The 48,596-nt window shown below is 71.0% G+C and carries 45 protein-coding genes and 2 pseudogenes (1 of these 47 cut by a window edge); 38 read left to right on the top strand and 9 right to left on the bottom strand.

The genetic code is table 11. The annotated features are described in order from the left end of the window. Nucleotides 1–160: pseudogene (locus ACWBNA_RS35475) on the bottom strand (esterase); the annotation flags it as partial. A gap of 379 nt (nt 161–539) precedes the next feature. Between ACWBNA_RS35475 and ACWBNA_RS35470 the strand changes: the two are divergent. The 19 genes and pseudogenes from ACWBNA_RS35470 to ACWBNA_RS35380 form a co-directional block, all read left to right on the top strand. Continuing rightward, nucleotides 540–734 (top strand): annotated as a pseudogene (locus tag ACWBNA_RS35470) (hypothetical protein); the annotation flags it as partial. Further along, the gene (locus tag ACWBNA_RS35465) at nt 731–946 is read left to right on the top strand and encodes a hypothetical protein (RefSeq protein WP_482708622.1); all 216 of its coding nucleotides are present in this window, start codon (nt 731–733) and stop codon (nt 944–946) included. The pseudogene ACWBNA_RS35470 and the gene ACWBNA_RS35465, both read left to right, overlap by 4 nt. A gap of 504 nt (nt 947–1,450) precedes the next feature. Then, nucleotides 1,451–3,475 carry a LodA/GoxA family CTQ-dependent oxidase gene (locus tag ACWBNA_RS35460; protein WP_482708621.1) on the top strand — a complete coding sequence of 675 codons (2,025 nt, stop codon included), beginning with the start codon at nt 1,451–1,453 and terminating at the stop codon, nt 3,473–3,475. Further along, complete coding sequence (locus ACWBNA_RS35455; RefSeq protein ID WP_482708620.1) at nt 3,472–4,725, top strand: FAD-dependent monooxygenase; 1,254 nt, start codon at nt 3,472–3,474, stop codon at nt 4,723–4,725. Before ACWBNA_RS35460 ends, ACWBNA_RS35455 begins: the two co-directional genes overlap by 4 nt. A gap of 471 nt (nt 4,726–5,196) precedes the next feature. Then, entirely contained in the window at nt 5,197–5,697 is a 501-nt protein-coding gene (locus ACWBNA_RS35450) for a flavin reductase family protein (protein ID WP_482708619.1), read from the top strand. Between the two features lie 11 nt (nt 5,698–5,708). Then, on the top strand, nt 5,709–6,092 hold the full coding sequence (gene aroH / locus ACWBNA_RS35445) for a chorismate mutase (RefSeq protein WP_482708618.1): 384 nt from the start codon (nt 5,709–5,711) through the stop codon (nt 6,090–6,092). A gap of 54 nt (nt 6,093–6,146) precedes the next feature. Continuing rightward, complete coding sequence (locus ACWBNA_RS35440; RefSeq protein WP_482708617.1) at nt 6,147–7,595, top strand: FAD-binding oxidoreductase; 1,449 nt, start codon at nt 6,147–6,149, stop codon at nt 7,593–7,595. Between the two features lie 11 nt (nt 7,596–7,606). Next, nucleotides 7,607–8,797 carry an acyl-CoA dehydrogenase family protein gene (locus ACWBNA_RS35435; protein WP_482708616.1) on the top strand — a complete coding sequence of 397 codons (1,191 nt, stop codon included), beginning with the start codon at nt 7,607–7,609 and terminating at the stop codon, nt 8,795–8,797. Nucleotides 8,798–8,838: 41 nt separating this feature from the next. Further along, a complete protein-coding gene (locus ACWBNA_RS35430) occupies nt 8,839–9,810 on the top strand; it encodes a methionyl-tRNA formyltransferase (protein ID WP_482708615.1) in 972 nt (323 codons plus the stop codon). Between the two features lie 20 nt (nt 9,811–9,830). Further along, nucleotides 9,831–10,325 (top strand): quercetin 2,3-dioxygenase, encoded by a 495-nt coding sequence (locus tag ACWBNA_RS35425; protein ID WP_482708614.1) that lies wholly within the window; start codon nt 9,831–9,833, stop codon nt 10,323–10,325. 35 nt (nt 10,326–10,360) lie between these two features. Further along, entirely contained in the window at nt 10,361–11,353 is a 993-nt protein-coding gene (locus ACWBNA_RS35420; RefSeq protein ID WP_482708613.1) for an SDR family NAD(P)-dependent oxidoreductase, read from the top strand. Next, complete coding sequence (locus ACWBNA_RS35415; RefSeq protein ID WP_482708612.1) at nt 11,313–11,909, top strand: TetR/AcrR family transcriptional regulator; 597 nt, start codon at nt 11,313–11,315, stop codon at nt 11,907–11,909. The genes ACWBNA_RS35420 and ACWBNA_RS35415 overlap by 41 nt, the downstream gene beginning before the upstream one ends. Before the next feature lie 116 nt (nt 11,910–12,025). After that, nucleotides 12,026–13,243 (top strand): MFS transporter, encoded by a 1,218-nt coding sequence (locus tag ACWBNA_RS35410; RefSeq protein ID WP_482708611.1) that lies wholly within the window; start codon nt 12,026–12,028, stop codon nt 13,241–13,243. An 81-nt stretch (nt 13,244–13,324) separates the two neighbouring features. Then, on the top strand, nt 13,325–14,713 hold the full coding sequence (locus ACWBNA_RS35405; protein WP_482708610.1) for a class II 3-deoxy-7-phosphoheptulonate synthase: 1,389 nt from the start codon (nt 13,325–13,327) through the stop codon (nt 14,711–14,713). Next, nucleotides 14,710–15,093 (top strand): chorismate mutase, encoded by a 384-nt coding sequence (gene aroH / locus ACWBNA_RS35400; protein ID WP_482708609.1) that lies wholly within the window; start codon nt 14,710–14,712, stop codon nt 15,091–15,093. The genes ACWBNA_RS35405 and aroH (ACWBNA_RS35400) overlap by 4 nt, the downstream gene beginning before the upstream one ends. Then, the gene (locus ACWBNA_RS35395) at nt 15,093–16,307 is read left to right on the top strand and encodes a prephenate dehydrogenase (protein WP_482708608.1); all 1,215 of its coding nucleotides are present in this window, start codon (nt 15,093–15,095) and stop codon (nt 16,305–16,307) included. The genes aroH (ACWBNA_RS35400) and ACWBNA_RS35395 overlap by 1 nt, the downstream gene beginning before the upstream one ends. A gap of 392 nt (nt 16,308–16,699) precedes the next feature. After that, entirely contained in the window at nt 16,700–17,119 is a 420-nt protein-coding gene (gene panD / locus ACWBNA_RS35390; protein WP_383861336.1) for an aspartate 1-decarboxylase, read from the top strand. Between the two features lie 38 nt (nt 17,120–17,157). After that, nucleotides 17,158–17,508: a GNAT family N-acetyltransferase gene (locus ACWBNA_RS35385; RefSeq protein ID WP_482708607.1), complete on the top strand. Its 351-nt coding sequence runs from the start codon at nt 17,158–17,160 to the stop codon at nt 17,506–17,508. A gap of 316 nt (nt 17,509–17,824) precedes the next feature. Next, a complete protein-coding gene (locus ACWBNA_RS35380; protein ID WP_482708606.1) occupies nt 17,825–18,007 on the top strand; it encodes a hypothetical protein in 183 nt (60 codons plus the stop codon). Between the two features lie 282 nt (nt 18,008–18,289). Here ACWBNA_RS35380 and gndA read toward each other — a convergent pair whose 3' ends face one another. Further along, nucleotides 18,290–19,729 carry an NADP-dependent phosphogluconate dehydrogenase gene (gndA, locus tag ACWBNA_RS35375; protein ID WP_482708605.1) on the bottom strand — a complete coding sequence of 480 codons (1,440 nt, stop codon included), beginning with the start codon at nt 19,727–19,729 and terminating at the stop codon, nt 18,290–18,292. A 300-nt stretch (nt 19,730–20,029) separates the two neighbouring features. On the opposite strand from gndA, the gene ACWBNA_RS35370 reads away from it, so the two are divergent. Then, nucleotides 20,030–21,193, top strand: coding sequence for a transglycosylase family protein (locus tag ACWBNA_RS35370; protein ID WP_482708604.1), 1,164 nt, complete (start codon nt 20,030–20,032; stop codon nt 21,191–21,193). Here ACWBNA_RS35370 and ACWBNA_RS35365 read toward each other — a convergent pair. Further along, nucleotides 21,183–22,613 carry a DMT family transporter gene (locus tag ACWBNA_RS35365; protein ID WP_482708603.1) on the bottom strand — a complete coding sequence of 477 codons (1,431 nt, stop codon included), beginning with the start codon at nt 22,611–22,613 and terminating at the stop codon, nt 21,183–21,185. The two genes, ACWBNA_RS35370 and ACWBNA_RS35365, sit on opposite strands and share 11 nt — an antisense overlap. A 210-nt stretch (nt 22,614–22,823) precedes the next feature. On the opposite strand from ACWBNA_RS35365, the gene ACWBNA_RS35360 reads away from it, so the two are divergent. The 5 genes from ACWBNA_RS35360 to ACWBNA_RS35340 all read left to right on the top strand — a co-directional run bounded on the left by ACWBNA_RS35360 (nt 22,824) and on the right by ACWBNA_RS35340 (nt 29,144). Further along, nucleotides 22,824–23,576 carry a (2Fe-2S)-binding protein gene (locus ACWBNA_RS35360; RefSeq protein WP_482708602.1) on the top strand — a complete coding sequence of 251 codons (753 nt, stop codon included), beginning with the start codon at nt 22,824–22,826 and terminating at the stop codon, nt 23,574–23,576. 38 nt (nt 23,577–23,614) lie between these two features. Further along, entirely contained in the window at nt 23,615–24,766 is a 1,152-nt protein-coding gene (gene glgA, locus ACWBNA_RS35355; RefSeq protein ID WP_482708601.1) for a glycogen synthase, read from the top strand. 82 nt (nt 24,767–24,848) lie between these two features. After that, nucleotides 24,849–26,069, top strand: a complete 1,221-nt coding sequence (gene glgC / locus ACWBNA_RS35350; RefSeq protein WP_482708600.1) for a glucose-1-phosphate adenylyltransferase — start codon at nt 24,849–24,851, stop codon at nt 26,067–26,069. Nucleotides 26,070–26,218: 149 nt separating this feature from the next. Further along, nucleotides 26,219–27,547 carry a wax ester/triacylglycerol synthase family O-acyltransferase gene (locus tag ACWBNA_RS35345; protein WP_482708599.1) on the top strand — a complete coding sequence of 443 codons (1,329 nt, stop codon included), beginning with the start codon at nt 26,219–26,221 and terminating at the stop codon, nt 27,545–27,547. 103 nt (nt 27,548–27,650) lie between these two features. Then, nucleotides 27,651–29,144, top strand: a complete 1,494-nt coding sequence (locus tag ACWBNA_RS35340; RefSeq protein WP_482708598.1) for an SDR family NAD(P)-dependent oxidoreductase — start codon at nt 27,651–27,653, stop codon at nt 29,142–29,144. A 184-nt stretch (nt 29,145–29,328) separates the two neighbouring features. Here ACWBNA_RS35340 and ACWBNA_RS35335 read toward each other — a convergent pair whose 3' ends face one another. Continuing rightward, the gene (locus ACWBNA_RS35335; protein ID WP_482708597.1) at nt 29,329–30,186 is read right to left on the bottom strand and encodes an SDR family oxidoreductase; all 858 of its coding nucleotides are present in this window, start codon (nt 30,184–30,186) and stop codon (nt 29,329–29,331) included. A gap of 394 nt (nt 30,187–30,580) precedes the next feature. Here ACWBNA_RS35335 and ACWBNA_RS35330 point away from each other — a divergent pair, with 394 nt between their 5' ends. Together ACWBNA_RS35330 and ACWBNA_RS35325 are read left to right on the top strand one after the other, a co-directional pair. Continuing rightward, on the top strand, nt 30,581–30,754 hold the full coding sequence (locus ACWBNA_RS35330; RefSeq protein WP_217240078.1) for a hypothetical protein: 174 nt from the start codon (nt 30,581–30,583) through the stop codon (nt 30,752–30,754). A gap of 60 nt (nt 30,755–30,814) precedes the next feature. After that, entirely contained in the window at nt 30,815–31,297 is a 483-nt protein-coding gene (locus tag ACWBNA_RS35325; protein ID WP_482708596.1) for a GNAT family N-acetyltransferase, read from the top strand. Nucleotides 31,298–31,325: 28 nt separating this feature from the next. Here the strand turns inward: ACWBNA_RS35325 and ACWBNA_RS35320 are convergent, their stop codons facing one another. Next, on the bottom strand, nt 31,326–32,669 hold the full coding sequence (locus ACWBNA_RS35320) for an amidase (protein WP_482708595.1): 1,344 nt from the start codon (nt 32,667–32,669) through the stop codon (nt 31,326–31,328). A 247-nt stretch (nt 32,670–32,916) separates the two neighbouring features. On the opposite strand from ACWBNA_RS35320, the gene ACWBNA_RS35315 reads away from it, so the two are divergent. Further along, complete coding sequence (locus tag ACWBNA_RS35315; protein WP_482708594.1) at nt 32,917–34,752, top strand: family 20 glycosylhydrolase; 1,836 nt, start codon at nt 32,917–32,919, stop codon at nt 34,750–34,752. 15 nt (nt 34,753–34,767) lie between these two features. After that, complete coding sequence (locus ACWBNA_RS35310; RefSeq protein ID WP_482708593.1) at nt 34,768–36,303, top strand: alpha-L-fucosidase; 1,536 nt, start codon at nt 34,768–34,770, stop codon at nt 36,301–36,303. 6 nt (nt 36,304–36,309) lie between these two features. Here ACWBNA_RS35310 and ACWBNA_RS35305 read toward each other — a convergent pair whose 3' ends face one another. The 3 genes from ACWBNA_RS35305 to ACWBNA_RS35295 all read right to left on the bottom strand — a co-directional run bounded on the left by ACWBNA_RS35305 (nt 36,310) and on the right by ACWBNA_RS35295 (nt 38,893). After that, on the bottom strand, nt 36,310–37,347 hold the full coding sequence (locus ACWBNA_RS35305) for an alpha/beta hydrolase family protein (RefSeq protein ID WP_482708592.1): 1,038 nt from the start codon (nt 37,345–37,347) through the stop codon (nt 36,310–36,312). Nucleotides 37,348–37,351: 4 nt separating this feature from the next. Next, entirely contained in the window at nt 37,352–38,092 is a 741-nt protein-coding gene (locus ACWBNA_RS35300; protein ID WP_482708591.1) for a YqjF family protein, read from the bottom strand. A gap of 90 nt (nt 38,093–38,182) precedes the next feature. Next, nucleotides 38,183–38,893, bottom strand: a complete 711-nt coding sequence (locus tag ACWBNA_RS35295) for a FadR/GntR family transcriptional regulator (protein WP_482708590.1) — start codon at nt 38,891–38,893, stop codon at nt 38,183–38,185. 164 nt (nt 38,894–39,057) lie between these two features. Between ACWBNA_RS35295 and ACWBNA_RS35290 the strand changes: the two genes are divergently transcribed. Genes ACWBNA_RS35290 through ACWBNA_RS35255 form a run of 8 tightly spaced genes read left to right on the top strand, consistent with a single transcriptional unit; the run spans nt 39,058 to nt 46,913 of the window. Further along, a complete protein-coding gene (locus tag ACWBNA_RS35290) occupies nt 39,058–40,134 on the top strand; it encodes a sugar ABC transporter substrate-binding protein (protein ID WP_482708589.1) in 1,077 nt (358 codons plus the stop codon). Further along, a complete protein-coding gene (locus ACWBNA_RS35285; RefSeq protein WP_482708588.1) occupies nt 40,131–41,621 on the top strand; it encodes a sugar ABC transporter ATP-binding protein in 1,491 nt (496 codons plus the stop codon). The genes ACWBNA_RS35290 and ACWBNA_RS35285 overlap by 4 nt, the downstream gene beginning before the upstream one ends. After that, the gene (locus ACWBNA_RS35280; protein WP_482708587.1) at nt 41,614–42,642 is read left to right on the top strand and encodes an ABC transporter permease; all 1,029 of its coding nucleotides are present in this window, start codon (nt 41,614–41,616) and stop codon (nt 42,640–42,642) included. The genes ACWBNA_RS35285 and ACWBNA_RS35280 overlap by 8 nt, the downstream gene beginning before the upstream one ends. A gap of 42 nt (nt 42,643–42,684) precedes the next feature. After that, on the top strand, nt 42,685–44,046 hold the full coding sequence (locus ACWBNA_RS35275; protein ID WP_482708586.1) for an L-fuconate dehydratase: 1,362 nt from the start codon (nt 42,685–42,687) through the stop codon (nt 44,044–44,046). Beyond that, nucleotides 44,043–44,798: an SDR family NAD(P)-dependent oxidoreductase gene (locus tag ACWBNA_RS35270; protein ID WP_482708585.1), complete on the top strand. Its 756-nt coding sequence runs from the start codon at nt 44,043–44,045 to the stop codon at nt 44,796–44,798. The genes ACWBNA_RS35275 and ACWBNA_RS35270 overlap by 4 nt, the downstream gene beginning before the upstream one ends. Beyond that, the gene (locus ACWBNA_RS35265; RefSeq protein ID WP_482708584.1) at nt 44,795–45,781 is read left to right on the top strand and encodes an aldo/keto reductase; all 987 of its coding nucleotides are present in this window, start codon (nt 44,795–44,797) and stop codon (nt 45,779–45,781) included. The genes ACWBNA_RS35270 and ACWBNA_RS35265 overlap by 4 nt, the downstream gene beginning before the upstream one ends. Then, nucleotides 45,778–46,092, top strand: coding sequence for an L-rhamnose mutarotase (locus ACWBNA_RS35260; protein WP_482708583.1), 315 nt, complete (start codon nt 45,778–45,780; stop codon nt 46,090–46,092). The genes ACWBNA_RS35265 and ACWBNA_RS35260 overlap by 4 nt, the downstream gene beginning before the upstream one ends. Continuing rightward, complete coding sequence (locus ACWBNA_RS35255; protein WP_482708582.1) at nt 46,089–46,913, top strand: amidohydrolase family protein; 825 nt, start codon at nt 46,089–46,091, stop codon at nt 46,911–46,913. Before ACWBNA_RS35260 ends, ACWBNA_RS35255 begins: the two co-directional genes overlap by 4 nt. On the opposite strand, the gene ACWBNA_RS35250 is transcribed toward ACWBNA_RS35255, so the two are convergent. Continuing rightward, nucleotides 46,901–48,322: a lipase maturation factor family protein gene (locus ACWBNA_RS35250; protein WP_482708581.1), complete on the bottom strand. Its 1,422-nt coding sequence runs from the start codon at nt 48,320–48,322 to the stop codon at nt 46,901–46,903. The two genes, ACWBNA_RS35255 and ACWBNA_RS35250, sit on opposite strands and share 13 nt — an antisense overlap. Before the next feature lie 148 nt (nt 48,323–48,470). Here ACWBNA_RS35250 and ACWBNA_RS35245 point away from each other — a divergent pair, with 148 nt between their 5' ends. Next, a protein-coding gene (locus tag ACWBNA_RS35245; protein WP_482708580.1) for a DUF6777 domain-containing protein crosses the window boundary here: on the top strand, nt 48,471–48,596 show its start. It continues 1,350 nt past the right edge of the window; 126 of the gene's 1,476 nt are visible here — the first part of the coding sequence; its start codon is at nt 48,471–48,473; its stop codon lies off the right edge, out of view.

Below are 48,596 nucleotides of genomic sequence, written 5' to 3'. Positions count from 1 at the left end.
TCTCGGGCTTGTCGATCTCGCCGGACTGCACCTCGTCGACCGCCTTGCGGCCCTCGGCGGGCGCGAGGTCGAAGAGGTAGGGCGGGTTCGCGGTCGCCTCGACGAACGCGGCGGCCGCGGGCTCCAGGACCGGCTGAACCGGAAGGGCGGCGTCGGACATGTGACTCTCCTGAAGTGTCGTGCGTGAAACGCGGGTTCTCCCACCGCGGGTGCTCCGCCCAGCACGCTACTTCCGGGAATCCGACACGCCTTGCCCATGAGCGCACCGGCGCTGAGCTCACAGCGCACGGCGGTGCGGGTCGGACCGGGGACCGGGAAACGGCACCCGTCGCGCAGAGGGCGGACGCGGCTCCCTGCGCGAAGCGAAAGACCTGACGGACGCAGCACATCCTGGCGCCCGCCGGTGGCCGACATGGGAGGGCCTCACGGTCGACCAGGGCAACGGCAAGACACTGATCGGCGGCACACGCCCTGGCACGACCTCGGCCCGGACTACCCACCGCAAATTGCTCATGACCTAGTCGGAGGCCCGGACGCACACAGGCCAGGGATTCGGCAACCTCAACCGCGCGGCCTGCCACGCCTGCGCCCTGCTGCCCGAGACGAGTTGCGAGACCGGCAACACCCTTCTCGACCGCGCTCTCGTCGTCGGCGGCGAACAGGTACCCGGCTACCTGGAATCGATCGTCACGGCCGCTCGGAGCACCGCGGTGGATGCTCTGGAGGAGATGTGACCCTCACCTACCTCGACCTCGTACCGGAGCAGCGCTACTGCCTCGACGGCCTCCCCTTCGACGGCAATTACCTGATCAGCGGTCCGCCCGGCAGTGGCAAGAGCCTCCTGGCAGTCCAACGGGCCATCATGCTCGCCCTCACCGGAACCCCGGCGGTCCTGCTGACCCGGTCCGTGTGGTGCGACGAGTCGCTTGTGCGGACAGGGCGGTGACACAGAGGGGGGCTGGGTAGTTGCGGGGATTGCGTTCGTATCGAGTGGGTGAGTCGGGCGTAGGACACTAGTCGTTCGCTGGGCTCGAGGCCTGTCCGGGCGATGCGCAAGCAGTCCAGCCCGGACAGCCTCTGGCTGCTGGGACGCGAGCGCCGCCAACAGCCGATCCCCGAGCGCGTTGGTCAGCAGTGCGGCGCCTCAGCGGCGTCCAGCAGCCGCGGGCGGGATGCGATTGCCTCTTCCGTCTGCCCGGCGCCGTGGGCCTCCCCGGACCGCCCACCCGCCGCTGACAGCAACGCGTACCGGGCCCCGCTCACGTTGCAGCGGCCCGCCGGGCCGGTTCACGGGGGCCGGCCAGGGGCGTGGTCGGCAAGACCTGAGCCGGGCCGCTTGCCCGCACCCGCCCGGCGGTGGGACCCCTACCTCCAATGGCGCCCGCCGACTGGGGACACCCCCGCACCCGTGCCTATGTTCGCCTCGGTGTGTCCGACCGGAAGGCTCCCCATGGACCAGCAGATCGTGCAGCTGAAGATCCACCCGGCGATCGGTGTCGCGCGCGTGGGCAACAGTCCCGCCGCGCCGTTCATCGGCCCCGAATCACCGCACCAGAAGCCGCTTCCCCCCGGCTCCTACAAGGACGCGTCCGGGGCGATCGTCAAACAGGCCGCCCGGTTCCGGATCTACGGCTGCAACCAGGCGGGTGACGTCGTCCGGGAGCTGAAGCTCGGCCAGGACGGCGTGAGCGAGATCCGCTGGTCGGTGCACCTGGCCAACAAGAAGGCCGCCTGGTACCGCTTCCACATCCCGCTCGACATCGACGAAGCGGCCGGCCTCACGGCCGAGCAACGGGGCAGGCGGAACGCCGCCGTGACGGGCACGGAGCGCAGGAAGCTCGTCATCGATCCCGGCATCCGCACCATCCGCGCCTCCCTGCACGACGTCGGCACCTTCGACACGGGCACGATCATGGGCCGCAAGGTCCCGCTCGGCAGGATCTCCACCGAACCCACCGGACGCCTGCTGGTCGTCGGCGGCAGCGGGAAGTCGGCCTCCTACGCCACCCCGGAAAAGCCGATCTCCGGCGTCACCAACAACGACACCTGGTACGACGACGTCTCCGACGGTCCCGTGACGGCACAGGTGATCATCGGCGGGCAGACGAAGACGGCGACGGCGGCGTGGGTCGTGGTGGCCCCACCGCACTACGCACCCGGCGTGAAGACCGTCCGCACCCTCTACGACGTCCTCCAGGACGTGTTCACCACCGAGGGCACACTGCCGGGCGCGGACGTCGTCTCCTACGCCGACCACATCGAGCCGATCCTCAGCCGGTTCTGCGCACTGCAGTGGACCAACCACGGCTTCGCCACCCAGTTCGGCTGGAAGGGTCCGCACGACTTCCTCGATCCGGAGCTGCGCGCACGTCTCGCGGACCCCGGAAGCAGCAGCCAGGAACTGCGCCGGCAGATCTACGTCCAGATGCGCGACTACGACCGGGACGGAACGTCTCCGCTGCCGTGGCCCTGGCTGTACGGCGACGCGATGAGCAGCGGCAGGGGCACGTCGGAGCGGCAGCACATCAGGCTCTCCCCGACCCAGAACCGGCTGCTCGCCCGGTGGGCCGAGGGCCGCTTCCAGCCCGGCCCGCTGCACGAGCGCCACGAGGACGTCGACACGGCACCCGTCCGCGAGCAACCGGCCCTGCTCGACCGGGCGGCGCTGGAGAACTGCGCCGCGGACGCCTTCCACCCCGGCTGCGAGGTCACCTGGCCCGTGCGGCACAAGACCATGTACTCCGAGCCCTTCCGGATCCTGCACCGCGGGCCGGACAACCCCGAACGCGACTACGGCGAGGTCCTCAGCGACCTGGAGGTCAAGTCCAAGGACGGCCCGCTGTACGCGCAGGGTCCGGGAGACCTCACCCGCTGGATGGCCGCGCCCTGGCAGTGCGACGCCGCGAGCTGCCGCTCCGGCTACCAGGTGCTGAGCGGTCTGGGCCCGCGCTACAGCCCCTACCTGCCCACCTTCTGGCCCGCCCAGGTCCCCAACCACGTACTGAAGCGCGCCGACTTCGACATCGTCAACGACCCGGGCGCCGACGAAAAGGCCAGAGGACAGGCCTTCGAACGCCGGGCCGTGTGGCTGCGCGGCCTGACCGGCTCCGACTTCAACAAGCAGCGCCGTCAGATGATCGACGACTGGCCGGACTTCGGCATCGTCGAGGTGCACAGGTACGAAGGCGCGGACGGCAGGTTCCCGGAGTTCATCCAGGTCGAGTCGGTCCCGGGCGAACAACTCAGAGACGCCCCCGACCACGCGAACCTCGTCAACGTGCAGGTCCCGCAGGCGGCCAGTCCCCAACTGGCCGCGGAGGCCGGCACCTGGAGAGGGGAGCTGTCGGCCGAACAGGTGGAGGCCGCACTGGTCACCCAGGCCATCGGCGAAGCCATGCGCGCAACCGGCCACGACGAGGCCGCGATCGCCGCCGGCTACCTGGAGAAGCTCGACCCCCTCCACGAATCCCAGTGACCGCCGGGACGACGGCGTACACCCCGCCACGCGACCACTACGACGTGGTGGTCGCGGGCGGCGGTCCCGCCGGCTGCGCCGCCGCCCTGACCCTGTCCGGAGCGGGCCGTACGGTGCTCCTCGCCGATTCGGCGACCGGCCCGCCGAAGGCCGGTGAGGCCCTCGTCCCGGTCGCGCGCCTGCTCCTGCACGACCTGCGGGTCGCCGACCTGGTCCTGGCGGCCGGACATCTGCCGTGCCACGGCACCCACTCCTCCTGGGGCTCCGCCGCCCTGCACACCGTCGACTTCATCCACGATCCCTACGGACACGGCTGGCACCTGGACCGGCCGCTGTTCGACCGCACCCTGCGCGCCGCGGCCCGCGCGGCCGGAGCGGACGTGGCCGAACACACCGCCGTACGCCACCCAGTACGCCGCCCCGACGGAACCTGGCGGCTGACCCTGCGCGCCGCCCACGCCGGACACCGCACCGTGACCTGCCGCTGGATCGTCGACGCCACCGGCAGACCAGCCGCGATCGCCGTCCCGGCCGGTGCCCGCAGACACGTCGAGGACCGGCTGACCGCCCATTACCTCGCCCTCGACGCCCTGCCCGGCGCCACCGACGGCCACTCCCTGGTCGAATCCGCCCCCGACGGCTGGTGGTACACCACCCTGCTGCCCTCCCGCCGCCGTCTCGTCGCCTACTTCACCGACCCCGACCTGTTCACCCCCGCGGACTTCCGCCGCCTCCTCCTCACCACCCGGTACGTGGCGCCCACCGCCCGCCCCCACGGACTCGGCACGCCGAACCCTCCCCGCCGCGCCCCCGCCCACAGCGCCCACCTGGACCATGTCCACGGCGACGGCTGGATCGCGGCAGGAGACGCCGCCCTGGCCTTCGACCCGCTGTCCTCCCAGGGCATTCTCACCGCCCTCTACACCGGACTCGGCGCGGGCCAGGCGATCGACGCCCACCTGCGCGGCACGCCGGGCGCTCTGGACGCGTACACAGCCAAGATCACCACCGCCCGCACGGCGTACCAGCACGCGCACCGCACCGCCCACACCCAGGAAACCCGCTGGCCCGACCACCCGTTCTGGTCCCGAAGACAAGGGCCGGCCGCGGCACGGGCGGACCACGGCTCCCGCACCATGCCGCCGCCCTCGGCGCGGCCTCAGCAGCCCTTGCCCGCCTCCGGCACGGCGTGCTCACCTGACGGGACTCCCGGTGCGGTTCGAAGCGCCCACCCTGGTCCCGCCTCTTGACCTTGAGCACGTGCGGATGCCCGGAGGTTCCTGCCGGCAGACACTCGCCGCCCATGCCCTGCCGGGCCGCGCGTGCGATCGCCGACCGGTTGCTTCCGCAATGTCCTTTCCTGGTCGAAACCCCTCAGCGGGCGGTGACGTGATCTATGTCTCCGTCGCGATCGCGGGTTCCTCGGTCCACGCGATGTCCGCACCGTGGGCTCTGCTGTCAGCGCGACTGAACGTGCCAGCTCACGGAGGGGGCGCGCTCGTACGGAACCCTCGGCTACCGAGTGGTAACACAGCGCTTCGAAAGGGCCGTCCCACCGTCACGGTCAGTGGTGCACCTGTTTGGTGTCTGCTACGTTCATTCCTAATGGACTGATCAGTTCAAAAGCCCTCAACTCCCGTTGCGTGACCGTCCTCCCGCAGGTGGACGCCGCACCGACCTGCCTCACAAGGGCAGATGAAGGACGAAAGGACAAATCAGGGATGACCAGGGGGACCTATCCCGCCGCGACTACGGAGCCCGACCTCCGGTCCGTCATGCGTCTGTTCCCGACGGGCGTTGCTGTCCTGTTGGCCGGCCACGGTGACGAGACCGTGGCCACTACGGTCAACTCGCTCACATCCGTCACGCTCGAGCCTCCGACCGTGCTGGTGTCACTGCGGAAGTATTCGCGAGCGCACTCGATCACCTCCGCCGCCGGAGGGTTCTGCCTGAGTTTCCTCTCCGGGCTGCAGGGTGACCACGCCAAGCTCTTCGCCTCCAGGAACAAGCCCACGGGGCACGAACTGGAGGAGTACTTCAGCATCGCCGCCGACGGGCGCCGCATCCTCGACGGTGCCCTGGCCACCCTCCACTGCACGGTCTCCACCACTCACCTCGAAGGCGACCACTGTCTGTTCCTCGGCCGAGTCACCGCCGCTCACCACGGCGACACGGACCAAGGCGCACTGCTGTTCCACCAGGGCCGTATGGCCTCCGTCTGACCCGGCCGCCCATGTATCCCACCGTGCGTGCCGTCCGTGGTGCGATCCGCTCCGACGCGAACACCCGCGAGGCCATCGCCCGCGCCACCGTCGACCTTGTCGACGGGGTGCTCCAGAAGAACGACCTGCGGCCCGAGGACATCGAAGCCCTGATGTTCACGATGACCTCGGATCTGACCGTCGACATCCCGCCGCTCGTCCTCGCCGAACAGGGCGTCCTGGACGTGCCGTGTCTGTGTGCGGCCGAGCCCCGCTGGGACGGGGAGATGCCGCGAGTGATCCGGGTGATGGCCTTCGTCCGCAGAGGGCCCGACCAACCCCTGGAGCACGTCTACCTGAGTGGTGCCGCTCCCACGAGGCCAAGCCCCGATCCACGTTCCGGGCACAGACCCTGAACCGGGTGTCTCGCCTTCGTCTCCCTCGCCCATCTCGACCGAGGATGCCTCCCCATGCCCGAATCCACGCTGTCGGCTGCCCTGGACAAGGCCGGACAGGCAGTCGACAACGACCCCTCCCGCGTCGTCCGCCCGGCGCAAGACGGCGCCAACGTGTCCATGTTCGAGTCCCGTCGCGTCCCCGCCGTCATCCGTCCGACCAGCCCGCACCAAGTGCCCGGCATCGTCCGTGCCTTCGGCGACGACGAAGCGCCGCCACTCCACGCCGTCTCCACCGGGCGTAACTGGGGCCTCGGCTCACGTGAGCCCACCCGCCACGACGCCGTCCGTGTCGAACTCGATGGTCTCGACCGAATTCGTGACCTCGACACCCGGCACGGCTGGGCCGTCATCGAACCCGGAGTGACCCAGCGACAGCTCGCCGCCGAACTCTCGGACACCCCGCGCATGCTGAACGTCACGGCCTCCTCCGGACATTCGAGCGTGCTCGGCAACGCCCTGGACCGCGGAGTGGGGCTCCGTCGTCAACGCACCGACGACCTGGTGGGCCTGGAAGTCGTCCTGCCGGACGGTGAGCAGATCCGTGTCGGATGGTGGCCCGGCAAGGACACCGTCACGGCGCCGAACCCGTACGGACTCGGGCCCTCGCTGCTGCACCTGTTCACCCAGTCCGACTACGGCATCGTCACCGCCGGCGTCATCCGCCTCCTGCCGCGCCCCGAGGTCCAACGGGTCCTCCGCCTCACCTTCGACCGCGACCAACTGTCCGCGGCGGTCGACGAGTTGCGGCGCTGGCACGCCCAGGGCCTCGTGCACGGCGTCCTCAAGATCTACGACACCACCTCGTCCACCACCTACGGGACCAGCGCACAGGGCGGATACCTCGTCCACGTCCCCCTCGGCGGCACCGGAGAAGTGGTGGCGGCCCTCACCGACACCGCATACCGACTCGCCGACACCTCGGGCCTGTTCACCTCGGTCGCCCGCTCGGACCAGGAGCCGCCCGCGGACGACGACATCGTTTCCCGGGTCGTCCAGCACGGCTACGCCGGAGACGTCGCCCATCACGAGGAGATGCTCCGTTCCGCGGTCGGGCAGGCAGCCCCGAGCGTGGACGACCACGGAGGCGGCTGGATCTTCTTCCTTCCCCTCGTCCCGTACAGCGGCAGCGACGTCACCGCCGCTCTCCGCCTCCTCGACCAGGTGCACGCCGAGACCGGCATACGGCCCGGAGCGACCGTCAACGCCCTGGATCCGGATGTCATCGACCTGGTGGTCTCCCTCCGGTTCGCGCGGACCGAGGACGAGACCGCGAGGGCGCACCAGGCCCTGGACCTGCTCTACGAGCTGTTCACCGAAGCCGGATACCTCCCCTACCGCCTGGACGTGGACCACGGGGAGTGGACCGACCGGCTCACCGATCCCGGAGCGCTGGCCCTCACCCGGCGCATCCGGGACGTGATCGACCCCCACCGTGTGATGGCGCACGGCCGCTACACCTGACAAGGAGCCCCATGACCACCGCGACCCTCGCGAACACCGCGATCGTTCCGAACACCGCCGACGCGATCATCGCCCGTGCCCGGGAGATCCAGCCCGTCCTGCGGGAGAACGCGGCACGGATCGAGGAGAACCGGCGTCTGCCGGAGGACATCGTCGAACTCCTCCGCTCCGCCGGCGTCTTCCGCGCCACGATGCCCAAGGCGTGGGACGGACCCGAACTCACCTCCGTCGAACAGATACGTCTCCTGGAGACCATCGCCCAGGGCGATGTGTCCGCCGCCTGGTGCTCCATGATCGGAATGGACTCCGGCATCTACTCCGGGTTCCTCGACCAGGAGACCGCCCGCAAGCTGTACTCCTCGCTGGACACGGCTCAGTCCGGATGGATCTACCCCCAGGGCCGGGCGGAACGCGTGGACGGCGGATACCGCGTCTCGGGGCAGTGGCGCTTCGGTTCCGGCACCACGCACTGCGACATGCTCGCCGCCGGCTGCACCGTCTACGAGAACGGCAGTCCCGTCATCGACGACGCGACGGGCCGGGGGCTGTGGCGGGTCGTGCTGGCCACCCCCGACCGGTTCGAGCACCTCGACACCTGGTACACCACCGGTCTGGCCGGCTCCGGCTCCATCGACTACCAGGTCGACGATCTGTTCGTGCCGGCCGAGCACTCGTTCTCCTTCGCCGAACCCGTGCGCAGCGGCCCGCTGCACGACGCGCCGGACGCGATCCTGCGCAAGATGTCGGGCATCCCCCTCGGCCTCGCCCGCGCGGCGCTCGACCACGTACGGGAGATGGCCGGCCACCGCGCCGACCGCGAGACCGGTCTGGCCTGGTCCCAGGACCACCGGGTGCAGATGGCCGTCGCCGAGCTGGAGATGGAGCTCACCGCGGCGCGGACCGCCGTGTACGCGAGCGTCGAGCGCCAGTGGACCGCGCTGGAGAGCGGCACCGAGCTCTCCGCCGACGAGCGGGTTCAGACGGCCCTGGCCCGCTACCACGCCTTCCGCACCGCACGCCGCATCGTGCACCGGCTCTACGACCTGGTGGGCGGGTCCTCCGTGTACCGCAGGAAGTCCCCGATGGACCGGTGGCTCCGTGACGTCAACACCATGTGCCAGCACGCCGTCGCGCAGGACTCCATTCTGCAGCTCACCGGAAACGTGCTCCTCGGCGGCAGGTCCACCTCCCCCTTCTTCTAGGACCCCGTTCCTCACGTTCCTCCGTACGAAAGGAGCCCGCATTGACCGGCCCGATACGGGTGGTGCTGTTCTCGGAGATCAACTCCAAGCTCGGCGCTCCCTTCCTGGACATGCTGCACGGACACCCACTGGTGGATCTCGCGGCTGTCGTCACCAGTCCCGTCGGCCGCCTCTGCGGCTACTTCACCTCCGACGCCGATCAGGTGGACCTCGAACAGCAGGCGAAGGCATTAGGCGTGCCGGTGCTGCGCCCGGCGAACGTCAACGATCCCGAGTTCGTGAGCGGGATCGGGCAACTCGCCCCGGACTACCTCGTCGTGGGCAACTTCCAGCGCATCCTGAAGGAAGAGCTGCTCGCCACCCCGAAGGTGACCTGTGTCAACTTCCATCCGAGCCGGCTTCCCCGTTACGCCGGTCTGGCGCCGTTCTACTGGATGGTCCGCAACGGTGAGACCGACGGAGCGGTGACGGCCATCGAGATGGCCGCCGGACTGGACACGGGGGCGATCCTCGCGCAGCACGAGACGCCGCTCACCGGACGGGAGACGGCACTGGAGCTGCGGACCATCCAGGAACGCGCCAACGTGCTGATGCTGCTGGACCTCATCCCGCAGCTCGCCTCCCGCAGCTTCCGGCGCATCCCGCAGGACCCCTCCGAGCGGACCTACTTCACGCGCCCCTCGCAGGACGACTACCGCCTCGACTTCGCCCACTCCGCGCACAAGGTGGCGTGCCACATCCGGGCCGGATACCGCCATCCCGGGGCGTTCGCCGAAACACCGTCCGGTCAGCGCGTGACGATCCTGTCGGCCGACGACACGATCCCGGCCGCAGAGCTCCCGGCGCCCGCCGGGACCGTACGGCGCCTGGACCACGGCCTGTTCGTCGCCTGCCGGGACGGCTGGCTTCGCCTCCTCACCGTCGAGTTGGGCGGGAACGAGGTTCCCGCGCAGGCCCATCCGGCGATCACCGAAGGACAGACGCTGTCCGCGACCCGTCTCGAACCCGTATAGAAAGGCGCACCGTGTCTCTGTTGGAGCAGCAGAACACCGACCAGCCCCCGCAGGTCCGGAAGGTGATGCACATCCCCGCCGGGCAGGGCCGTGCCGTATGGCTCAACGGCGACGTCTACTCGGTGAAGATCGGTCACGAGGAGTCCGCGGGCAGCCTCGCGGTGTTGGAGGCGTCGGTCCCCCCTGGGGGCGGGCCGCCACTGCACGACCACCGTCACGAGGACGAGGCCTTCTACCTCCTCGAAGGGGAGCTGGAGATCCACGCGGACGGTGAGACCTACCAGGTCAAGGCGGGCGACTTCGTCTTCGTGCCCCGCGGGACGGTGCACGGATTCCGCAACACCGGTCTGCACACGGCCAAGCAGTTGCTGTTGTTCACCCCCGGAGGGTTCGAGCGGTTCTTCCTGGAGGCCGGCAAGGACGCGGTTGCCGGAGTGAACATCCCGCCGTTCGACCCCGCCGACAATCCCCAGGCCTTGCAGGTCGCCGAGAAGTACGGCTCCTACCAGGTCTGACCCGTACACCGGACAGTCAGAGGAATGCGCACGTCATGATCGAGAAACTGAACGGAAAGGTCGCCCTCGTCACGGGCGCCAGCCGGGGCATCGGTGCCGCGGTGGCCCTGCGGCTGGCGGAGGAGGGGGCCGACGTGGCCCTCACCTACCAGGGGAACGAGGAGGCCGCGCGGAACACCGCCGAGATGCTGACGAAGAAGACGGGGCGGCGCGCCGTCACGATCCGGGCCGACGTCGCCGACGTCGAGGCCGTGAGCGCCTCCGTGGACCGGACGGTCCGTGAGCTGGGGCGGCTGGACATCCTGGTCAACAGTGCCGGCGTGATGGACACGACGTTCTCCGGCATCGGGGACGTACCGGTCGAGGTCGTGGACCGGACGCTCGACGTCAACATCCGCGGCTCGCTCCTCGCCGCCCGGGAGGCGGCGCGGCACATGACGGACGGCGGGCGGATCATCAACATCGGCTCGTGTATCGGGGAGTTCGCCCTGGGACCCGGCTGCACCGCCTACGCCACGAGCAAGGCCGCCGTCACGGGTATGACGAAGGGCCTGGCCAGGGATCTGGGGCCGCGCGGGATCACGGTGAACGAGGTGGCCCCAGGGGCCACGAACACCGACATGAATCCGGAGGACGGCCCGGGCTCCGAGTTCCAGAAAGGTCTGTCCCCACTCGGCCGCTACGCACAGCCGGAGGAGATAGCCGCCGCGGTTGCCTACTTCGCCTCTCCGGAGGCAGGCTNAGTTCCAGAAAGGTCTGTCCCCACTCGGCCGCTACGCACAGCCGGAGGAGATAGCCGCCGCGGTTGCCTACTTCGCCTCTCCGGAGGCAGGCTTCACCACTGGAGCGAGGCTCGCCGTCGACGGCGGGCGCAACGCCTGACGTTCCCGGGGACCGCGGGCTCCGGCCTCCCTTCATCCCCGCCGTGGTGGCCGGGGCCCGCACTAGTTTTGTTCCGAACGTTCCATAACCTGCTAGGCTGCTGCCATGGGAAGGCCACGGCAGTTCGACGAGGACCAGGCGGTTGAAGCGGCGTGTCGCGTCTTCTGGATCAAAGGGTACGAAGCCACTTCCACCGGGGATCTGTGCACGGCCACGGGACTCGGGCGCAGCAGCATCTACAACACGTTCAAGTCGAAGAAAGACCTGTTCCTGCGGGCCCTGTCGTACTACGTCAACACCATGACCGCCCGTCAGGTCGCCCTGCTCGCAGAGGAAGGGCGCCCCGCCGCCGAACGTGTCCGCGCCCTGTTCTCGGTGATCATCGAGGGTGAGATGGAGAACCGGCGCGAGGGCTACGGCTCCGGCTGCTTCACCGTCAACACCACGACCCAGATGGCCGCCTCCGATCCGCAGATCGCAGAGGTCCTGAACCGGGACCTGGAGCGGCGCATGGTCTCGCTGCGCGCGGTGATCGCGGAGGGCAAGCGAGACGGCTCGGTCACCTCTCCGCGGGCGACGGACGGTCTCGCCTGGTATCTGACGGCCCTCATCGCCGGGATGCGGGTCGCCGCCCAGTCGGGTGCGGACCGTTCCGCGCTGGAGCAGATCGCGGCCTCGGGCGCGGACACCCTCGGTTGCTGAGTCCCTGACGGCCGGCCCCGCACCCCTGCCCGGTGCGTCGGCCGGGCCTCCGCATGCCCCGGACCCTTCCCGCACCTTCATTTTGGTCTGACCAGTACATAACTCTGGAGGTACCCATGCCAAAATCCGTCTACCTCATGGCTCTCGGCATCTTCGCCATGGTCACCAGCGAGTTCCTCGTCGGCGGCCTGATGCCGCAGATCTCCGAGGACCTCGGCGTCACCATTCCCCAAGTCGGCTACCTCATCACGGCGTTCGCCATCGCCATGGCGGCGGGTGGGCCCTTCGCCACCGTGCTCGTCCTCAAACTGCGGCCCAAGGCCGCGCTCATGACCCTGTACGCCGTCTTCCTGCTCGGCAACGCCCTCGCGGCAGTCGCCACCGACTACTGGGTCATGGTGACCGGCCGGGTCATCACAGGCACGGCCTCCTCGGCGTTCTTCGGAGTCTCCCTCGCCGTCGTCGCCCAGATCACCAAGCCCGAGCTGCGTGGGCGCGCCACCGGCCTCACCATGCAGGGACTCATGGTCGGGACGCTGCTCGGCCTGCCCGTCTCCACCCTCGTCGGCGAGCAGTGGGGCTGGAGGGCCGGATTCGTCGCCGTGGGCATCATCACGATCATCGCCGCCATCGCCACCGTGATCGTCGTTCCGTCCCTCGGCCACGCCGAGGACGCCGGAGGCCTCCGGGAGGAGATGACGGCCTTCCGCAACGGCAAGCTCTGGCTCATCATCTGCACGTCCACCCTCATCATCGGCGCCACCTTCTCCGCCTTCTCCTACTTCACGCCGATCCTCACCGACGTCACCGGCTTCTCCCGCGGCGTCGTCCCGCTGCTCCTCCTCGCCTACGGTGCGGCCACCGTCATCGGCAACGCCGTCGTGGCGCGCTTCGCCGACACGCACACCATCCGTGTCCTGGCCACCGGCCTGACGCTCAACGTCCTCTTCCTGAGCGCCTTCGCCCTGCTCGCCGATCTCAAGGCGCCCGCGGTCCTCGCCATGATGGGCATCGGCTTCGTCGGCGTCACCATGAACCCCGCGATGATCAGCAGGGTGCAGCGCGCCGCCAACGCCCGCGCGCTCGTCAACACCGTGCACACGTCCTTCATCACGCTGGGCGTCGTCATCGGCTCCTGGCTGGGCGGACTCGGCATCAACGCCTACGGCCTGCGCGCCCCCCTCTGGCTCGGCGCGGTTCTCGCCGTTCTCGCTCTGGTCGCGCTGGTCCCCGACATGGGCCGACCGCGCCGTACCCCTGCGGGCACCCCCGACGAGGCCGCGGGAGAGAACAGGCCGGCACGCGAAGCGGCAGAAGCGGGACAGCGCGGCTGAGCGGCGGGATTGCGTGTCCTCGTCGCTCCCCTTACGGAGCCGGTTATCCCCAGCCCCCAACAGCTCAGAGGTGTGTGAGACATGAAGCCTCGTCAGAACGACGAGTACACCGCCACATGGCGCGAGCTCCCCGCGGCACAGCAGCCCGAATGGCCGGATTCCGGGACCCTGCGTGAGGTGGTCGCCGACCTCGCCTCGTTCCCGCCCCTCGTGTTCGCCGGAGAGTGCGATCAGCTCCGCGCCCGGATGGCGGCCGTGTCCAAGGGCGAGGCGTTCCTCCTACAGGGCGGTGACTGTGCCGAGACGTTCGACGCCGTGTCCGCCGACCGGATCCGCAACAAGGTGAAGACGCTGCTCCAGATGAGCGCGGTGCTCACCTACGCCGGCTCGGTGCCGGTGGTGAAGGTCGGCCGGATCGCGGGCCAGTACTCCAAGCCGCGCTCCCGGCCGACCGAGACCCGTGGCGGGGTGACGCTGCCGTCGTACCGCGGCGACTCCGTCAACGGCCCCGAGTTCACCGCCGCCTCCCGTACCCCGGATCCGGAGCGGCTGAAGCGGATGTACCACGCCTCGGCTGCCACGCTGAACCTGGTGCGCGCCTTCACCACCGGCGGCTACGCCGACCTGCGCCAGGTGCACGCCTGGAACCAGGACTTCGTGAAGTCGTCCCCGGCCGGGCAGCGTTACGAGGCCCTCGCGCGCGAGATCGACCGGGCGCTGAACTTCCTGCGCGCCTGCGGGACCGACCCGGAGGAGTTCCGGAATGTCGAGTTCTACTCCTCGCACGAGGCGCTGCTGCTCGACTACGAGTCGGCGCTCACCCGCGTCGACTCGCGCACCGGACAGCTGTACGACGTCTCGGCGCACATGGTGTGGATCGGTGAGCGCACCCGGCAACTCGACGGGGCACACATCGAGTTCGCCGCCCGGATCCGCAACCCCGTCGGGGTGAAGCTGGGCCCGGCCACCACCGCCGACGAGGTGCTCGCCCTCATCGACCGGCTGGACCCCGAGCGCGAGGCGGGCCGGCTCACCTTCGTCACCCGGATGGGATCCGACCGGATCCGTGACCGGCTGCCGGAACTGGTGGAGAAGGTCACGGCGTCCGGGGCGGAAGTGGTCTGGGTGTGTGATCCGATGCACGGCAACACCTTCGACGCCGCCTCCGGGCACAAGACCCGTCGCTTCGACGATGTGCTCGACGAGGTCAAGGGCTTCTTCGAGGTCCACACGGGCCTCGGCACCCACCCGGGCGGCATCCACGTGGAGCTCACCGGTGACGACGTCACCGAGTGCGTGGGCGGCGGCGACGAGATCCTCGCCGACGACCTGCACCAGCGCTACGAGACGGCCTGCGACCCCCGGCTCAACCGCAGCCAGTCCCTCGACCTGGCGTTCCTCGTCGCCCAGATGATCGTCGCGGATCCGGCACACCGGAAGCCGGCGGCCCAGTGGGAGGTGCGGTCATGACCGTGCGGGCCGTGCGGGGCGCGATCCAGGTCGACCGTGACGAGGAGATCCATCTCATCGACTCCGTCAGAACCCTGCTGAAGAGGGTCATGCACGCCAACGGCCTGCTGTCCGACGACCTCATCAGTGTGGTCTTCACCGCCACGCCCGACCTGACGAGCGTGTTCCCGGCGGCAGCACGTGAACTGGGGCTGGTCGACGTCCCGTTGATGTGCGCGCAGGAACTGGACATCGACAGTGCGCTGCCGCGCACCGTACGCGTTCTCGCCCACGTCGAGACCAGCCGTGCGAGGCGGGACATCCAGCACGTCTATCTGGGGGGTGCCGCGGTCCTGCGCCGGGACCTGGCACGGACGGAGAAGGGGAGCGTGAGCCGGTGATGCGCACGATGGCAGTGGTCGGTACGGGGCTGATCGGCACGTCGATAGGACTTGCCGCAAGCCGGTACGGCGTGACCGTGCACCTGTTGGACCGGGACGAGACGTCGGCCCGCACGGCCGCGGCGCTGGGGGCGGGTCTGGTGGGCGCCCCCGAGGCACCGGTGGACCTGGCTGTCATAGCCGTGCCCCCGAGCACGGTCGGCACGGTCCTCGCCGAACAGCAGGTGCAGGGGCTCGCCCGCGCCTACACGGACGTGGCGAGCGTCAAGTCCCAGCCGGCGTGCGAGGCGCTGAGGAGCCTCCCCGCTCCGGAGTGCTTCGTCGGCGGCCATCCGATGGCGGGCCGGGAGAAGACGGGGCCGCTGGCGGCCCGCGCGGATCTCTTCGAGAACCGGTCCTGGGTGCTCACTCCCACGGACATCACCTCACAGACGGCCCTCAACCACACCCTTGAGATGATCTCCATGTGTGGTGCCGTCCCGGTGATCATGGGAAGTCAGGAACACGACGCGGCGGTGGCGTTGACGTCCCACGTCCCGCACGTCCTGGCCAGCCTGATGGCGGCGCGCCTCGAGCGGGCGCCTGAGCCCGCGTTCCGGCTCGCGGGTCAGGGGCTGCGCGACGTGACCCGTATCGCGGCGGGCGACCCCCACCTGTGGAGCGACATCCTCCGGTCCAACGCCGCCTCGGTGTCCCGCGTCCTGCATGCCCTGCACGAGGACCTCTCGGTTCTGCTGGAGTCCTTGGACGACCTCTCGGCCGCCGACGTGTCGTACCGGGCGCACGAAACGACCGGCATGACGCATCTGCTGAACCGGGGAATCGCGGGTCTGGGCCGGCTCCACGACAGGCCGAGCGGAAAACCCGCCCACCGGACGTCGCTGCGCGTCACGGTGGGGGACCGGCAGGGGGAACTGGCCCGGCTGCTCGGCACACTGGAGCAGTTCGGTGTCGGTACCGACGACGTGACCTCCTCGGTCACCCCGAGCCGGAGGAACCTCTCCGTCGAGCTGGACGTTTCCGTCGTGGACGTCGAATGGCTCCTGAGGAAGCTGACCGAGGACGGTTGGGAGGCCGAGCGGGTCGACCCGGTGCCGCGATCGCGAGATCCCCGGGAGACATCGTGCTCCGCGGCGCAGAGTGTCCTGGGCGCCGGGGTCGGTGCCATCTCACTGCCGGACCAGCCCCGCCAGGAGGCACTGACACAACCGTGAACAGCGCGGCGACGGGCGCGCTTTTCGGGGGCCTCGGGCGTGGAAGAGTCCTTGGCGACCTTACCCACCGAGCAGTCACCGCGCCGGCACAGCCCGATGATCTCGGCCTTGAACTCCGGCGTGGACGAACGGCGAGGCCGGGCTTCTCCTTTCCCTCCGCTCCACTCGGCATGGAACCTGAAGGACCCGCACGGATCTGGCGATCAGTGAGTCCTGGGGGCATGCGTCAGTTCGATCTAGGCATGATTGGTCATCAGGAAAGTCGGCAAAGGGTCAGTGTGAGTCCTGAGACACCCGGCGACAGCTGACCGGACATGCGAATGGTTGTACGCTGCGGGCACCGCCCTTGACCTGCACAGCAGGCAGGGAGCAGACAAAACAGGAGCTCCTTCATGTTGCGTACAGTATTCAAGTCCAAGATCCACCGAGCCACCGTCACCCAGGCCGACCTGCACTACGTGGGATCGGTGACCATCGACGCCGACCTGCTCGACGCCGCCGACCTGCTGCCCGGCGAGCTGGTGCACATCGTCGACATCACCAACGGCGCCCGGCTGGAGACGTACGTCATCGAGGGTGAACGCGGTTCGGGTGTCGTCGGGATCAACGGAGCGGCCGCCCACCTCGTCCACCCCGGCGATCTGGTGATCATCATCAGTTACGCTCAGGTGACCGACGCCGAGGCACGGGCGCTCGAACCCCGGGTCGTGCACGTGGACCGCGACAACCGCATCGTGGCCCTGGGAGCCGACCCGTCCGAGCCGGTGCCGGGCTCGGACCAGGAGCGCAGCCCGCAGGCCGTGGTGGCCTGACCCCGACTTCCGACGATCTTCGGACCAGGAGCGTGCCCATGAGCGACATCGAGATCCGCGACGACCGGGCGGCGGGCCGCCTGGAGGCGATCGGCGACGGTTCCGGTGAAGTGGTCGGCCACATCGAGTACTTCGTGCTCGAGGCGCCCGAGGGCGCGCTCGTCCCGGTCCACACGATCGTCGAACCGGCCCACGAGGGGAAGGGCGTCGCGGGCTCCCTGGCGCGTGAGCTGTACGCCATGGCGAACCGCGAGGGCATCGTCGTCGCCCCGCTGTGCCCGTACGTCGTCAAGTGGGCCGAGCGTCACCCCGCCGAGGCCCCGCCGGCCGACCCGGGCCTGCTGCGGGCGGCGAAGGAGTGGCTCGTGGCGCATCCGGGACGGTTCTGAGCGACGCGGTCGAGCCCGGATCGCCTTCCGCCTCTGCAACTCCGGCCTCCGGCCGAGGCGGTCGGATGCGTGGCTCAGAGTGGCTCAGACCAGCGGCCGCGGGTCGACGGCCGTCCGGCACACGGCGGGGACCTGCGTCCGCCCCGACGGCGAGACCGGCCTCCGCCCGCACACGGCGAGGACCTGCCTCCGCGCCGCACACCCGCAGACCCACCCGGCTCAGCCCCTTCACGCGGCGGGGTGAGTGGTGGCGCTGCCGTCGGGTACGCGGGGGAGTAGTCCAGAGCCGATGTCGACCGACTGGCCGGAGGACGCCATGACCAATCCGTACCCCGACCCCGTCCACCCGGACCCCACACCGGGCCCCGACCCGGCCCCACCCGCGCCAGGTCCGGACCCGACCTCGCCCCCACCGCCGACCCCGGAGCCCTCCCCGTCCCCCATCCCGCCGGGCCCGGAGCCGATCCCCAACCCGGAGCCGGGACCGCCACTGTCCTGAGCAGGGGCCTGCGCGCCCAGGCCCCAGGCCCCGGCGCCCAAAGCGGCGGTGGACGGCCGCCCACCGCCGCGTCTCCGCGACGCCTTGCGCGCCGGAGCCGATCCCCAACGCGGAGCCGGGACGCCACTGTCCTGAGCCGGCGCCGCCGGCCCCAGGCCCCAGGCCCCCTGGCCCCGGGCCTCCGGGCCCCAGGCCCCGGCGCACACGCCCCCGGCACGCAAAGCGGCGGTGGACGGCCGCCCGGCCGCCCACCGCCGCATCGCTGCGTCTGCGCGACGCTTCCTACTCGGAGACCTCCGACCGGTCCCCGCCCCACAGCGTGTGGAACGACCCGTCCCGGTCGGTCCGCCGGTAGGTGTGGGCGCCGAAGAAGTCGCGCTGCCCCTGCGTGAGCGCCGCGGGCAGCCGCTCCGCGCGCAGCGCGTCGTAGTAGGCGAGGGCCGCCGCGAAGCCCGGTGTCGGGACGCCCTGGCGGGTCGCGGCGACGAGGACCTCGCGCCAGTCGTCCTGGGCCGCCGCGATCTCCTGCGCGAACGTCTCGTCGGACAGCAGGCTCGGCAGGTCCGCCCGGGCGTCGTACGCGGCACGGATGCGGTCCAGGAAGGCCGCGCGGATGATGCAGCCGCCCCGCCAGAGCGCGGAGACGGCGCCGAGGTCGATGTCCCAGCCGTACTCCTCACTGCCCGCGGCGATCTCGTGGAAGCCCTGGGTGTACGACACGATCTTCGAGGCGTACAGCGCCTGTTCCACGCGGTCGGCGAAGGCGCCCGCCTCCGCCTCGCTCAGTGGCGACGCCTTCGGCCCGGCGAGTCCCCGCGAGGCATCCCGGAGCGCGGCGTGCCCGGAGAGCGAGCGAGCGAAGACCGCCTCGGCGATGCCGGAGACGGGGACGCCCAGGTCGAGGGCGATCTGGACGGTCCAGCGGCCGGTGCCCTTCTGCTCGGCCTGGTCCACCACCACGTCCACGAAGGGCTTGCCGGTCGCCGCGTCCACGTGGGACAGCACCTCGGCGGTGATCTCGATCAGGTAGGAGTCGAGGCGTCCGGTGTTCCAGGTGCGGAAGATGTCCGCGATCTGCGCGGGCTCGTACCCGGCGACATCGCGCAGCAGTTGGTACGCCTCACCGATCAGCTGCATGTCGGCGTACTCGATGCCGTTGTGCACCATCTTCACGAAGTGCCCGGCGCCGTCCGGCCCCACGTGCGTCACGCACGGCGTACCGTCCGCCGCCTTCGCGGAGATCTTCTCCAGCATCGGGCCCAGCGAGTCGTACGACTCCCTGGGGCCGCCCGGCATGATGCTCGGCCCGAGCAGCGCGCCCTCCTCGCCGCCCGAGACGCCCATGCCGACGAAGTGGATGCCCTGCTCTCGCAGTTCGCGCTCGCGGCGCCGGGTGTCCGCGAAGTGCGCGTTGCCGCCGTCGATGATCATGTCGCCCGGCTCCAGGAGCGGGGCGAACTCCTGGATCACCGCGTCGGTCGGGTCGCCGGCCTTCACCATGACGACCAGGCGCCGCGGTCGCTCCAGAGCCGCCACGAACTCCTTGGCGGTCTCGGCCGCCACGAAGTCGCCCTCGCTTCCGAACTCCTCCACCAGCGCGTGCGTACGCGACGCCGTCCGGTTGTGCAACGCGACCGTGTAGCCGTTGCGCGCGAAGTTGCGGGCGAGGTTGCGGCCCATGACCGCGAGTCCCGTGACGCCGATCTGGGCTGAATTGCTCATTCGGTTGGCTCCTCAAGGATCCGGGGATCCGGTTGTCGGTGGTGCCGGTGCCTGCCGGTCGTGCCCGTCAGTATTGCCCCTCGACCATCCTGACGTGCCGGTACGCCGACCGCGCGTCCGGGGTCGGGTGGCGCCTTGCAGGCAGATACGGACGAGAGGCACCACCCATCTCAGCCACCGCGCAACTGGTGGTTGTTCCCGATGGCTTGAACGAAAGCACACGGCCGATTGCCGCCTTGTCATGGCCTGTTCGCGGCGCTTACTTTTGCCCCTCCTGACGCATGCCTAGGGGGGCTCTTCATGGCCGTACGCGGCCGGCACCGCCGGTATCAGCCGAACAGGATCAACCGCGCCTCGCTGACCGTCACGGCGGGCGGTGCCGGGATGGCGATGCCGCTCATCGGGGCCGGGGTCGCGCAGGCCGCCGACGTGGACACCTGGAACAAGGTCGCCGCGTGCGAGTCGAGCAACGACTGGAACATCAACACCGGCAACGGCTACTACGGCGGACTGCAGTTCACCCGGTCCACCTGGGAGGCGTACGGCGGTACGCGGTACGCGCCGCGAGCGGATCTGGCCACCAAGGACCAGCAGATCGCCGTGGCGGAGAAGGTGCTGGACGGGCAGGGGCCCGGGGCCTGGCCGACGTGCTCGGTGCGGGCCGGGCTGACGCGGGGCGGCGACACCCCGGACATCCGTCCCGCCCGGACCGGCGACAGCGCCGCGAAGAAGTCGGGCAGCGCTTCCGTGGCGGACGTACAGCCGCAGACCACGCCCCAGTCCCGGGCCGGGACCGCGGAGATGTACACGGTGGTCCGCGGCGACTCGCTCTCCGAGATCGCCGACGCCGAGCGGGTCAAGGGCGGTTGGCGGGGGCTGTACGCGGCCAACCGGAAGGCCATCGGGCCGGACCCCGACCTGATCGTGCCCGGCCAGCGGCTGAAACTGCGCGGTCAGGACGCCACCATCGCGACGACGGCCACCCGGACCGGTGACAAGTCGGCCACCGAGAAGGCCGCCTCGGCCACCCAGGACACCGAAGAGAAGGCCACGACCGGCCGCTCCCTGGTCTCCCCGGTGAACGCCACCACGGGGACGCCTTACCGCAAGACGGGTTCCTCCTGGTCGAAGGGCTATCACACCGGCGTCGACTTCGCCGTACCCACCGGCACCTCCGTGAAGGCGGTCGGGGCCGGCAAGGTCGTCACCGCCGGGTGGGGCGGATCGTTCGGCTACCAGGTGGTGATCCGGCACTCCGACGGCCGCTTCACCCAGTACGCGCATCTGTCGGCGATCTCCGTGAAGAGCGGGCAGACGGTGGGCGGCGGCCAGCGCATCGGCCGCTCGGGCTCCACCGGCAACAGCACGGGCCCGCATCTGCACTTCGAGGTGCGGACGGGGCCCGGATTCGGGACGGACATCGACCCGGTGGCCTACCTGAAGGCCGGCGGCATCAGGATTTGACGCGGGTGCGGTGCCGGTCGAAGACGGGCAGCGGGACGAACGGGCCGGCGTAGAAGGGGCCGTAGAGGTACGCCGGCACGTCGGACCCCGCCGGCTCCGTGGCCTCGGGGGCGCCCTCCGTCACGGGCGCGCCGTCCAGGGCCGACGGCGACACCGGGGCCGGGACGAGCACGCCGTCGGGCACCGCGGCCGCCGCCGGGGCCGGGGCGAGCACGGCTTCCGGGACCGCGGCGGCGGCCGGGACCGGAAGGAGCGTGGCTTCCTGGATCGCGGCGGTCGTCGGAGTCGGGACGAGTACGCCGTCCCGCACTCCCGCGGCGACCGGATGCCCGGGCACCCTTGGGTCGGGCTCTTCGGCCGCCGGGGCGAGCACGGCTTCCGGGACCGCGGCGGCGGCCGGGGCCGGCACGAGCAGGGCTTCGGGGACGGCCGCAGTCGTCGGAGTCGGGACGAGCACCCCGTCCCGCACTCCCGCGATGACCGGCTGCTCGGGCACCCGTGCCTGGGGAGCGTCGGCCGGGACCGGCTCGGGCAGCGGTGTCACCGGCCGGTCGGCGGGCTCGGGCAGCGGCTCCACGGACTGGGGGTGGGTGCGCTGCAGCCGCTCGGTGGTCAGCAGGATCAGGCCGCCCGCAGCGACCACACCGCAGCTCAGCGCGAGGGCGGTGCCCGTCGTGCCGTAGCGGAAGGTTTCTCCGAACATCGTGATGCCGACCGCGGCCGCCGCCACCGGGTTCACGACCGTCAGCGTGGCCAGCGGAGCCGCGAGCCCCGCGCCGCGGTAGGCGGCCTGGGACAGCAGCATGCCGGTGGTGGCCAGGACGCCGATCACGGCCAGGGAGGGGACGTCGGCCGTGGAGACGCCGCCCGTCCAGTCGACGGCGACGGTCTTGGTGAAGACCGAGGACATGCCGAACGCGATGCCGGACGCGATCGCGAGCAGGATGCTGCGCACCGCCGGGTGCCGGTGGGCGGCCCGGCCGGCGATCATCAGCGCGATCACCGCACCGGCGGTGACGACGGCCACGCCCACCCGCTGGGCGGTGTCCAGCGACTGCGCGTCGGACGCGCCGACCAGGGAGAGCAGACCGGCGAGACCGACCGTCGCCATGATCGCGCCGCGCCACGCGGTCGCCCCGGCCTTGCGGCCCACGAACAGTGCCGCCATGGGCAGGGCGAAGACGATGGTCAGGGCGCCCAGCGGCTGGACGAGGCTCAGCGGGCCGTAGGCGAGCGCCACCACGTGCAGCAGGGCGCCCAGGCCGTTCAGCGCGACCGCCGCCCACCAGACGGGCCGGCGCAGCGGCGCGTACTGCTGACCGGGGGAGGAGACCGCCACCTGCTCCTGGACGATGGCCCCGCCCGCGTACGCCACGGCGGAGACGAACGACAGCAGCACGGACAACGCGAGGGCACTCATGAGCGACTCCTCTGCGTGAGGCGGGGGCCCTGGGCCCGGCGCGGCGTACGGTCGGCTTCCATGACCAACACGATCCCGTGAAAAGTTCTTCCCGTCGTCGTCCCTGAGCAGGCAATGGGTCCTACTGCCGATGGAGTACGAATCGGGCGCCATCATCCCCAGGGTGGGTGACCCCGACCGGACCCCTAGTGGTCGGAGCCCCTAGAGGCCTTGGTACTACTGCTCTTCGTGGACCTCGACCCCGATCTCGCCGCGCTGCGTCCGCTCGGCGACTTCTTCGCACTGCGCACGACAGGAACCCCGCACGCGTCACCGCCGACGCTCGCGCACGTGTACGAGGGTTTTGCGGATGTCCAGGACGATTCTATGACTTTCCGGGTGCGCAAGGTAGGCGCCGCCCTGCGCGTCCCCGAGCCGCGGATCGCGGCCTCGGTGGCCCAGCAGGGGCTCGCCGCCCGGCTGTGGTCGGTGGCCCTCGGCTGCGCCGCCCTCTACGGCCAGGTGCCCGACCTCGACCCGCGAGTGCTGCACTGGGATCCCGACGGCAGCGCCCCCGACGACCTGTGGCTGTCCGCCCTGCGGCCGCTGCCCGCGGACGCGCAGACCCTCGCGGACGTCGTCCTGCACGCCCACCTCCAGCCGGTGACCGGCATCCTGCACGCCCGGTACCGCGTCGCGGAGGGTCTGCTGTGGGGCAACGCCGCCTCCGCGCTGGCGGGCGCCGCCCGGCAGCTGGACGGCTGGGCGCGGCGCCACGGCCGTACGGACGTGGCCACGACGGCCCGCGCCCGCACCGCTCAGCTCCTCACTCACCCCCTCCTCGCGGGCGCCGGCACCCTCACCGGCGCCGCCTTCCGGCGGCGCAGCTGCTGCCTCTACTACCGTGTGCCCGGCGGGGGCGTATGCGGTGACTGTTGCTTCACACGACCCCCGCGGTCTTCCCCGCGCGCCGCATCTGGGTGACCATGAAGACAACCAGCCGCTGAGACAGGGGGTTCCGGGTGCGTGTGGGACTACTGACCCGCGAGTACCCGCCGGATGTGTACGGCGGCGCGGGTGTCCATGTCGAGTTCCTCGCCCGGGAGTTGAGGTCCCTCGTCGATTTGGACGTGCACTGCTGGGGCGAGGGCCGTGCCGACGGCGTGATCCGCCACCGCCCCTGGCCGGTGCTGGACACCGCCAACGACGCGCTGCGCACCTTCTCCGTGGATCTCGCGATGACCGCAGGCCTCGAAGGCCGCGAGCTCGTCCACTCCCACACCTGGTACGCCAACCTCGCCGGCCACCTCGGCAAGCTCCTGTACGGCATCCCGCACGTGATGACCGCCCACTCCCTGGAGCCCCTGCGCCCCTGGAAGGCCGAACAGCTCGGTGGCGGGTACGCCCTCTCCAGCTGGGCGGAGCGCACCGCGATCGAGGCCGCCGACGGGGTGATCGCCGTCTCCGGCGCCATGCGCGAGGACATCCTCGGCTGCTACCCGGCGCTGGATCCGGCCAAGGTCCACATCGTGCACAACGGCATCGACACCAGCCTCTACCGGCCCGACCACGGCACCGACGTCCTGCGCCGCATCGGCCTCGATGTGGACCGCCCGTACGTCCTGTTCGTCGGCCGCATCACCCGCCAGAAGGGCGTGCCCCACCTGCTGCGCGCGGTGCGGGACATCGACCCGGCCGCGCAGGTCGTGCTCTGCGCCGGCGCCCCCGACACCCCCGAGATCGACCAGGAGTTCCGCGAGCTCTTCCAGGAGCTGAGCCGGGTCCGTGAGGGCGTGCACTGGATCCCGCAGATGCTGCCCCGCCCCGAGGTGATCCAACTCCTGACGCACGCGGCAGTGTTCGCCTGCCCCTCGGTGTACGAACCCCTCGGCATCGTCAACCTGGAGGCGATGGCGTGCGGCACTCCCGTCGTGGCCTCCCGGGTGGGCGGCATCCCCGAGGTCGTGGACGATGGAAAGACGGGATTGCTCGTCCCGGTCGACGACGACTTCGAGACGGGCCTCGCGCGGGCGCTGGACTCGGTCCTCGGGGACCCGGTGGCCGCGCGGGAGATGGGCGAGGCAGGACGGGAGCGAGCGGTGGTCGAATTCGGCTGGGATGCGGTCGCCCGGCGCACGGTCCGGCTCTACGAGGAGATCCTCCGACCGGATTAGTGGGACGGGAGTCCTCGAACATGCGTAGTCCGCCCTGCTCGGGGGCAGGCATGGGTGATCAACCAGGGTGAGGGGAGCGGCCATGCGTCGTGGTGGTCCTTCGGTGCTCGGCATCGTGCTGGCGGGCGGAGAGGGCAAACGCTTGATGCCCCTGACCGCGGACCGCGCGAAACCCGCGGTCACGTTCGGCGGCACATACCGCCTCGTCGACTTCGTCCTGTCCAACCTGGTCAACGCCGACGTCCTGCGCATCTGCGTGCTGACGCAGTACAAGTCGCACTCGCTGGACCGGCACATCACCACCACCTGGCGGATGTCGAGCCTGCTCGGCAACTACGTCACCCCGGTCCCGGCCCAGCAGCGCCTGGGCCCGCGCTGGTACCTGGGCAGCGCGGACGCGATCCTGCAGTCCCTGAACCTCATCTACGACGAGCAGCCCGAGTACGTGGCCGTCTTCGGCGCCGACCACGTCTACCGCATGGACCCGCGGCAGATGCTCGCCCAGCACATCGAGAGCGGCGCGGGCGTGACGGTGGCCGGGATACGCGTCCCGCGCGGCGAGTCGTCGTCCTTCGGCGTGATCAGCCCCGGCTCGGACGGCCAGACGGTGGAACGCTTCCTGGAGAAGCCCGCCGACCCGCCCGGCCTGGCCGACGATCCCGAGTGCGTGTTCGCCTCGATGGGCAACTACATCTTCACCACCAAGGCCCTCATCGAGGCGCTGCAGCGGGACGCCGAGGACCTGACCTCGGTGCACGACATGGGCGGCTCGATCCTGCCGCAGCTCACCGACCGCGGCGAGGCCCAGCTGTACGACTTCAGCGCCAACCACGTGCCCGGCGAGACCACCCGCGACCAGGGCTACTGGCGGGACGTCGGCACGCTCGACGCCTACTACGACGCCCACATGGACCTCATCGCCGAACGCCCCGCCTTCAACCTGTACAACCGCAGCTGGCCCGTCTACACCCACTCGGGTCAGCTCTCCCCGGCCCGTTTCAACGCGGGCGGCATCGCGAGCGAGTCCATCATCAGCGCGGGCTGCCTGATCCGTGGCCAGGTCACCCGGTCGGTCCTCTCGCCGGGTGTCGTGGTCGACCCGGGAGCCGTGGTCCAGGGCTCGGTGCTGCACGACAACGTGCACATCGGCCGGGGCGCGGTGGTGCGCGGTGCGGTGCTCGACAAGAACGTTCAGGTGCCACCGGGCGCGACCATCGGCGTGAATCCGGAGCGGGACGCCGAGCTGTACACGGTGTCCAAGGGCGGCGTGATCGCGTTGGGGAAGGGCCAGCAGGTGCCCTGATTTCGCGCCTCGTTGCCCCTGTGGCGGGAGGGGCAAGGAGCGCCGGACTTAATCTGCTGTTAACTGAGCGTAGCCTGATCGTACTTGACCGTAATCGCTTGGGGGCGATTGACTGCTTGCCTCACCCGTCGTCGACGCGAGGCAAGCCATTGACTCCTGACGTGCTCGCACCTCTCGACCTGGCGTTCTGGAACATGGAATCCGCCGAGCACCCCATGCACCTGGGCGCACTCGGCGTCTTCACGGCACAGTCGCCCACGGCGGGCGCCCACGCGGCGGACCTGCTGGCCGCCCGGGCCGCCGCGGTGCCCGGACTGCGGATGCGGATCCGGGACGTGTGGCCCCTGGGGTTCCCGGGGGCCTTCGGCGGCGCGGCGCGCGAGCCCGCTCCGGACTTCGACCCGCTCGACCACGTCACCCTGCACGCCCCCACCGCGGACTTCCAGGCCGAGGCCGGCCGGCTGATGCAGCGGCCGCTGGATCGGGACCGGCCGCCATGGGAGGCGCACGTGCTGCCGGGGGAGGACGGCGTCTCATTCGCGGTCCTCTTCAAGTTCCACCACGCCCTGGCCGACGGCCTGCGCGCACTGACGCTCGCCGCCGCGATCATGGACCCGATGGACGTGCCCGCCCGCAGGCCCCGCCCCGCCGAGCCGGCGCGCCGCCTGCTCCCGGACGTCCGCAGACTGCCCGGACTGGTGCGCGGCGCCCTGTCCGACGTGGGCCGGGCCCTCGACATCGGCACCTCGGTCGCCCGCTCCACCCTGGACGTCCGTACCTCCGCCGCCCTCACCGCCCGGTCCACCGGCACCCGCCGCACCGCCGGGGTGGTCCTCGACATCGACGACGTGCACCGCGTCCGCAAGGCCGTCGGCGGCACCGTCAACGACGTCCTGATCGCCGTCGTCGCCGGCGCCCTGCGCCGCTGGCTGGACGAGCGCGGCGACGGCAGCGAGGGTGTCGCGCCGCGCGCCCTGATCCCCGTCTCCCGGCGCCGCCCGCGCACCGCCCACCCGCAGGGCAACCGGCTCTCCGGGTACCTGATGCGGCTTCCCGTCGCCGACCCGGACCCGCTCGGCCGCCTGGCCACGGTCCGCACGGCCATGGACCGCAACAAGGACGCCGGGCCCAACCGGGGGGCCGGCGCCGTCGCCCTGCTCGCCGACCACGTCCCGGCGCTCGGCCACCGGATCGGCGGACCGGTGATGAGCCAGGCCGCGCGGCTGTGGTTCGACATCCTGGTCACCAGCGTGCCGCTGCCGGGCATCGGCCTGAAGCTCGGGGGCAACCTCGTCACCGAGGTCTATCCCTTCGCCCCGCTGGCCCGCGGGCAGTCCCTCGCGGTCGCCATCTCGACCTACCGCGGGCGCGTGCACTACGGGCTCGTCGCCGACGCCGAGGCCGTACCGGACCTCGACCGGCTGGCCCTCGCCGTGACCGAGGAGGTGGCCGCGCTGATCACCGCCTGCGACCCATGATCACCACGGGTTTGGTGCTATGGCCCGGTGCTCCGTAAAATTCCCGGTTCGAACGCGTCGCCGTCGGAGCGCCGCACGAAACACCCAGGGAACGGCAGCGGCCATGACGGTGACAGACAACGGCTCGGCGACCACGGACGAGATCGTCTACGGTCCCGGCATCGACCCGGACCGGCTCGCCGTCTGCCTCGCCGTGCTCGAGGAACTCGACAAGCTGGACGTCGACCACCCCGACGCGATCACCGTGCGCCGCGCCACCGCGGGGATCTACCGCAGCGTCAAGCAGCGCCGCCGCCAGGAGCGCCGGGCCGCCAAGACCGCGCACGACAAGGCGGTCACGGAGGCCACGGCGACCGGCTCCGCCCAGCGCATCGACGACGAGACGGAGGGCATCCTGCCGTCGTCGGCCACCGGGGAGGGGAAGATCGCGGGGATACTCCAGCGCCCGCGCTCCTGCTACACCTGCAAGGCCCGGTACGTGGAAGTGGACTACTTCTACCACCAGCTCTGTCCCGACTGCGCCGGCCTGAACCGTGCCAAGCGCGACGCCCGCGCCGACCTCACCGGCAAGCGCGCCCTGCTCACCGGTGGCCGCGCCAAGATCGGCATGTACATCGCGCTGCGGCTGCTGCGCGACGGCGCGCACACGACGATCACCACACGCTTCCCGAAGGACGCCATCCGCCGCTTCAAGGCCATGGACGACTCGGGGGACTGGATGCACCGCCTGGAGGTCGTCGGCATCGACCTGCGCGACCCGGCGCAGGCCGTGGCCCTCGCCGACCAGGTCGCCGAGGCGGGCCCCCTCGACATCCTCATCAACAACGCCACGCAGACCGTGCGCCGTCTGCCCTCCGCCTACGCCGCCCTGGTCGAGGGCGAGAGCGCCCCGCTGCCGGCCGGTGAGCTGCCCGCCCACCACGTCATCGGCGCCTTCGGCTCCGGCGCGGTGGACGGTCTGGCCGCGCTGCCCGCCGGGATCTCCGGCCTGGACGCGCAGCAGGTCGCCGACCTCGCCCTGGTCGCGGGCAACGCGAGCGTGGCCCGGCACCTCGACGGCACCGCCATCGACGCGGGCGGCCTCGTCCCCGACGTCGTCGACAGCAACACCTGGGTGCAGACGATCGAGCAGATCTCCCCGGTGGAGCTGCTCGAGACCCAGCTGTGCAACTACACGGCGCCGTTCATCCTGATCAGCAAGCTCCGCCCGATCATGGCCGCCGCCGCCAGGCAGGCGACGAGCGGGCGCGCGCACGTCGTGAACGTCTCGGCGATGGAAGGCGTCTTCGGCCGCGGCTACAAGGGCGCCGGCCACCCGAACACCAACGCGGCCAAGGCCGCGATGAACATGGTGACGCGGACCAGCGCCCAGGAGATGTTCCAGGCCGACGGCATCCTGATGACCTCGGTCGACACCGGTTGGATCACCGACGAGCGCCCCCACTACGACAAGCTGCGCCTCGCCGAGGAGGGCTTCCACGCCCCTCTCGACCTGGTCGACGGAGCGGCCCGCGTCTACGACCCGATCGTGCGCGGCGAGGAGGGCGAGGACGTGTACGGCGTCTTCCTCAAGGACTACGCGCCCGGCAAGTGGTAGGGCGTTAATCGCTGGCTGGTCGGCGCGCCGCGGCCTACGGTGAGGAGCGCACGCCGCGGTGCCCGGTGCGATGGTCACGCGTACTTCCTGGTTCGACTCCAAGCAGGCCCACCCGCGGGCCTGTCGCCCTGAGGGGGCGACCGCGTAGCCGCCTTGATCTCGGGCACACCGCACGATGTCGTGTTCAGCGGTGTCCGGGTGCTCCCGCGTCGGTATCCGGCGGTGCCTGGGACCGCAGCCGCTCGTGCACCGCGTACGACGCCGACCCCGACGCGGCCCGCACCCGCGTGCCCCCGTCCACCAACAGGTCCGCCCCGGTCACCCACCGCGCCGCGTCCGACGCCAGCCACACCACCGCCCGCGCCACGTCCTCGGGTTCTCCGATCCGACCCAGCGGCAGCCCCGCCGCCACGTCCCGCTCGCCCGGCTCCCACACGAAACGCGCCATCTCGGTGCGTACGAGGCCGGGGGAAACGGAGTTGACGCGCACCCTGGGGGCGAGTTCACCGGCGAGTTGCCGGGTCAGGTGCAGCAGGGCCGCCTTGCTGGTGCCGTACGCGCCGACGCCCGGCCCGACGTGGCCGGCGCCCTCCGTGCAGACGTTCACCACCGTGCCGCCGTGCTCGCCCATCCAGGCCCGCCACGCGTACTGCACCAGCCGCAGGGCGGCCTCGACGTTGACGGTGAACGCCTCGCGCCAGGCGTCCGGATCCGCCTCCATGAGCGGCCCGAACGGCCGGTTCGTCGCCGCGTTGTTGACCAGTATGTCGATCCGCCCGAACTCGCGCAGGGTCAGCTCCGTGGCCTCCCGCAGGTGCACCGGGTCGGCCACGCTGCCCGCCAGTCCGATGCCGCCCAGCTCCTCGGCGGTCCGGCGCACGGCGTCGGTGTCGCGGGCGGTCACGCACACCAGCGCCCCGGCCTCGCTCAACTCCCGGGCCACCGCCCGCCCGATGCCGCGCGTGGCGCCGGTGACGATCGCGGCCCTGCCCTGGAGTGCCTGAAGTCCTCGGTGCCCTTGCGGTCCGTACGACGACGTCATCGCCGTACCGTCTCATGACGGGATCCGAACCGCGTCGCCTGTGCGGTGGCGTAGGCCATCCGAGGGATATCAAACCAGGCAGCATGTAACAAACCGGCGCAAACTCTGCCTGGGGAACCACGGGGCGACTTCGGATAGTTACCCTTTGTTTTCAGCCCTATCGAGCGGCGTGCCGCTCATTTGGTTAGTCTGTAGCGGACGGACAGCAGTACCGGGTTCTACCCACACCCAAGGTCCGTCATGGGACACGCCCGTTCACCACGGCCTGCTCTCGTACGAGCAACCGACGCCACCGCGTCCAACTGCATGTAGCCACACCCAAGCGGGCGTCTGGTACCGGGCCGCAGACTGGCAGGTACGCCCCGAGGGTGACCCGACACATAAGGAGTGCGCGGTGACACCGGAGACATCGAATCGCGAGCAACGCCCCAAGGAACGCACGGAGCGTGCGGGCCGCCGAGCCGGAGAGCTCGGCAGCCTCGACGTGTGGGCCCGGTCCGCCCCCATCCGCCTGGCGGGCTACGAGGACGACCTCGCCGAGCCCCACATCCTGCCCAGCGTGGACTGACGCCCGGGCAGAACCCGTCGTCGTGATCGCCGAAAGCATGGGCGTGCGAGACTCACGCCCATGCTGATCAGAGAAGCCGTGGCCCAGGACTGGCCACGGATCTGGCCTTTCTGGCACCGGATCGTCGCCGCCGCCGACACCTACACCTGGGACCCGGACACCTCCGAAGAGGCGGCCCGCGCCCTGTGGATGGCTCCGGCCAAACGCGTCTACGTCGTCGAGGACGACACCGGTGCCCTCGTCGCCTCCGCCTACCTCACCGCCAACTACGGCGGCCCGGCCGCCCGCATCGCCAACGCGGGCTTCATGGTCGACCCCGACCAGGGCGGCCGGGGCATCGGCCGGGCCCTCGCCGAGCACGTCCTGGACGCGGCCCGGGCCGAGGGCTACCGGGGCATGGTGTTCAACGCCGTCGTCGAGACCAACCCGGCCGTGAAGCTGTGGACCTCCTTCGGCTTCACGATCGTCGGCACGGTCCCGGACGCCTACGAACACCCCCGGCACGGCCGGGTGGGCCTGCACGTCATGTACAAGGCCCTCTAGTCATGTACAAGGCGCTCCAGCGGCCCCTCTACTGCAAAGGCGCGGTCCGCTGCCACGGACGCCGCTCCTCCAACTGCTCCGCCACGGCGAGCAGATCCGCCTCCGACCCCGGCCGCCCCACCAGCTGTACGGCGCACGGGGCGCCGGAGGGCAGGGTGCCGAACGGGACCGACATCGCCGGCCAGCCGGTCAGGTTCCACGGCGGCGTCAGAGGCGAGTAGTTGGTGTTGGCCAGGACGTTGCGCAGCCAGCCACGCTCGTGCCAGGCCGCGGCCTTGGGGGAGCGGCGGGCGAGCGCCGGGGTGAGCAGCACGTCGTGCTCGGCGAAGAACGGCTCCAGCCGCCGGCGCAGCGCCTCACGTCCTTCCCCGGATCGCACGGTGTTCACGAAACGGCGGCCCACCCTCGCGTGCACCCGGGTGCGCCGCGTCAGCAGCCGCCGGTCGAGACCCTGCGCGTCCACCGCGGTGCCGGCCGTCCAGTGGGCTAGCGAGGTGAAGCTCAGCGACAGCGGGTAGGGCGGGTCGGCCCGGCGTACCCGGTGACCCGCCTTCATGAGCAGCTCCGCCGCCTCCCGGACCGCTGTCGTGTACGGCCCGGTGACGAGGGTGCCGGCGATCGGGCTGCGCAGGGAGACGGCCACCCTGTGCGTGGCGGACGCGTCCCCTCGGACGAACCCGGCGTCCGCGAGGACCGACAGCATCAGGCGGGCGTCCTCGACCGTGGTCGCCAGGGGCCCGTTCTCGGACATGCCGAACCAGTCACCCTCGCTGATGCCGGCCGGGACCACTCCGGACCCCGGCTTGATGGTGACCAGGCCGCAGTTGGCCGCGGGGATGCGCAGGGAGCCCATGCCGTCGTTGCCCAGTGCGATCGGCACCAGGCCGGCGGCGACCGCGGCCGCGCTGCCCCCGGACGAGCCGCCGGCCGTGCGCGAGGTGTCCCACGGGTTGCGGGCGGTGCCGTGGACGCCCTCCGAGGTGCCGAAGACGCACAGTTCGGGCACGTTGGTCAGCCCCACGACCACCGCACCGGCCGCCCGCAGCCGGGCCACGGTGACATGGTCCTCGCCGGCGGGCGTCTCGGGCGTCGCCGCGGAGCCGATGCGCATGCTCTCGCCGCGCACCGCCAGGTTGTCCTTGACGGCCACCGGCACGCCTGCCAGGGGCAGTTCGCCCAGGTCGCCCCGCGCGGCCACCTCGTCGGCCTCGGCGAGCGCGGCCTCCGTCCGGACCACCCGGAAGGCGCCGACGCGGGCGTCGAGCCGCTCGATCCGGGCGAGGTGCTCGGCCACCACCTCGCGGGGGGTGGCCCGCTTCTCCCGGACGGCGGCGGCGATCTCTGCGGCGGTCCGGCCGACCCAGCTGGTCACGGGGGCTCCTCAGGGCTACTCGCGAGTACGTAGGGAGAACTCTGCCCGGGCGCGGGCGCCGCGTCGAGAGCGCTCGCGCTTGGACATTCCGACCGGTCCTCTTGGACTTTTCGCGGTCCGGCGGTCGACCTCGTCGGCCGACCCGGCAGGTCATCCGATCAATGACCCAACTTCAGTGCCATCGTGCCCCGTTGACAGGTGGATTGACCGAGCCAATCATCAGGCCTCCGATGAATGGGAGTCGCTCATGAGGAAACGGCTGAGACTGATCGGCGTCATGGCGGTGCTGATGGTGCTCCTGGCGCCGGCTTCGGCCCTCGCGCGGCAGGAACCGGGGCCGCCGGTCACCGTCCCCGCCCTGACCGACTGGACCCCCGCTCCCGGCAGCTACGTCTTCCGGCGCGGCACACGTGTGGTGGCGGACAGCCCCGCCGAACGCCGGGTCGCCGGCACCCTGGCCGACGATCTGCGGGCGGCGGGCCACGGCACGGTCCCCGTCGTGCGGGGCGGCGCCCGCGCCGGTGACATCGTCATCGGAGTGCGGCAGTCCCGGGCGGCGCTCGGCGACGAGGGCTACGAACTGCGTGCGGGGGAGCGGCTGTCGGTGACCGGCGGCACCGAGACCGGCGCCTTCTACGGCACCCGGACCCTCCTCCAGCTCCTCGCGCAGGGTGACCGGATCCCCGCCGGACGCACCGTCGACGTGCCGCGCTACAAGGAGCGAGGGGCCGGCGTCTGCGCCTGCTACATCCACGTCTCGCTGCCCTGGCTGGAGAACCTCGTCCGTGAGATGGCGTACCACAAACTCAACCAGCTGCTCCTCGAACTCAAGGTGAAGAGCGACGCCCACCCCGAGGCCAACACCTGGGGCTACTACACCAAGGACGAGATCCGCCGCCTCGTCGCCCTCGGCGACCGGTACCACGTCGAGATCATCCCCGAGATCAACTCCCCGGGACACATGGACCCGTGGATCGAGAACCGGCCGGATCTCCAACTGACCGACTCCGACGGCGCCAAGCAGCCCTCGCGCCTCGACATCACCCAGAAGTCCGCCTTCGACTACTACACGAGCCTGATCGACGAGTACGCCCAGGTCTTCACCGCCGGTTCCTGGCACATGGGGGCCGACGAGTACATGCTCGGCTCCGACTTCGCCAAGTACCCGCAGGTCCTGCGATACGCCCGGGACAGGTACGGCCCGGGCGCCACGCCCCAGGACGCGTTCATCGACTTCGTCAATCGCGTCCACGCCTACGCGGCGGCCAAGGGCAGGACACTGCGCATCTGGAACGACGGCCTCACCGGCGCCAACACCGTGCCGGTGGCCGCGGGCACGACCGTCGAGCACTGGCTGAACGTGGCGACGAAACCGAGCCGACTCCTCGCGCAGGGCTACCCGTTGATGAACGCGGCCTACGCGCTGTACCTCGTCCGCGGCGGCTTCCACAGCGACACCAAGGGGCTGTACGACCAGAGCTGGGACCCGCGCAGCTTCGAGGGCGAGAAACTGGCGTCCGGCGACGGCGTCACCGGTGCGAAGATCAGTCTCTGGCCCGACAACGGCCGTGGTGAGACCGAGAACGAGGTCTCCGTCGCCCTGTGGCCCGCGCTGCGGCACATCGCCCAGGCCACCTGGGGCGACCCGCACCCCGACCCCGACTACGCCGCGTTCACCGCGCGCGGCACCGCCGTCGGGCACGCTCCGGGGTGGCGGGACCTGACCCGGGTGCCGGTGCCGGACGGGACGTACACCTTCGCCTCGGACGGGCTCTCCTTCGACGCCGAGGTGCGGCGCACGGCCGACGGCTACGTGACCCTGCGGACCGCCGAGGGCTGCCTGGAGATACGCGGCGGCAAGCTCACCCTCAACGTGCCGCTGCAGCCGGGCATCGAGGCCGGCCCGCAGACCTGCGACGCCGCGAACACCCTGCAGCGCTGGGAACTGGAGCCCGCCCCGGGCGGCTACCTCCTGACCAACGCGATCACACGGATGGCCGTCACGGTGAGCGGCGACGGCCGGCTCGCGCAGTACCCGCCCGACCAACGGCCGCCCGCCCTCTGGCACCTGACCGCCCACTGACGTGAGGAGCCCCCCATGACCGTCTCCCGACGCCTCTTCGTCACCGCTGCCACCGCACTCGCCGTGACCGGGGTCCCGGCCCTGCCGGCGTCCGCCGCGGAGGAAGACCCCCGCCAACGCATTCCCGTCTCCCCGGACGACACCGAGGCCGACCTGGTCCGCAAGGCATCCCAGGTCCGGCCCACCGCACGGCAGATCGCCTGGCAGCGCCTGGAGCGCACCGCGTTCCTGCACTTCGGCGTGAACACCTTCACCGGCCTCGAATGGGGCACCGGCGACGAGGACCCCGACGTCTTCCAGCCGGCCGGCCTCGACACGGACCAGTGGGCCAGAGCCCTGCGCGACGGCGGCTTCAAGCTCGCCATCCTCACCGTCAAACACCACGACGGCTTCGTCCTCCACCCCTCCCGCTACACCGACCACACCGTGGCGTCCAGCAGTTGGCAGGGCGGGAAGGGCGACGTACTGCGCTCGTTCGCCGACTCCATGCGCCGCCACGGCCTCAAGGTCGGCGTCTACATCTCGCCCGCCGACGAGAACCAGTACCTGCACGGCGTCTACGCCAACGGCAGCGCCCGCACCGAGCACACCATCCCCACCCTCGTCGACGGCGACGACCGCACACCGTCACGGACGTACACCCTCCAGGCCACCGACTACGGCGCCCACATGCTCAACCAGCTCTACGAGGTCCTCACCGAGTACGGCCCGGTCGACGAGGTGTGGTTCGACGGCGCCCAGGGCCACATCCCGCCGGACAAGGTCGAGAAGTACGACTGGGACAGCTGGTACACCCTCGTGCGCACGCTCGCCCCGGAAGCCGCGATCGCCGTGTCCGGACCCGACGTGCGCTGGGTCGGCAACGAGGGCGGGCCGGCCCGCGAGGACGAGTGGAGCGTCGTACCGGTACAGGAGAAGGACTACGGGCGCACCGACTACGCGCTCTCCTACGACGCTCCCGACATGGGCAGCCGCGACGCGCTCGTCCAGGCTCGGCCGGTGGCCGACTACCTGCAGTGGTGGCCGGCCGAGTGCGACGTGTCCATCCGGGACGGCTGGTTCTACCACGCCGACCAACGGCCCAAGACGGTCGAGCAGTTGACGGACATCTACTTCCGGTCCGTGGGCCGCAACGCGGTGCTCCTGCTCAACGTCCCGCCGGACACCGACGGGTTGCTGCCCGCCGCGGACGTGGCCCGGCTGCGGGAGTTCCGCGAGCGGGTGGACCGGGAGCTGCCCGAGGACCTGGCGAGCGGAGCCCGGACCACCGTGTCGTCAGGCCGGGTCACGCTCGACCTCGGCACGGAACACGAGGTGGACCGGATCCGGCTGGCGGAGGACGTGCGGCACGGCCAGCAGGTGGAGAGCTTCGTGGTCGAGGCGTATCGCGACGGCGCCTGGGCGGAGGTGACCCGGGCGGGCACCGTCGGCGCGAGCCGGATCCTGCTGCTGGCGGCCCCGGTGCGGGCGCGGCGGTGGCGGATGCGGGTGACGGGGGCGCGGGCGGCCGTACGGATCGCGGAGTTCGGGCTGTACCGCTCGCGCGTGTGAGCAGCCTCAGCGCAGGTGGCGCTCGAAGAACGCCGTGGTGGCGTCCATCGAGCGCGGCCACTGCGGTCCGAACGTGTGGGCCTCGCCGCTGTACGTGCGCAGCTCGACGTCCTTGCCCGCGGCCTCGAACGCGGCGACCGTCCGCTTCGTCCAGGCGAGGGGGCACGTGTCGTCGGCGGTGCCGTGGTGGATGAGCAGCGGCTCGGTCACGCGGTCGACGTAGGTGACCGGCGAGACCGCGCGCCAGAACGCCGGATTCTCCTCGGGGGTGCCGTGCTCGGCCTCGATCTCGGCGACGACGGGGTCGTCGTCGGGCCGCTGGAAGTGGTCGATGTTCTCGGCCGGGCGCGAGCTGACCGGCGCGAAGGCGACGGCGGCGTCGAACAGCCCTGGAGCCACCACCAGGGCGTTGTAGACGACACCGCCGCCCATCGACCGGCCCAGCAGTCCGATGCGGTCGCCGTCGATCTCCGCACGCCCGGACGAGCGCAGGGCCAGCGCCGCGCCGATGACGTCCTCGGTGTAGCCGAGGCGCAGGTTGACGTCGTTGTCCGGGTCGTCGTCCGACCCGGCGTGGTTGCGGTAGTCGGTGTGCAGGACGACATAGCCCTCGCGGGCCAGCAGGTCCTGTTCGCGGGCGAGGCCCCGGCCGGTGGTGTAGACAGCCGGGTCGATGTAGCCGTGGGCCAGGACCAGCGCCGGGAAGGGTCCCTTGCCCGCCGGGATGTTCATCAGGCCCGAGATCGTCAGTCCGTTCGCCTCGTACGTCACCCGGTAACTGGTGTAGGCGTCGGTGCGGGCGAGGACGGTACCGAGCCGCAGTCCGGAGCCCTGGTGCTTGCGCTGGATCAGGCCCGGGATCGACACCGGGTCGACGGGCGTGCGGGCCGGGGAGGGTGTCACGGTGGGGGCCCGGCTCGCGATGGTGGTCGGCGCGGGCGGGCTGCTGCGGGCGCCGTCCTCGTCACCGCCGCCTTCGGTGCAGCCGACCGCGGCCACCAGCACCGTCGCGGCGGCTGCGCAGAGCGTTCCCCAGGACCGCATACGGCTAGTGTTCCCCGATCGGCGAGGGGGTACCGAAGCGCACCTTCACTCCCGGCGAGTAGAGCACGCTGACCGGCGGGCCCGTCATGCGCGGCAGGCCCGCCGCCGTCACCAGGCCGTCGTCGAGGTCGAGCAGCTCGGCCCGGTACAGCGGCCACGGCGCGTGCTCGTTGGGCAGGTGCAGGGTGCGCCCGTGCCACGAGACATGCAGACCCCACCGTGCCGTCAGGAACCGTTCCAGAGGGGTGGGTTCCGCGATCGGCCGGCCGGTGCGCACCGTCGCACGGCTCACCGGCCCGCCGTCCGCGGGGCGTCCCCGCCGGCAGCTGTAGGTGATCACATCGTGCTCGCGGCGCAGACGCATCGACGACCACGTGTACGGCAGCCGGACCCCGAGCCGGCCGATCAGCACGGGGAGCAGCCGGGCCGCGTCCAGGGATCGGAAGACGACTCCGCGCCGGCCCTGGCCGTCGACCGAGTACAGGCGCACGTTCGTCTCGCAGAACGTGCCGAGATACGGCAGCCCGGGCCCCGGTCCCAGGCCCACCCCGCGCATCAGGAACGGGACCAGCCCGACGTAGGTGACCCCGTCCAGGGTGTCCGGGCGGGTGCCGGCCGGCAACAGCCCCGCCACCCGGTCCGGCTCCACCGGCCAGTGCAGGAAGGTCAGGTCATGCCAGCCCTGCACCAGCGTGGGCCGCCGCACGGGCCGTGGCGTGGACAGGGTGACGGGCTCGGTCTGCATACCGCAGCGTCCCACAGCCCGCGATCGACGGACGTCCGGCCTCTGACCGACGGGCGTCCGGCCTCTGACCTGCGGATGCTCGGCCCTTGGTCAGCGGATGCCGTCGACCACCTGGGAGCGCAGCCACTGCTCCACCTCCCCCACGTGCGCGGCGGCGGCCGCCCGCGCCGCCTCCGGGTCGCGGGCGACCAGCGCGCGGTGGATCGCGGCGTGTTCGCGGCGGGTGCGGGCGAAGGCGCCCTCTTCCTGGTAGCCGCGCCAGACACGGGCACGGAAGGTGCGGGAGGACAGGCCGTCCAGGATGGCGGCCATGGTCTCGTTGCCCGCGGCCATGGCGATCTCACGGTGGAAGGCCAGGTCGTGGGCGAGGATCTCCTCGGGATCATCGGTGGCGTTCATGGCCGTGAGGTGTTTCTCGACCTCGGCGAGCTGGTCCGGGGTGATCCGGGCCGCGGCCAGCGCGGTCGCCGTCGACTCCAGGATGCGGCGCACCTCGAGCAGCTCCACCAGGCGCGGGCCGCGCGAGAGGTCGGCGACCACACCGAAGGTCTCCAGGAGGTCGCCGGCCTCCAACTGCGTCACGTAGATGCCCGAACCGTGCCGGGCCTCCAGCACGCCCAGCACCGTGAGCGCCCGGATCGCCTCGCGCATCGAACTGCGGGAGATGCCGAGCTGGACCGCCAGGTCGCGCTCGGTGGGCAGCCGCTGGCCCGGCTCCAGCCGCCCTTCGCCGATCATCGCCTTGATCCGCTCGATGGCGCGCTGCGTCACGGTGCCCTTCTGCGGGGCCGTCTCGTCCACGCCGTTCCTCCACTCACCGGGTGTGGCGCAGTCTAACCATCAGAGTGGTCAGACCACTACGGCCAAAACTCCGGGAAATGTGCCGTCGAAGACTGTTCCTCCGGCAGAGTGGTCTGATAAGTATGCGGTCATCTGCTCGAACACGCTCAACGAGGAGCCACCAGATGCCCGGCAGAACAGTGGGGAAGCGGAACAGGTTTCGGACGTTCGGTGCGGTGGCCGCGGTCACCGGCGCCTCGGTCGTGCTCGCCGCGTGCGGCAGCACCAAGGACACCGCGGGCACGGCCGGCGACGCGGGAGGGGACGGGACCGGCAAGGTCGGCGTGATCCTGCCCCTGCTGACCTCGCCCTTCTGGCAGTCGTACAACGACTACGTGCCGAAGACGGCGAAGTCCGAGGGGGTGGACGCGATGAAGACGGTCAACTCCAACAGCGATCCCTCGCAGCAGATCACCGACATCAACAACGTGCTCAACCAGGGCGTGAAGGGTCTGGTCGTCGCGCCCCTCGACAGTGCCGCCATCGAGGCCGGCCTCGACCAGGCCGAGCGCAAGGGCGTGCCGGTCGTCGCGGTCGACGTGGCACCGGACAAGGGCAAGGTCGCCATGGTCGTACGCGCCAACAACGTGGCGTACGGCGAGAAGGCATGCCAGTACCTGGGCAAGGAGATCTCCTCGGGCAAGGTCGTGCAGATCATGGGCGACCTCGCCTCGGTCAACGGCCGCGAGCGCTCGGAGGCGTTCCGTGCCTGTGTGAAGAAGGACTTCCCGAAGCTGAAGGTGCTGGAGATCCCCGCCAAGTGGGAGTCCGACACGGCAGCCTCGAAGCTGGACACCCTCCTGAACGCCAACCCCGACATCAAGGGCATCTACATGCAGGCCGGCGGCGTCTACCTCGCCCCGACCCTGCAGACCCTCAAGTCGAAGGGCATGCTGAAGAAGGTCGGTCAGGCGGGCCACATCGCCATCGTCTCCAACGACGGCATCCCGCAGGAGTTCGACGCCATCCGCAAGGGAGAGATCGACGCCACCGTCTCCCAGCCCGCCGACCTGTACGCCAAGTACGGCATGTACTACATCAAGGCGGCGATGCAGGGGAAGACGTTCGAGCCGGGGCCAACCGACCACGACTCGACGATCGTCAAGCTGCCCAGCGGCATCCTCGAGGACCAGCTGCCCGCGCCGCTGGTCACCAAGGAGAACGTCGACGACCCCAAGCTGTGGGGCAACACGGTCGGATGAGTACACCACTTGTGGAAGCGCGGGGAGTGGTCAAGCGCTACGGCCCCACCACCGCCCTCGCCGACGGCAGGCTCACCGTCCTGCCCGGCGAGTCGCACGCCCTGGTCGGCCGCAACGGCGCGGGCAAGTCCACCCTCGTCACCCTCCTCACCGGCCTCCAGGCCCCCGACGAGGGCGCGGTCCGCTTCGACGGCGAACCCGCGCCCCCGCTCACGGACCGGGACGCCTGGCGCCGCAAGGTCGCCTGTGTCTACCAACGGCCCACTGTGGTACCCGAGTTGACGGTCGCCGAGAACCTGTTCATCAACCGGCAGCCGCTCACACGGCGATTCATCAGCTGGCGCAGGCTCAAGGCCGAGGCGGCCGAGCTCCTCGCCGCCTGGGACGTCCACGTCGACCCGGAGGCCCGCACCGCGGACCTCAAGGTCGAGGACCGGCAAATGGTGGAGATCGCCCGCGCGTTGAGCTTCGGCGCCCGTTTCATCGTCCTGGACGAGCCGACCGCCCAGCTCGACAACCGGGAGATCGAGCGGCTCTTCAGCCGCATGCGCGCCCTGCAGAAGTCCGGGGTCACCTTCCTGTTCATCTCGCACCACCTCCAGGAGGTGTACGAGGTGTGCCAGACCGTGACCGTGCTCCGCGACGCCCGCTGGATCACCACGGCACCGGTCGCCGACCTCCCGCGCGCGGCTCTGGTCGAGGCCATGGCGGGGGAGTCGATCGCCGAACAGGGAGCGCACGTCAGGGAGGTCGACGACAGCGCGCCCGTCCTCCTCGACGTGCACGGCCTCACCTCACCGGCGTACGAGAACGTCGACCTGACCGTCCGCCGCGGCGAGGTCGTCGGACTCGCCGGATCCAGCGCCAGCGGCAAGATCGAACTCGCCGAGTCGCTCACGGGACTGCACAAACCCAGCGGCGGCACGGCTCGACTGGACGGCCGGCAGCTTCCCTTCGGCGATGTGCAGGCCACACTGAAAGCCGGCGTCGGCTGCGTGCCCCGCGACCGGCACGCCCAGGGGCTCGTCATCGGCATGACCATCGGCGACAACGCCACCATGAGCGTCCTCGACCGGCTCGGCCGCTTCGGCTTCGTCGCCACCGACCGCAAGCGCGGCTTCGCCACCGAGCTGATCGACCGCCTCGACATCCACGCCGAGGGCCCCGACCAGCCCGTCTCCGACCTGTCCGGCGGCAACGCACAGAAGGTCGTCATGGCCCGCGCCCTCGCCTCCGACCCGCGCCTGCTGGTCCTCATCAACCCCACCGCGGGCGTCGACGTGAAGTCCAAGGAGTCCCTGCTCGCCCGCGTGGACAGCGCCCGCGACGACGGCACCGCCGTCCTCGTCGTCTCCGACGAACTCGACGACCTCAGACGCTGTGACCGCGTCCTCGTCCTCTTCCACGGCCGCGTGGTCGCCGAGCACCCGGCGGGCTGGCGCGACCACGAGCTGATCGCCTCCATCGAAGGAGTGGACCATGGCTGACACCAAGGCGGCCCCGCCGCTCGCGCCGCTCCAGACCCCAGCCGCCCGGTCGGCCAGGACCGTCCTGCTGCGCCGGGCCCGCGAACTCGCCCTCGTTCCCGCCCTGTTGCTGCTCATGGTGCTCGGTGCGGTGGTCAACGACTCGTTCCTCACCGAACGCAACCTGATCTCGATCCTCGGTGCCTCGGCCGCGCTCGCGATGGTCGTGCTGGCCGAGTCGCTGGTTCTGATCACCGGCAAGTTCGACCTGTCCCTGGAATCCGTCGTCGGTATCGCGCCCGCCGTGGGCGCGCTCCTCGTCCTGCCGGTCGCCCAGTCCGGCTGGGGCACGGAGTTCCCGGCCGTGCTCGCCATGCTGGCGGTCCTGGTGGTCGGCGGGGCGATCGGAGCCTTCAACGGCATCCTCGTCGTCAAGTTCAAGCTGAACGCGTTCATCGTGACGCTCGCCATGCTGATCGTCCTGCGCGGTCTGCTCGTCGGCGCCACCAAGGGCAAGACGCTGTTCGGCATGCCCGACAGCTTCTACTCCCTCGCCACCACCACCTTCCTGACCGTCCCCCTGTCGGTGTGGGTCGCCGCGATCGCCTTCGCCCTCGCCGGGTTCATCCTCAAGTACCACCGCATCGGGCGCGCCCTGTACGCCATCGGCGGCAACGCCGACGCGGCGCGCGCGGCCGGCATCCGCGTCGAACGCGTCATGCTCGGCGTGTTCGTCGTCGCGGGCGTCCTCGCCTCCGTCGGCGGCATCATGCAGACCGGCTACGTGGGCGCGATCAGCGCCAACCAGGGCCAGAACATGATCTTCACGGTGTTCGCGGCCGCGGTGATCGGCGGCATCAGCCTCGACGGCGGCAAGGGCACCATGTTCGGCGCCCTGACCGGCGTACTCCTGCTCGGTGTCGTGCAGAACCTGCTCACCCTCGCCCAGGTGCCGTCCTTCTGGATCCAGGCCATCTACGGCGGCATCATCCTGGTCGCCCTCATGATCGCCCGCGTGACGACGGGCCGCGCCCAGGACTAGGACCTGTCCGCCCTGCCCCCGTCACCGACCGAAAGGCCCTCAGTGTCCGCGACGCCCGTCCGCATCACCGCGGTCGACACCTACGACATCCGTTTCCCCACCTCGCGTGAGCTCGACGGCTCCGACGCGATGAACCCGGACCCCGACTACTCGGCCGCGTACGTCGTGCTGCGCACGGACAGCGACGACACGGACGGGCCGGAGGGGCACGGGTTCACCTTCACCATCGGGCGGGGCAACGAGGTCCAGGTCGCCGCGATCCACGCGCTGCGCCACCATGTGGTCGGGCGGTCCGTCGACGAGGTGTGCGCGGACCCCGGTTCCCTGTTCCGGGACCTGATCGGCGACAGCCAGCTGCGCTGGCTCGGGCCCGAGAAGGGGGTGATGCACATGGCGATCGGCGCGGTCACCAACGCCGTGTGGGACCTGGCGGCCAAGCGCGCCGGCAAGCCGCTGTGGCGGCTGCTCGCCGAGGCCGACCCCGAGTGGCTGGTCGGCCAGATCGACTTCCGCTACCTCACCGACGCGCTCACCCCCGAGGAGGCGCTGAAGCTGCTGCGCAAGGGCCGGGAGGGCGCCGCCGAGCGCACCACCCACCTGCTCGCCCGAGGCTTCCCCGCCTACACCACCTCCCCGGGGTGGCTCGGCTACGACGACGAGAAGCTCACCCGGCTCGCCGCCGAGGCCGTCGCCGCCGGCTTCCGGCAGATCAAGCTGAAGGTCGGCGCCGACCTCGCCGACGACGTACGGCGCTGCCGGGTCGCCCGCCGGGTCGTCGGCCCGGACATCCGCGTGGCCATCGACGCCAACCAGCGCTGGGACGTCGACGACGCGATCCGCTGGACGAAGGCGCTCGCCGAGTTCGACCCGTACTGGATCGAGGAGCCCACCAGCCCCGACGACATCCTCGGCCACGCGGCGATCCGCAAGGCGGTGGCCCCGGTGAAGGTCGCCACCGGCGAGCACGTGCAGAACCGGGTCGTCTTCAAGCAGCTCCTCCAGGCCGGCGCCCTCGACGTCGTGCAGATCGACGCGGCCCGGGTCGCCGGCGTCAACGAGAACCTGGCCGTCCTGCTCCTCGCGGCCAAGTTCGGTGTGCCGGTCTGCCCCCACGCGGGCGGTGTCGGCCTGTGCGAACTCGTCCAGCACCTGTCGATGTTCGACTACGTGGCCCTCTCCGGCACCACGGAGGACCGGGTCATCGAGTACGTCGACCATCTGCACGACCACTTCCTCGACCCGGTGGTGATCCGCGAGGGGCACTACACGGCACCCACCACGCCGGGTTTCTCGGCCGCCATGCGACCGGAGTCCATCGCGCGGTACACCTTCCCCGACGGCGCCTTCTGGGCCGCCGACCTCAAGACGCACAACGACGAGAACAAGAAGGGACAGGCGGTATGAGCGACTTCGAGGGCCTCAAGGCCCTGGTGACCGGCGGCGCCTCCGGCATCGGCAGGGCGACGGCGGAACTCCTGGCGGCGCGCGGCGCCCGGGTCGCCGTACTCGACCTGGACCCGTCGTCGGTGGAGAAGCCGCTGCTCGCCTACCGGGCCGACGTCGCCGACGACTCCTCCGTACGCACGGCCGTCGCGGCCGCGGTGGCCGACCTCGGCGGACTCGACGTCCTGGTCAACAACGCGGGCATCGGCGCGCAGGGCACCGTCGAGGACAACGACGACGAGGAGTGGCACCGCGTCCTGGACGTCAACGTCGTCGGCATGGTCCGCGTCGCCCGCGCCGCCCTGCCGCACCTGCGGGAGTCCGCGCACGCGGCGATCGTCAACACGTCGTCCATCGCTGCCACCGCGGGCCTGCCGCAGCGGGTGCTGTACAGCGCGACCAAGGGCGCCGTGCACTCCCTCACCCTCGCCATGGCCGCCGACCACGTCCGCGAGGGCATCCGTGTGAACTGCGTCAACCCCGGCACCGCGGACACTCCGTGGATCGGCCGCCTGCTGTCCAAGGCCGCCGACCCGGCCGCCGAACGCGCCGCTCTGGAGGCCCGCCAGCCCACCGGCCGCCTGGTTACGGCCGACGAGGTCGCGGGCGCCGTCGCCTACCTCGCGAGCCCCCTGTCCGGAGCGACCACGGGCACCTCACTCGCCGTCGACGGCGGCATGCAGGGGCTGCGACCGCGGCCGGCGGGCCGGTGAGACAGCTGGGCCGGAGCGGCGTTCAGGTCAGCGAGTTCGCCTTCGGTGCCGCCGCGATCGGCAACCTCTTCACCGAGGTCGGCGAGGAGCAGGCCCACGAGGCCGTGTCCGCCGCCTGGCAGCGGGGCGTCCGCTACTTCGACACCGCCCCGCACTACGGCATCGGCCTGTCCGAACGCCGCCTCGGCGCGGCCCTGCGCGAGCACCCCCGCGCGCAGTTCACGGTGTCGACGAAGGTGGGCCGCCGTCTGGAACCCACCGAGACGGGCGGCGACGATCTGGCGAACGGCTTCGCGGTCCCCGCCACCCACCGCCGCGTGTGGGACTTCAGTGCCGACGGCGTACGACGCACCCTGGAGGCCAGCCTGCGGCGGCTCGGCCTCGACCGCGTCGACGTCGTCTACCTCCACGACCCCGACGACCACGCCGAGCAGGCCTTCCGGGAGGGCTACCCGGCCCTGGAGAAGCTCCGCTCGGAGGGCCTGGTCGGCGCGATCGGCGCCGGCATGAACCAGTCCGCGATGCTCACCCGCTTCGTCCGTGACACCGACGTCGACGTGGTGCTGTGCGCCGGCCGCTACACCCTGCTCGACCAGGACGCGCTCACCGGACTCCTCCCGGCGGCCGTCGAACGCGGTACCTCCGTCGTCATCGGCGGCGCCTTCAACTCCGGCCTGCTGGCCGACCCGCGGCCGGGGGCGACGTACGACTACGCCCGGGCGCCGGCCGACGTGCTGGACCGTGCCCTGCGGCTGAAGTCCCTCGCCGACCGCCACGGCACCACCCTGCGGGCCGCCGCGCTGGCGTTCTGCGCGGCCCATCCGGCGGTCGCGAGCGTCCTCGTCGGCGTCCGTTCCGCGGCCGAGGCGCACGACTGCGCCGACCAGTTCGCGGCATCCGTTCCCGGCGCCTTCTGGCAGGAGGCGCGCGCCGCCGGCCTCCTGCCCGTCGACGCCCCCGTCCCCACCGAGGAGCCGTCATGAGAGTGGCCCTGCACACCAAGGTCCGCGCCGACCGGATCGACGCGTACGAGGCCGCCCACCGTGAGGTCCCGGCCGAGCTCACCGACGCCATCCACGCCGCCGGTGCCACCTCCTGGACGATCTGGCGCAGCGGCACCGACCTCTTCCACGTCCTGGAGTGCGAGGACTACGCCCGCCTCCTCGCCGAACTGGAGAAGCTGCCGGTCAACGTCGCCTGGCAGGCCCGCATGGCCGAGTTGCTGGACGTGGTGCACGACTACTCCGGGGAGGGCACGGACGCCGGCCTGCCCGTCGTGTGGGAGCTGCCGTGACCGTGGACGCGCACCACCACGTGTGGGACCTGTCCGTCCGGGACCAGGACTGGATCGACGAACACAGCCCGCTCAGACGGGACTTCACACTCGCGGACCTCGTACCGGAAGCCCGCGCGGCCGGTGTCGAGCGCACCGTGCTCGTCCAGACGGTCACGGTCGCCGAGGAGACCCCGGAGTTCCTCGCCCTCGCGGCCGGTCACGAGCTGATCGCGGGCGTGGTCGGCTGGACCGACCTCACCCGCCCCGGCGTCGCCGACGAGCTGGCCCGGCTGCGGGAACTCCCCGGCGGGCAGTACCTCAAGGGTGTTCGGCACCAGGTCCAGGGCGAGCCCGACCCGCAGTGGCTGCTGCGTGCGGACGTCCGGCGCTCACTCGCCGCCGTCGCCGACGCCGGACTCGTCTACGACCTGGTCGTTCTGCCCCATCAGCTGCCGGCCTGCGCCAAGGCGGCGGCATCCCTGCCCGAACTCACCTTCGTCCTGGACCACTTGGGCAAGCCCCCCATCGCCTCCGGCGCCCTGGAACCCTGGGCGTCCGACGTCCGCGCCCTCGCCGCCCTGCCCAACACGGTCTGCAAGCTGTCCGGCCTGGTCACCGAGGCGGCCCCCGGCTCCTGGACCGTCGACGACCTGCGCCCTTACGCCGACACGGTTCGGGACGCCTTCGGACCGGACCGGCTGATGTTCGGCTCGGACTGGCCGGTGTGCACGACTGAGGCGACGTACGGCGAAGTGCTCGATCTGGCACGGCAGTTGGTCGGCGCCGAGGAGCGAACGCGGGTCTTCGAAACCACCGCCATCCGCGTCTACGACCTCTGAGCCACCTCCGCCAGCCGCGTCGGCGGCAGGTACTCCCGCACGTAGGTCCGCTCCCAGCACGCGCCCGTCTCCCGCAGCTCACGCCATGTCGTGTACCGGTAGCGGAAGAGGCGGGCGCGGACGTAGCGGGGCGGGGCGTCGGGCGGGAAGGGGGAGCGGCGCAGCAGCTTCAGCGTGGCCCGGTCGTTCTCCAGGAGCCGCTCCACCAGGGCGCCGAACCAGGATCCGGCGTACGCGGGCGACAGGGCGGCGAACCACATCATCCAGTCCAGGCGCAGATGGTAGGGCGCGAACTGGCGCGGCCAGTGCCGGGGATCGCCGGGCTTGCCCTTGAACTCGTACTCCCGCCAGTCGGAGTCCTCGCGCGGCACGTCGTCGGCCGTGCCCTCCACGACCACCTCGTAGCGGACCCGGCTGACGCTGCCGAAGGCGCCGTAGGTGTTGACCAGGTGCAGCGGGTCGAAGGAGCGGTTCATGACCTGGCGGCGGGAGAGCATGTTGCGGACCGGGTGGTAGCTGAGTCCGACCAGCAGCGCGGCGACCGCGAGGACCAGCACCTCGTACCAGAGCGGGGTGCCGGGCACCGACGGCGGATCGGCCGGGAGCTCCACCGCCGGCACGGCGAGCACGATGGTGATCCAGTTCAGCCAGGAGAAGTTGCCCGAGAGCACCAGCCACAACTGGGTGAGGATCATCAGCGAGGCCGCCGCCGTGGCGACCGGCTGCGGGGTGAACAGAAGGAAGGGCACCACGAGTTGGGTGACGTGGTTGGCGGCCACCTCCACCCGGTGCAGGGGCCTGGGCAGATGGTGGAAGTACCAGCTCAGCGGGCCCGGCATGGGCTGTGTCTCGTGATGGTGGTCCAGGCATGTCAGCTTCCGCCAGCACTCGTCGCCGCGCATCTTGATCAGACCCGCCCCGAACTCGACGCGGAACAGGATCCAGCGCAGCAGGAACAGCACCAGGACCGGCGGGGCCACCTCGTCGTTGCCGAGGAAGACGGCGAGGAAGCCGACCTCCAGCAGCAGGGACTCCCAGCCGAAGCCGTACCAGGTCTGCCCGACGTTCACGATCGACAGGTACAGCACCCACGGCACCAGCCACAGCGCCATCCCGCCCCACAGGGGCAGGAGCGAGTCCAGTCCCGCGACGAGCGCCGCCGACACCGCGCAGCCCGTCCAGGCGCAGCCCGCGAAGAACCGGTCCGAGTAGTGGAGTTGGAACAGGCTCGGGGCGCGCTTGAAGGGCATCCGCTCGACGAAGCGGGGCACCGGCAGCATGCCGCGCTCGCCCATCAGCGCCCGGAACTGCAGGGCCGCCGTCAGGAACGCCACGAGGTACAGGACGGCCAGAGCCCGCTGGAAGACCAGCCGGCTCATCCAGTACTCGGATGCGGTGAACCATTCCACGGCCGTGTGCTCCTCCTCTCCATGCTCCCGCTCTCCGCGCTCTCACCAAACCCGGGTGACTCTCCGTGTACCTCGGCTCCGCTTGCGTAACCCAAGTGAGTGAAGCAGACAATAGTGACGAACTGCCCGGGATGGACGGGAGAGTGTGGTGCGCATACCCACCGGAACGCTCGTCACGGCCTGCGCGCTCTCGGCGGCGCTCCTCGTCGCCGGGTGCGGCGGCGGTGCGGACAAGGACGCGAGGGCGGGCGGAGAGCTCTTCCTGCAGCCGGCC

The organism is Streptomyces sp. Q2, from assembly GCF_056820935.1.
The sequence above is the reverse complement of the archived record's forward strand: the minus strand, read 5'-3'. Positions and strand labels throughout refer to the sequence as shown.

Bases quoted from the DNA above. Each gene is read 5' to 3' on its own strand.
- ACWBNA_RS35365 (WP_482708603.1), bottom strand. From the start codon at position 22,613: ATGAGTGCCCTCGCGTTGTCCGTGCTGCTGTCGTTCGTCTCCGCCGTG.
- ACWBNA_RS35450 (WP_482708619.1), top strand. From the start codon at position 5,197: ATGACCAGGGGGACCTATCCCGCCGCGACTACGGAGCCCGACCTCCGG.
- ACWBNA_RS35460 (WP_482708621.1), top strand. From the start codon at position 1,451: ATGGACCAGCAGATCGTGCAGCTGAAGATCCACCCGGCGATCGGTGTC.
- ACWBNA_RS35395 (WP_482708608.1), top strand. From the start codon at position 15,093: ATGCGCACGATGGCAGTGGTCGGTACGGGGCTGATCGGCACGTCGATA.
- ACWBNA_RS35315 (WP_482708594.1), top strand. From the start codon at position 32,917: ATGAGGAAACGGCTGAGACTGATCGGCGTCATGGCGGTGCTGATGGTG.
- ACWBNA_RS35260 (WP_482708583.1), top strand. From the start codon at position 45,778: ATGAGAGTGGCCCTGCACACCAAGGTCCGCGCCGACCGGATCGACGCG.
- ACWBNA_RS35370 (WP_482708604.1), top strand. From the start codon at position 20,030: ATGGCCGTACGCGGCCGGCACCGCCGGTATCAGCCGAACAGGATCAAC.
- ACWBNA_RS35340 (WP_482708598.1), top strand. From the start codon at position 27,651: ATGACGGTGACAGACAACGGCTCGGCGACCACGGACGAGATCGTCTAC.
- ACWBNA_RS35335 (WP_482708597.1), bottom strand. From the start codon at position 30,186: ATGACGTCGTCGTACGGACCGCAAGGGCACCGAGGACTTCAGGCACTC.
- ACWBNA_RS35385 (WP_482708607.1), top strand. From the start codon at position 17,158: ATGAGCGACATCGAGATCCGCGACGACCGGGCGGCGGGCCGCCTGGAG.
- panD (WP_383861336.1), top strand. From the start codon at position 16,700: ATGTTGCGTACAGTATTCAAGTCCAAGATCCACCGAGCCACCGTCACC.
- ACWBNA_RS35415 (WP_482708612.1), top strand. From the start codon at position 11,313: ATGGGAAGGCCACGGCAGTTCGACGAGGACCAGGCGGTTGAAGCGGCG.
- ACWBNA_RS35325 (WP_482708596.1), top strand. From the start codon at position 30,815: ATGCTGATCAGAGAAGCCGTGGCCCAGGACTGGCCACGGATCTGGCCT.
- aroH (WP_482708609.1), top strand. From the start codon at position 14,710: ATGACCGTGCGGGCCGTGCGGGGCGCGATCCAGGTCGACCGTGACGAG.
- ACWBNA_RS35300 (WP_482708591.1), bottom strand. From the start codon at position 38,092: ATGCAGACCGAGCCCGTCACCCTGTCCACGCCACGGCCCGTGCGGCGG.
- ACWBNA_RS35380 (WP_482708606.1), top strand. From the start codon at position 17,825: ATGACCAATCCGTACCCCGACCCCGTCCACCCGGACCCCACACCGGGC.
- ACWBNA_RS35440 (WP_482708617.1), top strand. From the start codon at position 6,147: ATGCCCGAATCCACGCTGTCGGCTGCCCTGGACAAGGCCGGACAGGCA.
- ACWBNA_RS35405 (WP_482708610.1), top strand. From the start codon at position 13,325: ATGAAGCCTCGTCAGAACGACGAGTACACCGCCACATGGCGCGAGCTC.
- ACWBNA_RS35285 (WP_482708588.1), top strand. From the start codon at position 40,131: ATGAGTACACCACTTGTGGAAGCGCGGGGAGTGGTCAAGCGCTACGGC.
- ACWBNA_RS35435 (WP_482708616.1), top strand. From the start codon at position 7,607: ATGACCACCGCGACCCTCGCGAACACCGCGATCGTTCCGAACACCGCC.
- ACWBNA_RS35410 (WP_482708611.1), top strand. From the start codon at position 12,026: ATGCCAAAATCCGTCTACCTCATGGCTCTCGGCATCTTCGCCATGGTC.
- ACWBNA_RS35270 (WP_482708585.1), top strand. From the start codon at position 44,043: ATGAGCGACTTCGAGGGCCTCAAGGCCCTGGTGACCGGCGGCGCCTCC.
- ACWBNA_RS35310 (WP_482708593.1), top strand. From the start codon at position 34,768: ATGACCGTCTCCCGACGCCTCTTCGTCACCGCTGCCACCGCACTCGCC.
- ACWBNA_RS35290 (WP_482708589.1), top strand. From the start codon at position 39,058: ATGCCCGGCAGAACAGTGGGGAAGCGGAACAGGTTTCGGACGTTCGGT.
- ACWBNA_RS35280 (WP_482708587.1), top strand. From the start codon at position 41,614: ATGGCTGACACCAAGGCGGCCCCGCCGCTCGCGCCGCTCCAGACCCCA.
- gndA (WP_482708605.1), bottom strand. From the start codon at position 19,729: ATGAGCAATTCAGCCCAGATCGGCGTCACGGGACTCGCGGTCATGGGC.
- ACWBNA_RS35305 (WP_482708592.1), bottom strand. From the start codon at position 37,347: ATGCGGTCCTGGGGAACGCTCTGCGCAGCCGCCGCGACGGTGCTGGTG.
- aroH (WP_482708618.1), top strand. From the start codon at position 5,709: ATGTATCCCACCGTGCGTGCCGTCCGTGGTGCGATCCGCTCCGACGCG.
- glgC (WP_482708600.1), top strand. From the start codon at position 24,849: ATGCGTCGTGGTGGTCCTTCGGTGCTCGGCATCGTGCTGGCGGGCGGA.